The following is a 57,671-nucleotide window of genomic DNA, read 5'->3' as shown; positions in this document are numbered from 1 at the left end:
ATTGACGGGTTTCGTTGTGCCTTTGGTTTCTTCATGTGCAGTCATCGACGACGGGCGCACTCCACCCGGATTGTAGTATTGCGTTGCAGTGAAGCCGATAACGCCACCGGCGAGCGCTGCCGCTGTCATCCCCGCGAAGACGGCAAACCAGCCTGGGCGCCTCTTCTTTGGCTTTGGCGCAACCGTAGAGGCTGGCGCATAGATTGGCTGGAAATTCGTTGGTTCTTCTGCTGGCATCGCAGTAGGTGTAGGTTCTTCTGCAGGCACAGACTCAGGCATAGGCGCGGCCATCTCTGGCATAGGCGCGGCCGTCTTTGGCATAGGCTCTGTTGCAGGGCTCTGTTCTTCCACTGGTGCTTGCTCTGCTTCCGGCATGGTTTCTGTAGCCGGCAAGGTTGGTTCCACAGGAGCTGCAACTGGTTCCGTGACAGGCTCTGGCAACGCCGGTTCAGCAGGGGCCACCATAGGTTCAGTTGGAGTCACGGCTGGCTCTGAAGCCACTGGTTTCGGCATAGCCGGTTCAGCAGCAGCCGACGTATTCCACAAGTCTTGTTCTACAGATGCTGAATGCTTAGGCAGACGCATCGTTTCGCGTGCTGGGGTTGTTTCCCCAGGTTCTGGTTGAGGTGATGGAGCTGCTGGCGAATTGTTAGTAGGCATCTGTAGATGCGCCACGGTTTCGCGCTCTGGGGTTGAGCCTTCTGCCGGTCGCGGCGTATTGTTTTGTTCCATTTTTCCTCCTATGCCACGTTTATTTAACGAGTTTCAGATTCACATTGATAGCTTCCAATATGCCTAAAGGAAACTGAAAATTTACTGAATACTGTTTAGCCCCAGGTGAACGTGATCGCGGATTGAGTCACGTAACGCCGCCCGGCGGGCACGATCTGCTTGCATTTCGCAAGCCCCAAGTTTCACGTGAATAATTCGCGTACCGCGTGGGGCCTGTTCTAGGGCAGTGCGCAATTCCTTCCGCTCGCTCACTGGCGCATAGTCCGCACCAACGGCGGCGGCGTACGCACGCACGTCGATTTCTTTGGCAGTGCGGAACACACGGTCATAAGCGTCACGATCGCCTGCCCCGTATTCGAGTGTGGCGAATAGGGATCCGCCAGAATCGTCGAGTATCACCACGTCCAGATCGACGTGCGCTTGGGATGCGGTGCGTACTAAAGCGCCGAGATCGTGGATGAAGGTCAGATCGCCAAGAACGACGCGTACGGGGCGCCCAGTTGCGATTCCGATTCCGATTCCGGTGGACATGGTTCCGTCGATTCCAGCAAGCCCGCGGTTTGCATGGACTGGCCGGGCAGGAACGGGTGCGTACAGGTTGACGTCGCGAATTATTGTGGAGGCGCCGAGTACGAGTTCCGTGTGGCCGCTGAGCGTACTGACGTCCCGTGCGATTGAACAAAAGTCCAGGCCAGCACAGTGCCTCATAAGCCAATTGTCCGCCGCCACGGAAGCGATCCGCCACGTATTAAGCCATGCTTCGTTGGGTTCACATTCGCCCGCGAGGCCCGCAAGATTGACGATTCGCGCGTTTCCGGCCACGTCCGCGTAGGTTGGGGCATCGTCAAGTACCACCACGTCCACGACCGGATCGGCCAGGAGCCCCGAAATTTCCCGCGTGAGCGTGGGGTGCCCGATCACGATTGCGCGCGTGATCTGGGCGCGCAGGTCCGTTCCGAGCAGGATCGGATGCGCATTGATTGCGTTCGGGTGCGCGCGCAGCGCCGCACTGGGTTCCGCCAGGATAGGGATTCCCGCAAACAGGGCCGGATCGAGCTTGCGGTTGCGTGTAGTTCCAGCGACGACGACGCAGCGCTCTCCACTTCCCCGTTCCATTCCGCGTTGAGCTTGCGCAATGTCCGCGCCTACCGTTTTCCACGGCTGATCTGGCATAAGAGGTTCAACGAATCCAACGTTGAAGTGGACTGGACCGGGAACGGTTCCGTTCCCGGCCCCACGAGCCGCGCGCACCGCACGCTGCACAAGACCGCCAAGATTCTTCGGTGGAGCACCCGCAGGTAGCTCCCGGAAATGCCGCACAGAACCGGCAAGGACTGCCCGATGATCGGTTGTTTGGCTGGCACGCACGCCACGCATATGTTCTGGCCGATCACAGCTCACCACGATCATAGGCACGCCTCCGTAAAAGGCCTCCTCCACAGCTGGGTGGAGGTTTGCCACGGCGGAGCCCGACGTCGTCACAACTGCCGCAAGCTCCCCCACCGAACCGGAACCTAACGCAGCAAAGCCGGCCACGCGTTCGTCGGTTTCAATGTGTAAGCGAACCGCGCCGGCACGTTCGGCGTCGTACAACGCGTACGCAAGCGGAGCCGACCGCGAACCAGGGCACAAGACAAACGTACGCACCCCACACGCAACTAAATGGGACACGAGCACGCGGGCGGTGGAAGCGGAATCGCTCACTGAGGGCTCCTAACGTAAGCATCGGTATGCAAAGTATACGTGGCGTCAACCCCACAATAATCCCACATCTGCGCCAAACGTTGCTCCCAGCGGGCCGCCAACTGCGGATCGGGCGCAGGCAGATCCGCAGGCACAACGTCACGTACCGCGATTTCCCCCGCAACCGGAAGCAACGAATCAGCCACGGGATCAGCCGTAAGCAACTGAACCGTAGCCAGCCCACACGCAAACTCCAACTCGGGCAACGCGGCCGCAAACGCCAGCCCGGCCCGAATTCCAATCGAACTCTCCAACGCGGACGACACAACCACAGGCAACCCGATCTCGGCAGCAATCGCGAGCGCCGCCCGCACCCCGCCCAACGGCTGGTTTTTCACCACGATCACGTCGGCGGCATTCAACCGTTTCACGTGCAACGGATCGGAGGCGCGGCGGATGGATTCGTCGGCGGCGATGCGAACCGTGGATTTCCGGCGCACGCGCGCCAAATCTGCCACGTCCGCAACCGGCTGCTCCACATATTCCAGGCCGCCCGCGGCGCGATCGAGTGCGGGGATCGCGGCAAGCGCATCGGCAACGCTCCAGGCGCCGTTCACGTCGATCCGGATTTTTCCAGACGCCCCCAGGGCATCGCGCACGGCCGCAACGCGAGAAAGATCATCTGCCAGGCTCTGGCCAGGTTCGGCAACTTTGACTTTCGCGGTGGCGCAGGTGCCGCGGGTGACGATGCGTGCGGCACGTTCCGGATCGGTTGCCGGAACCGTCACGTTCACGGGGATGGAACCGCGCAGGGCCGCCGGAAAACCGCAGGTGGCCGCCTCTATCCCCGCACGTAACCAAGCGGCAGAATACGTCGGGCCATAATCCCAAAATGGGCTGGCTTCCCCCCAGCCGGCCGGCCCGCGAAGAAGGAGCCCATCGCGCACAGTAAGCCCTCGAAAACGGGTGTGGAGGGGCGACGAATAGATATAGACGTCCACATGCATACCTCCACTTTAGCCTGCATGGGCGATAAACTGGGAGGCATGGATGCTAAGCATTGGGAAGAAAAGTACGCCGCAACTGAACGGTTGTGGAGCGGAGAACCTAATTCAATCATTGCCTCGCACGTGTTGCCGTGGGCGCCGGGGATGGCGCTCGATGTGGGCTGCGGTGAAGGCCGTGATGCCGTGTGGCTGGCCCAGCGCGGGTGGCGGGTGCGCGGAATTGACTTCTCTGAAACTGCGATTTCGCGGATGGCGGACGCCACGGCAGAATCGGGTGTGGCCGATGCTGTTGAAGGTTTTGTGGGCGATGCGTGCGCCGTGATTGCGGAGCACGGTTGGCGCGATCACGATTTGGCTACCGTGTCGTTTATTCAGTCTGCGGATTTGCCGCGGATTCTTGAGTGTGTTTCATCTACGATCGTGCCTGGCGGCCGAATGTTGGTGGCGGCGCACGCGTTTGCTTTGCCGTGGCATCCGGACACGTTTGTGCCGTGGAGTGCGAGCGATGTGATTGCCGCTGTGGATTTGCCTGATTTTGAGGTGGAGAAATCGTCGCGTGTGGAAACGTTGTTGGCTGCTCGTGGTGTGACGCGAGTGGACGACGTGGTTGTGTTCCGCCGCCGCATGGCAGAATAGGTTTATGACTATTTCCCCGTTACCTGCTTCAGTTTCTGACATTTTCGATCCGCGCCGTTGGCGTTCCGTGGAGGGTTTCCCTGATTCAGACGTGACGTATCACCGTGGGGTGGAGCGCGAGTTTGATTCTGCGGGGGCTGTGGTTTCAGAGCGGGATCTTCCGGTGGTGCGTATTGCGTTTAACCGCCCGGAGGTACGTAACGCGTTTCGCCCTGAAACCGTGGATCAGTTGTATCGGGCGATTGATCACGCGCGCCTGACTGGCCAGGTGGGATGCGTTATTTTGACCGGTAACGGGCCTTCTACGAAGGATGGCGGTTGGGCGTTTTGTTCGGGCGGCGATCAGCGTATTCGTGGCCGGGATGGGTATCGTTACGACGGCGGTGGGGATGATCCCACCGCGAACAAGGCTACGCGTGATTCGATTGAGCCGGCGCGCGCTGGGCGTCTCCACATTTTGGAGGTGCAGCGGTTGATGCGCACGTCCGGCATGGTGTTTATTGGCGCGATTTCTGGTTGGGCTACGGGCGGCGGGCATTCGTTGAATGTTTTGTGCGATTTGTCGATTGCATCGTTGGAGCACGCGCGTTTCATGCAGGTGGATGCGAACGTGGGTTCGTTTGATGCCGGGTATGGTTCTGCGTTGTTGGCACGCCAGATTGGCGATAAGCGTGCGCGGGAGATTTTCTTCTTGGCGCGTGAGTATTCGGCACAGGATGCGGAACGTTGGGGCGTGGTCAATGAGGCAGTTGCGCACGCCGATTTGGAAACGACCGCGCTTGAGTACGCCCGGATTTTGGGTACGAAATCACCCCAGGCGTTGCGCATGTTGAAGTTTGCGTTTAATTTGGCCGACGACGGGCTTGCCGGCCAGCAGGTTTTCGCCGGCGAAACTACTCGCCTGGCATATATGACTGCCGAAGCTCAAGAAGGCCGCGATGCGTTCTTGGAAAAGCGTGCCCCGCAGTGGGATGAGTTCCCGTTCTATGCCTGAGTATCCGGTGCGAGTTATCGTCTGTGACGGTAGCGAATTTGCCGATGTGGTAGATCATGTGCGCCTGGCGTTGACTGGCCAGGCCGTGCCGCCGTTGTTTGTGGTGGGCCCTCAGGTTGATCCAATCGAAGCGGCCGCGGAGATTGCCGCGCAAGGCTATCCCGTGAATACGGGAGTGTTAATGCGAACGTCCGGATCCACGTCGGGAACCGGAACTATCATCGCTCTAAGCTGGGACTCGCTGGTGGCGTCTGCGAACGCCACCCACACGGCACTGGCAGGGCCAGGGCCGTGGCTTGCGGATCTCCCCCTCCACCATATCGCAGGTTTTCAAACGATCGTCCGTTCGGTACTGGCCGAGTGCGAACCGTTGCATACGAAACTGGAACAACTTCTCACAGCACCGATCACCCACCATCCCACATACTGTTCGATCGTACCAACGCAACTGGTGCGCATACTCGATCATCTCGAACACTTCCCAGCCGCACGTCACGTAACGTTTTTGGTGGGAGGTGCGGCAACGTCGTCGGAATTGTTAGAACGTGCCCAGGCGGCAGGACTCACGGTTCATACGTCCTATGGGATGACCGAAACATGTGGCGGCTGTGTGTACGATGGGCGGCCGATCGGCGACGCGGCGATTACTCTAGGCACGGATGGCGCGATCGTGATTACGGGATCGCTGGTGCGGCTTGGGAGCGCCGAAAACGCGCACGGGCAACGCACCCATCGCACCCGCGACCTGGGGATATTCGGACCTGACGGACGGCTATCAGTACTAGGGCGAATCGACGATGCCATCACCACAGGCGGGCTCACCATCGTTCCTCGACTCGTGGAAGAAAGCCTAGCTGCCGCGGCTCACAGCACTGCGATCGTGGTGGGGGTTCCCGATGCGACGTGGGGTGAAGCCGCAATCGCACTCATCGATCCGTGGCCCGAAAACATCACTGAACAACAACTCCGTGACCACGTGAAACATGCCCTCGGCACTGGATGGCAACCACAACACGTCCTTCCACTTACCACAATCGGGTTCAACGCGTGGCCTTTAACTCAATCCGGGAAAATCGATCGGCGCGCCATTCGTAACGCCACCCACGTATACTTTTCGGGTGGCAACAGTTAACGATTGGCTTGAAGGCGCCCGCGTGCGCACCCTCCCAGCAGCAGTATCCCCCGTCATTATCGGAGCCGGAATTGCCTCCGCAGATGGCGGCTTTTCCTGGATACGAACCCTCCTTGCGGCGTTCGTGGCGCTCGCGTTCCAAGTGGGCGTGAACTTTGCGAATGACTATTCGGATGGCGTGCGCGGCACTGATGACCTGCGCCAGGGGCCGCCGCGGCTCACCGGCGGCGGAACAGTTGCCCCGCGCGTGGTGTTGCAGATTGCTCTTGGGTTCTTTGCCGCTGCGTGTGTGGCCGGGCTTGTGCTGGTGGCACTCTCTGGGCACTGGTGGCTGATCGGGCTGGGTGCCGGCGCTGCCGCTGCTGCCTGGTTCTATACCGGTGGTAAGCACCCGTACGGCTACATGGGCCTGGGCGAAGTGTTTGTGATGGTGTTCTTCGGGTGGATGGCCACCGTGGGAACCGCCTACGTTCAGACCGGGAGCGCGCCGTGGTATGCGTGGGCGGCCGGCACTGGCGTGGGGCTGATCGCGTGCGCCCTGCTGATGGTGAATAATATTCGCGATATCCCAACTGATTCTGTGACAGGGAAGCACACGCTGGCCGTGCGCATGGGCGATCGGGCGGCACGGTATTCCTTTGTGGGGATGCTTGTTGGCGCCGTTGCTCTGATGGTATGGCTGATGGTGGCATTCCACGGGATCTCTGGGCTGGCATTCCTGCTTGTGGGGATGCTAGCGATTTCCCCAATCAAGGTTGTGCTTAGTAGCGCGGCCGGGCGGTCACTTATTCCAGCACTCAAGCACACCGGTATTTTCGAGCTGAATTATGCGATTTTACTGTGTGCTGGTTTCGTGCTGAGCTGAGCGCGCTATCTTTACAGGGCAAAGTTCAATAGACTAGTAGCGTGCCTCGAGTAATAATGATTCTAAGCGCCATCGCGCTCCATATTTACACGTTCATTGACGTTCTGCGTACAGACCGCAGCCAGTTACCTGCCCGCCTGCCTAAAGTGGCGTGGGCTGTTCTCACGTTGATCGTGCCGATCCTCGGCCCACTCCTGTGGCTATTTTTCAAAAATCAGCATCTGTTCCGTTCGGGCACAACATTCTCTGCTGAAGCGTTCGGCGGGGCGTTCGGATCCAAGCAACGCTCATCTGGCCCTGTTGCCCCAGATGACGATCCTGAATTCTTGGCACGCCTAGAAGCCCAAAACCGCCGGCGCGCCTACGAAGAAAACAAGCGCAAGGAAACCGGGGAAGCTGAAGAAACTACGGTTGAAGACACGGATGAAGACGGCGGCCTGTACGGCCGGTAGGCCTAATTCCGTCTAGCTCCCCCTAGATCGGCACCTAAATCTTCCCCTCCCGCAAGCCCACCTCAATCTACCTCCCGCAGCCCCACCTTAATCCCAAAAAGCGGTATTCGAGACGGCAGGGCGCTATATGCGCCTCCTGCTCTCACTACCGCTAGGCCCACAAATATAATGATTGCCAGCAGGCGCCGGCAATCATTCGGGCGTCACATCTTAGTCTGGGCCTTTGAGGTACCAGGAACCATATCTTGTGCTTGTCCCAAAATATCTGCTACCGGCTCCCAGTAATCAAGGGAGATGAGTTGGCGTCCAACGAAGGTTAGCGAGGTAACGGATGCTAGCGAACATTCGCGCTTGCGCGGATCGTGAGCCAGTGGCAACCGTTCGATGAACCTGCGCATGGTCCAGATCGGCAACTGGTGAGAAACGATCACGGCTTCTCCCCCTTCTGCCTTCGTGAGGGCATCAGAAATAGCCGCAGACATCCGAGCAACAATATCCGTGTACGGTTCACCCCACGATGGTTCTAACGGGTTGATATACCACGGCCAATATTTAGGACGTGCCAACTGCCAACGATCAGAGTTAACGTCCAAACCTTCAAACTTATTATCGGCTTCGATCACGCGTTCATCAGTCACAATATCAAGGCCAAAGGCACGGGCGGTGGGAGTTCCCGTCTCGATAGCACGTTCAAGTGGTGACGTGACGACTAAGCGCACATCATGCTCAGCAAAAGCTTCCCCTAGTTTTTCAGCCATACTGTGACCGAGCGGGGTGAGGTGATAGCCTGGGCGCCTGCCATATAAAACCCCTTCAGGGTTATCGACTTCGCCGTGCCGGACAAGGTGAATCGTTGTGATATCCATAAGATCTAGCTTAACGGATGAAATGATTCCCTACGTGCCACAGACACTCTTACTCGCTACAAACGCGCGTTTCAGTTTCCTCATCATCAATCAATTTAGAGAAAATCTCTCCAATAGTAAGAAGCTCTTCGCGCGTAATCTTGTCCAAAAAGTGGGCGCGAAGGGAAGTTACGTGCTGTGGAGCTGATTCTTCCAGCTTCACTAAGCCTTCATCGGTGAGACGGCAGAAAATTCCGCGACGATCGTGTGGGCATTGAAAACGCTGAACGTAGCCAGCCCTTTCGAGGCGAGCAACCGTATGAGTCAAACGCGAACGCGAATGAACCAGGCCTGTTGCCAATGCAGACATCCGTGATTGGTGTTCTGGTGCTTCTGCCAATCGCACAAGCACTTCGTATTCATGAAGAGCCAAACCAAATTCTTCCACCCCATCATGATTGATCGCATCATGGATAGTGGCCTGGCCGCGCAGGAAATTGCGCCATGCTTGCTGCTCTTCACCATCGAGCCAACGGGTGGTGGTCATTTCGTCAAAAACCTCATCACAGAACTATTCAATCTTTAACTATCTTAATTCGCTTTCACCAACACTTCAACTAGGGGCCATCGTACTTGCCCGCCCCAGCATGTCCCAAACGTGCGTGAGCACCAACCACGGTGGACCGAGACAGCCCCCAGCCTAACCTACGGTTCGGTAACGCTGACCATAATCGAAATAGTGGCAATATTTGCCACTATTCCCGAAATAATCAGGGCCACCTAGATGACACATAAAATAATCGAGAGCCCGTAGGCCCTCGATTATGTTCACTTCTTGTTACGACGCTGGTGACGAGTCTTACGAAGCAGTTTGCGGTGCTTCTTCTTCGACATGCGCTTGCGACGCTTCTTAATAACGGAACCCACAGGTTACCTCCGGACTTGAAACTGTCACGGCCAGGCCGCGATTTACGAACAAAAACAGATTCTACATGACGTAGAGCAGTGCAACCGAATCAAAAACCAGTTGCTTCGCGGAAGTCTCCCGCCGCTCCACCCGTGAGTAGCTGATCCACCGCCGACTTTGGAACGCGATACGAATTGCCAACACGCACAGCCGGGAGTTCTCCTGAGTGAACCATACGGTACACGGTCATCCGCGAAACCCGCGTCATATCAGCAACTTCTGCCACAGTGAAGAACTGTGGAGTTGATGATGGGAGGTGAGCCATCTGCGTGTCCGTTCTCGTATCGGCGAGCTTGGCAAGCTCGTGCGGGGTCCAAATTTTTTGGTGCTTCGTCAGCATTTCAGCCACGGTGAATTACACCACATACTAAAACGCCCTGTTCTCGTCTCACCTTACCCGAATTTCACGTTTTTCACACCTTTATGGTCCGGTTTTGTGTGCCACATTTACCTTATATTTGCTGAATCGGACAGATTGGGGCGCATTCGTTCGGGCAGAGAGTTAGGCTTAGAGGGTTGTGTTCGTTTTATGCTAAAGGAGCGGTCTTGGCGCACGGAGTCCCTCCGCGATCCTCATCTGCTGGTCGCGGTCGTTTTGATGTTCGTATGTCGCTTGGTCCCGATTCGGATAGTGGCGTTCACGGGCACTCGTTGCGTAATTACATTAATTCGCTCGCCCGCAGATCGCCGGCTCGCTTGGCGATGCTCGTTTTTGGTGCGTTGATTTTTGCGGTTACGTTGCTGTTGATGGTGCCTTTTTCTTCGACGACGCCGGGCAGCTCGTCGTTTACGGACGCTTTGTTTACCGCAACGTCGGCTGTGTGCGTGACTGGCTTGACCGTCGTCGATACTGCTACTCACTGGACTGCGTTCGGCCATATTGTGCTGGCGCTCGGAATTCAAATCGGTGGTCTGGGCGTGATGGTGATTGCGTCGATTCTTGCGCTGGCTGTGTCGCGTCACTTGGGCTTGACGCAACGTATGCTGGCCGCGACTGAAACGAAAAGCCGGCTGGGGGACGTGGGTGCGCTACTGAAGGCGGTTATCGCAACGTCGCTGGTGGCGGAAAGTGTGCTCACCCTGGTGTTCCTCGGAAGTTTCGTGGGAATCGATCCGTCATTTGTGAGTGCGCTCGGGCATTCGCTGTTTATGGCCGTGTCAACGTTTAACAACGCAGGCTTCGTAATTTTGGAAGATGGACTGGGCCAATTTGTTGGCGACTGGGCCGTAAGCCTTCCCATTATTATCGGCACAATCATTGGTGCGGTGGGCTTCCCCGTCACCCTCAACGTGGCTCAAAATCTGCGCCATCCACGCAACTGGACCCTCCATTCGAAACTCACACTAGTCACGTACGGAATTCTGCTGGGAATTTCGATCGTGATGATCGCACTGCTCGAATGGAACAATCCGGCTACACTGGGCGGGCTCAACGGCGCCGAACGTACACTCGCCACCCTGTTCCACGCAACAACGCCACGTTCTAGCGGGCTCTCCACGCTCGATGTTGGGGATATGAACCAGTCCACCTGGTTCTTTATTGACATGATGATGTTCATCGGCGGCGGTTCGGCATCTACCGGTGGCGGAATTAAGGTCACGACCTTCGCAGTGTTGGCGCTTGCCATTTTGGCCGAGGCGCGCGGCGATCGGGACACGGAAGCGTTTGGGAAGCGGATTCCGGCGGATGTGGTACGCTTGGCGATTTCGGCAACCTTTTTGGGGGCGTTTATGGTGGGGGCGGCCACGTTGATCATTATGCAGTTGACCGATTTTTCGCTCTCTCACGTGCTGTTCGAAGTTATTTCGGCGTTCGCTACCTGCGGTTTATCGACGGGCATCACCTCTGCCCTGCCCGAATCAGCGAAGATCGTGTTGATTGTTCTCATGTATCTTGGGCGCGTTGGCACCATGACGTTGGCTGCCGCGTTGGCTTTGCGGAATCGCCGCCGAGTTATTCGTTTGCCGCAGGAACGCCCGGTTATCGGCTAATGTAGTTTCTGGATTCGGTGCGAGGCCGCAAAATCAATGAAATTTGCGGATTGGAAGAAAACGGAAGGGATTGTGCCATGGCACGTGTTGCTAACGAAAGCCCAGATGCGGTGCTGGTGATCGGCTTGGGCCGGTTTGGTTCTGCTATCGCAGTGACGCTGGATAAGTTGGGGCGCGATGTTCTTGCCGTGGAGTCTGATCCAGATCTGGCTCAACAGTGGTCTCACCGGTTCCGTGTGGTGGAGGCGGATGCTCGTTCGTCTGAGGCGCTTCATCAGTTGGGTGCGCAGGATTTTCAGATTGCGGTTGTGGGCGTGGGTACGTCGCTGGAAGCGAGCGTGTTGATTACCGCGAACTTGGTAGATATGGGGATGCGTGAGATTTGGGCGAAGGCCACGTCACGCGAACATGGCACGATTTTGCGGCGGATTGGCGCGAATCACGTTGTGTATCCGGAGTACGACGCCGGGCAGCGCGTTGCGCACATGGTGTCCGGCAAGATGCTCGATTACATCGAGATGGAAGATCAGTTCACGATCGTGAAGATGCTGCCGCCGAAGGACATGATCGGGTTTACGTTGGATCAGAGCCGGGTGCGGGAACGTTTCGGTGTCACTGTGATTGGTGTGAAATCGCACGGGCAGCCGTTTGAGTATGCCCGGCCGGAAACGTTGGTTTCTAGCGGGGATACGTTGATTGTGTCTGGCGAACCTGCACTGTTGGAGAGCTTCGCTAACCGACTGTAACCCAAACTATGTCGGACCCTCCATATAGGGTGAAGGTATGGCAAAAAGTAAGGCTTTATTCGTCTGTTCGGAATGTGGGTGGACAACCTCTAAGTGGGTTGGCCGCTGTGGTGAATGCCAGCAGTGGGGAACCGTGATGGAAAGCGGGGGCACTAGTGGCGCTCACGCGGTTACGCCTCTGATTCCGCATACTCCTGCTCAACCGATTACGGATGTGGGTACGCAAGCATCAGTGAAGGCTCCCACTGGGGTTGGGGAACTTGATCGTGTGCTAGGCGGCGGGATTGTTCCTGGTGTGGTGATCCTGTTGGCTGGGGAACCTGGCGTGGGGAAATCTACTCTGCTACTTGATGTGGCTGCTAAGGCCGCGCAGGAGGCTCAAAGGGAAAAGAAGAAACCTGTTCTTTATGTGACGGGTGAAGAATCGGCATCCCAGGTGCGTTCGCGCGCGGAACGTATCGGTGCGCTTCATCCTCATTTGCTTCTTGCTGCGGAAGCTGATCTTTCGCGCGTTCTTGGGCATGTGGAATCGTCTAAGCCATCGTTGTTGATCGTGGATTCGGTGCAAACGATTGCTGATCCAACGGTTGAAGGTGCTGCAGGTGGTGTTGCTCAGGTGCGGGCAGTTACAGCCGCGTTGGTAAATTTGGCGAAGAGTTCTGATCTGCCAGTAATCGTTGTAGGGCATGTGACGAAAGATGGTTCTATTGCAGGGCCTCGCGTGTTGGAACATCTGGTGGATGTGGTGTGCCAGTTTGAAGGCGATCGGCATTCGCGATTGCGGATGGTTCGCGCAGTGAAGAACCGATATGGTGCCACGGATGAAGTTGGCTGTTTTGAGTTGATCGATAGTGGTATTCGCGGCCTTGCTGACCCTTCGGGGCTGTTCTTGAGTGCACGTAACCTCACGGTTCCAGGCACGTGCGTTACGATTACGCTTGAAGGCCGGCGGCCAATGCCGGTGGAAGTTCAGGCGCTTCGTGTTCCAGCTGGTGGCCCGCCGCGGCGCACCACCTCTGGCGTGGATTCGTCCCGGGTGTCCATGATGATTGCCGTGCTTCAATCCCGGCTGGGTATTGCGTATGATCGTTCGGATATTTTCGTCTCCACTGTTGGCGGAGCGAAGGCAAACGAACCTAGCGTTGATATCGCTACTGCTCTAGCGTTGGCATCGGCGGCGGCTGATCTGCCGTTGGCGCCAGGCGTAATCGCATGTGGTGAAGTCTCGCTTACCGGCGAATTGCGGCCAGTTGTGGGACTTCAGCAGCGGCTTAACGAAGCGGCTCGTTTAGGGTTTAAGATCGCGATTGTTCCACAAAACGCGGATGGGATTAAAGCGCCCGATAACCTCACGATTCGCAAGGTCAGTGATGTAAAAGAGGCAGTCAACGCGGTACTCCCGCCGGCATCATAGCTTGTACAGCATCAGAACCTGTAACCGGAACGCCTGTGTGGAATCTGACCGGCGCTCAGTCTTCACCTTCTGCTTGCCCTTCAGCCGGTGAAGTTTGCCCTTCTGCTGGTGGGGTCTGCGCGTCGGATACGGGAGCTTCCCCTTCCTTTGCAGGAGCCGATTCTTCCGGAGTAGGCTCAGATTTAGCAGGTGCCGAAGCCCCACCAAGCTCAAATACGTATCCTTTGGATGTGAGTTCTTTACCTTGGTAGAACGCACGTGCAACATAGGTTCCAGGGGATGCTGGCCCCGTCGTCGAACAAATTTTTCCTGAATACTGCCCATTCCATGTGAAGGTTTGTTCGGATGCAACATCCTTATCGAGCAAAAGCCGTGGCGCAGCAATACCGGCTTCGCACGTCTCAGAATCAAAGACCTTCAAATCTCCGGTTGTGATCGTCACCTTGAAATCTTGGAGTGACGTTTTCATAACACACGGCACGCTACTTCGCGCATTCTTCACAGTCACATTCACCGCTACAGGTTGCCCGGCGATACTCCCCGTATGTGATATGTCTGCCGCCACCATATCCATTTCACATGGAATTGGATCAAAAGCTGCCGCTGGATCCGGTGGAGTTGCGTGTTCTTCAATCTTCTTTAAAGAAAAGATTACAAGCCCCACCACTGCAACAAGCAGAATGATAAAGCCTGCGATAGATCCACCTAGCTTGAGCATCCGGCGGCGCTGTGCCGCCGCCGCGGCTTGAGCCCGCCTAGCACGGAGTACCCTGTTCCTATCCCGCATCGCTCCAGATTGCGTTGTTGTAGATCGTGGCATGCGCGGATGCGAGCGTTGATTCCGCCCACGCATAGCAGCAGGCTGCGGTTGAGGGCGAGGTTTCTTGCTGCGTTCATTGGCTGGGCGGGCGGCGTGAAACGCCGCCCCAGGGCGTTGCCCTTGCCGCCGCGCGTCATTCGATGCCGCGGGCCGGCCGGCCGAACGCCCTGAAGACCTCACTGGACGCCCACCTTTTCGTGGTGGACGAGAATCTGAACCTCGCTCTTTATTCACGTCTTTAACGGTAACATTTTGTGCCGGACTTATTGTAAGTTGTATAGTTCACGATGCGCTTCCTCATTTGACTTTCCCCAACAGCTATATCGTGTCTATCCTCAACTGTGGCTACGCGCGATAGCACAGCCAAACGTGACTTTCAGAATGACACGTGTGCTTCTAACGCACGCATTGCTCGATCCAAACTCTCGTCACATTTCCGTGCGCGGTTAGCATCCCAGTGATTCGCAGCGAACTCTTCATATATCGGAATAAACTCAGGGCCCGCATTTCCCGACGAATTGAACAGTCTATCCTTAAAACGCTTTTTATACTTACCGTGTTGGCAGGCATTCAATAACGCCCGCTTGGGATCCTTAGCATTCCGAGCTGACTGGATCATGCCTTTACTCACACCAAAGAAATTCTCAGCCGCGTCTTCATCGGCCAACATCCAGCTCTCAATCATATTCACAGCAATACGCAATAGAAATGTGTCAGGCACTCCGGCGGGGTTAAGACGTCCGCGCAACTCGACTGGACATTGACCGTCAGCATCACGAACTACCAGCCACAGTTCCCCAGGAAAATAAGATGCAGCTTGGGCATATTGCGGAATCGCGTTGTCAAGGTTAACGCAACCTCTTTTAACGATCTTCTCCCCAACTTCGTTCCCTGTTGCTCGAATCACACTTACAAGAAACGGACGATCGCTTTCCCCCTCACACGCAAAATTTACTTTCATCAGCTACACAACGAATCCATTAATCTCACTGCCAATGCTCGGATTGATCAGAGTTGAAACAACATCCGAGGTGGAGAAGCCGGCCTGTAGGAGCTTCATCTCTCGGTCACACTCTGAAAGTTTCCTTGCCTCTGTATATTGATCACCTACAGTAAGTACAAGCACTTCGCTCGGATCTAGGCCTTCATCATCGAGTAAATCCGGTGAGTGGGTGGTCATCACCACTTGCATATTCTTACCACGTTGGGCACTGGCAAGCATCGATGGTAAACGCTTAACAATCTCCCTGTTAAGCGAGATTTCCGGTTCCTCAAGAAGCAATGTGCCATCTGATTTAGGTTGAGAAAGTACTGCCCACAAAAGCGCAATCAAGCGAACGGTACCATCAGAGAACTCCGATTCACGTTGTTTAGCAGGCTGCGCTCGCCAATGCTTAAAACCCGCCACCAGATGGGGTTGTCCTGATGCATCAACTTCGAGGTCAAGACTCTGGAACTCAGGCACTGCAATAGCTAATGCCTGCTGGATTTTATTCAGCCGAGAATCGCGATCCCGTTGACGTGTATCATTCATTTCTGCGATAAGCCCATCACCGTTGGCTGATACTCTGCGCATCCCACGTTCGCTATACCGAATATTTTGAGGTGAGGGATTAAAATAGTTCGCGTTTGCAAACAACTGAGCCACGTTACGGAATTCTGAATTGCTTGCAATCTGCTCCAAATGCGTTTGAGTGAGCAACTCCGGATCACGATCATCTGCCGTATTCGGCCTCTCAAGCAAGGTTATATCGTTATGCTTCACGATTTCGTGAACCACAATAGGACGCATCAGCCCTGCTTGCTCCTTTATGATCGCAAGCGTATATGACCACACATCTTCGCCATCTTGAAGTTTCACTGCAATCTCAATTTGTCCTTTATTATAGTTACGGGTATTGAGATTTCGGATCGTTTTCAGCCCGCCACGTCGTTCCACCGCGTTCGTCAGGCCCCCGCCCGGAGTAGCGATATCTTTTAAAAAACGAAAAACGTCAAGCAAGTTCGATTTGCCAGTTGCATTTGCCCCCACGATAAAGAGACGCCGATCAAGCGAGAACTCTATATCTCTGAAATTTCGCCAATTCTTCACACGTACCTGAGAGATTCGCATCCTTGCTCCATCCTGTCATTTTCAATGCACATGATAGCATCCAATACGTGGACATTAAGCTTACTCGCATATTGTCCACGTGCTTATGTGTAACGAGGCTGACCTACTGGAGGCTTCATCCAAAGATTCTTCTCTATTACAGGGCACATGCGCTCACAGCGTAAGGCGCCTTTTGTATGCAAATCCGCCAAGTAGACTGTCTGATCGTGAAACAAAGCGAAAAACCCACAGCACGCCAGCGGCGCGTCTCGATGCTGATAGCGGCGTCGGGAACAATCATCGAATGGTTTGATTTTTCCCTGTTCTTCTATCTGGCTAGTTCCCTGAGCCATACCTTCTATCCGAACTCGCGTATGTCGATGCTTATCGTGCTGGCTACAGGCGCGGTTGGGTTTGTGTTCCGGCCGCTCGGCGCGATTGTGTTTGGGCATATTGGGGATACTCGTGGGCGCACAACAGCACTCATTACGTCTGCCCTGTTGATGGCGATTTCAATGGCGGGTATCGCGTTGATGCCGGGTTACGTCACGATTGGCGTGTGGGGCGGTATCGCCGTTCTGGCGTTGCGTGCGCTGGCTGGATTCTCTGTGGGCGCGGAGTACACCGGGATTATGGTGTATTTGATGGAAACAGCGAAGCCGGAACGCCGTGGTTTTGCCGCAAGCTGGGCCGCCGCTAATTCTGAGGTTGGCGCATTACTGGCAGTAGGATCTGCTGCGATTGTCACGAACATGGTGGGTGCCGAGGCGTTACACGATTGGGGTTGGCGAATCCCGTTTGCGATTGGCGCTGTGCTTGCGGCAGGCATGATCCCGTTGCGGCGCTTTATGGTAGAAAGCCCGGTGGCGTTCGAGTCGAAGGACGATCGTGCCCCACTTACCTATACTCTTCAGGAACAGAAGCTGCCGATCGCCGTATCGTTTTTGATTTCCACTGTGGGTTCAGCAACCTACTTCTTAACTATCACGTATATTCCAACTTATATCGAGTCTGTACACGGCGCCGATTCGAGTTCCGCGTTGAATCTTGGCGTTATCGCGGCTATCGCGGCGATCGTTGTGACACCGTTTATTGGTATTCTTTCTGATCGTATTGGGCGCCGGTGGGCTTTTGGGACGACGCTGATCACTGTAGTTGTTTTGGCGGTTCCGGGTTACACGTTGCTTGGTTCGAAAGAGACTGCGACGTTGGCTTTCGCCGCCGTTTTGTTGGCTATTCCTGCAGCTGCCTGGAGCGCGATTGCGGCGGCCGCGATTCCGGAACAGTTCGCTGCCCGTGGCCGTTTCTCCGGGATGGCGTTGGGCTACAACGTGGCAACCGTGCTGTTTGGTGGTTTGACCCCGTTTGTGGTGAGCTGGTTGAGCGATTACTTTGCCGATCCGTTGGCGCCGGCCTACTACGCTTCGATAGTCACGATCATCGCTGGTACCCCTACAGTCATCTTGCTGGTTGATCGGGTGAGAGATCGCCAACGTTCGCGTTCGCGCGCTTCATAACCATACCGAACGTTCGGTACAGTTATCGCTATGCCTGACGTTTCTTCTTCCCCGGTTTCCGGAGTGGTTCCCGCACCGCATCCCGCACCTTCCTCCGCCATGTCTGCCCGCCGCAAGTGGCTGTTCCTTGGCGTGCTTAGTTCTGGCCTGTTCTTGGTTGGTGTGGATAATTCGGTGCTTTACACGGCTCTTCCTGAGCTGCGCCGCGTGCTTCACACAACGGAGCTCCAGGGCCTGTGGATTATTAACGCTTACCCGCTAGTCCTCGCGGGTCTCCTTCTGGGCACTGGCACGCTAGGCGATAAGATCGGCCATCGCCGTATGTGGATGATTGGCCTGGTGGTGTTCATGTTTGCGTCGCTGGGTGCGGCGTTCGCGCCGGGCCCGTGGTGGTTGATTGCGGCGCGCGCATTCTTGGGGTTTGGCGCGGCAACGTTGATGCCGGCTACGTTAGCGTTGATCCGCACAACATTCCGCGATCCGCGCCAGTTGGCTACGGCGATTGGGATTTGGGCGGCAACATCTACGCTGGGCGCTGCGGCCGGTCCGGTTATTGGCGGCTTTTTGCTGGAGCATTTTTGGTGGGGTTCGATCTTTTTGATCAATATTCCGATTGCGGTTGGCGCGTTTGTTGCCACGTTGATGATCGCCCCGCCGAATGAGGCGAATCCGGCAAAGCATTGGGATGTTGTTTCTAGCGTGTATGCGATGCTTGCCATGTTGGGCATGGTGATGTTTATTAAGGAGATTTCGAGCTACCAGAATCTGTGGGTTGTGTGTGGTTCGTTGGCGGCTGCCGTGTGTGGCGGGGTGGCGTTCAAATTACGCCAGGATAAGTTGCGTGAGCCGCTTTTGGAGTTTGATATTTTCCGTTCGTGGATGTTTACGGCGGGCGTGATTGCTGCCGGCATGACGTTGTTTATTATTGGCGGCGCCGAGTTGATGACTACCCAACGTTTCCAGCTTTCTGTTGGTTTCACGCCGTTACAGGCAGGTATGTTGGTGGCGGTTGCGGCGATTTCGTCCTTCTTCATGTCTGCGATTGGCGGCGCGATTGTTCATATTGTTGGGTTCCGTACGTTGATTTCGGGCGGCCTTATCACGTCCACAGTTGGCTTGAGTGCCATGTACGTTGGGGTTGCGAACCATGCGTTGTGGGTGACGATCACCGGTTTGGCTTTCACTGGCGCCGGGGTTGGTTTGGTGATGAGCGTATCGTCTACGGCGATTATTGGTTCGGCGCCGCGGAGCCGCGCCGGGATGGCGGCCGCCGTTGAAGAGGTGTCGTATGAGTTGGGTACGGTTATTTCGGTGGCGATTGTGGGTAGTTTGCTGCCGTTCTTTTATCGTTTGAATGTTCCATCTGAGATTGGGGGTTCGATTCACGACGCTTTGGCTCACCCCACGTTGTCCAATGTTGCGAAGGCTGGGTATGACGCGGCATATTTGGACATGATTTTATTGATGATTGCCGTAACGATTTTTGCCACCGCTGTGACCGCGTATGCGTTGCGTGGCAACCCGAAGGAGACTGCGTATGCGCACGAGTAAAAAAGCTGAAGTTCTGGATTCGATCGTTGCGATTATTGAAGAATCCGGGGTTGCGGGGGTGACGTACGATGCGGTGTCGGCCCGTAGTGGGATGAGTAAATCTGGCTTGATTTACCATTTCCCTACGCGCGAGGCGATGTTGCGTGACGTTCACGATTTTATGGCGCAGCGTTGGGAAGAGGGTTTGCTTGAGGCGTTGGGGGACGACGACGCCGGTTCGGCAGATGCTAAACTGCGCGCTAACCTGCGGGTGTCGCAAAATGCCGCCACGCGGGCGGAATTGATGATGACTATCGATGCGTCATCTGATCCGGAGATGTATGCGTTGTGGGCAGAAAAGTTGGATAGGTGGACGTGTTCGGCGCGCGATATCGCAACCGATAAGCGGGCATGCCAGGCCTATCTTGTGCAACTGATTGCGGATGGCTTGTGGGCACATGATTACATTAATGGTCGCCACCTATCTTCTGAACAGCGGGCCGTCCTGGTGGAAGCCGCTATCGCCTTAATTCCTACTGATGCTTCATGACTAACCTGAATCCTAATCTGCTCTACACCGAATTGACGGAGTGGTTTGCGTGCAATGCTCGCCCACTTCCGTGGCGCGAAACCCGTGATCCGTGGGCGATTTTGTTGTGCGAAGTGATGAGCCAGCAGACTCCCGTAGCTCGCGTGGAACCAACATGGTATGCGTGGCTAGAACGCTGGCCCACCCCAGCCGACCTCGCAGCTGCCTCCCCCGCGGACGTCCTTTTGGCGTGGGATCGCATGGGCTACCCACGGCGCGCATTGCGCTTACGCGAATGCGCGCAAGCAATCACCGAACGCTTCGATGGCCAGGTTCCGCGCACGCGCGACGATCTGCTGAGCCTTCCCGGGATTGGGCCATATACAGCCGATGCCGTGCTGGCCTTCGCCTACGAAGATTATTCCGTTGTCCTGGATACGAACATTCGGCGAGTGTTGGCCCGCTGGCACGGCGAAGCCCTGCCAGCCCCCGCGCAAACAAAAGCCGAACTGGCCAGAGCAACATCGTTGGTGCCAACCAATCCTCAAAAGGCGTGGCGCTGGAACGCTTCTATCATGGAATTTGGGGCGTTGATATGCACGGCACGAAATGCGAAATGTGTAGAGTGCCCCGTCGTCGATACCTGTGGCTGGAAAAACGCAGGCTACCCGTCAGATAGTTACGCAAGCACGCGAACACCTCAAAAATGGGCCGGAACCAACCGGCAAGCGCGCGGCGCAATCATGGCTGTTTTCCGCACGAATCCACACGAATCGTACGCCGAATCGGTGCTCGAAGAATTAAGCAAACTCCCTAGCGAGCGCTTCGTACCCGCGCTGGAATCCTTAAAAACAGACAAACTCGTGACGCAGGCAGACGACGGCCGGCTTCACCTGCCAGCCGCCTAACGCTACGAAATTTCGCGAAGGCGAGCGGCGGCATCTTCGTCGATAATCAAATCCGTGACAACCCCGGCACGCAGCGCGGCGCGCGTAGCAACCACCTTATCCACGCCTGACACCACACACAAACGCCGTCCAATCTGCATCAACTCATCCGGAGTTGGGCCAGACGCGCGTTCGTTAATCGGCAAATCACGCCACGTACCATCGGCGCGAAGAAGAACGGTACAGACGTCTCCCACCACGCCGTCGTCTTTAATCGTCATCAAATCTTCCGGACTCAAATACCCGCCCGAATAAACCAACGAGATGTTCTGGCCAGAAACGGAACCCACGCCAAACACGGCCACGTCGGCAGACGCCTGCAACTTACGCACCGACGCAATCGAACGCTCCCGCCACAACGCCTCCTTCGTGGACGTGAAATCAAAAAACGCCGGAACCGAAAAGTGCTGAACCATGCTCCCGTGCGCGCGGCCAAACGCCTCCATAATCGCGCCCGCATACGGAATACCCGTAGTAGACGGATTTGCCGCACCGTTCAACTGAACCACAACAGAACCCGCAGCCTGGCGCGGAACCAAATGATCTGCAATCGCAGAAACCGTATTCCCCCACGCCACACCAATAACCGTATTCGGCTCCATCGCGTTAGAAATCAACACGCCCGCCATCTGCGCAACCGCATTCAGGCGGCGCGCCTCATTCGATTGAAACGGAACAGGAACCACATGCGTACGCACCCCATATGCTTCACTAATCCACGTCGCAATCGTGGACGCAACTTCCTGCGGCGGATGCAACGTAATCTGAACCAAACCCTCATCACGCGCAGACTTAATAAGGCGCGAAACCGTAGAACGAGAAACGTTGAGCCGGCGCGCAATAGTCTCCATCGTTTCGCCCTGAACATAGTGCATCATCGCCGCTTCATAGGCTGTACTAACACGTTCGCTCATCAGGTTCCTCTCCTTACCTCACCGCAAACGGAACACCTCTCACTGTACCTGAACAATCGTGCACAGTTGTTCATCATAACGATTTTAGGGGCACTTACAGAGAAGGGTGCACCCCAAACTTATTAAAGTGGAGGTCAGGTGCTCAACGAAGCGCACAATTTAAAAAAGTTTAAGGAAAGATACCATGAAAACATTGTCAACCGATGTCGTGGTAATCGGCGGCGGAGCCACAGGCGCTGGCATCCTGCGCGATCTAGCAATGCGGGGCTTTCACGCAATCATGCTCGAACGCGCAGATGTAGCCCAAGGAACGTCAGGCCGTTTCCACGGATTACTCCACTCCGGCGGGCGCTACGTCGTCTCCGATCCACGATCCGCAACCGAATGCGCTGAAGAAAACGTCATCATGCGCAAAATCCACGCAGACGCCGTAGAAGAAACCGGCGGCCTATTCGTAGTCACCCCCGAAGATCCACTCGACTTCTCCGATAAATTCATCCAAGGCGCTCGCGATACCGGCGTGCCATGCGAAGAAATCTCCATCGCAGAAGCACTACGCATGGAACCACGCCTCAACCCAGGCATCAAACGCGCGTTCGCTGTAGAAGACGGCGCCGTTGACGGTTGGCGGATGTGCTGGGGGCTGATCGAATCGGCACGTTCGCTCGGATCGCTGGCACTGACCTACCACAAGGCCACCAAGATCAACAACGAATCCGGCGCAGTCTCCTCCGTTATTGCGCACAACGAACGCACCGGCGAAGATGTGCAGATCGATTGCCGCGCCGTGATCAACGCTGCCGGGCCGTGGGCCGGGCAGGTAGCCGCCATGGCTGGCGCGCATGGCGTTGACGTAGTGCCTGGCCGCGGCATCATGATAGCTATGAACCACCGGCTCTCTCACAGGGTAATCAACCGATGCATCCACCCGGCAGATGGTGACATCATCGTCCCAGCCCACACCGTATCTATCATAGGTACCACCGATAAGGCCGTGGCTGATCCAGACTTCCTAGAAATCGAACACGATGAAGTCATTCAAATGCTTGAAGCCGGCGAAGTCCTGATCCCTGGATTCAAGAACTCCCGTGCGGTTCACGTGTGGGCAGGCGCTCGCCCGCTCGTGAAGGATTCGCGCGTGTCTGCATCCGATACCCGCCACATGTCCCGCGGCATGGCAATCATCGATCATGGCGAACGCGATGGCATTTCTGGCATGTTCACAATCGCAGGTGGAAAGCTCACCACCTACCGTTTGATGGCAAAGAACGTGGTAGACGCGCTCATGGAACACTGGGGCGAAAATCGCCCATGTGTTACCGAAACCGAAGCAGTCCCATCCGCCGCCGGCAAACGCACCCATCGCAACTCCGATCGCCTTGCCAAAGTTGAAGCAACCCGCGATCACGATCCGGTGCTGTGCGAATGCGAACTCGTTACCCGTTCGATGATCGAAGATCAGCTCGAACAACAGCCGGAAGCCAACCTGGATGATGTTCGCCGCCAAACCCGTTTGGGCATGGGGCCATGCCAAGGCACATTCTGTGCCATGCGTGCGGCCGGGGTGATGCACGATGTCTACCGGAAGAAATCCGATGATCCTGTGGCCTCCGCAGATCGCACCTCCACCATGTTGCGCCTGTTCACCACCAACCGGTTCGACGGCGTTTACCCACTCCTCTACGGCGAACAAATGCGTGAAGCCGCATTGAACCAGTGGATTTTGCAAGGAACATTGGATATCGATCACTTGCCCGAACCAAGTGCCGAATCCAAGAAGTCCACCGGCGATCTGGCGCTCGTTCACGGCCGCCCAGTTCCGCCAAAAACCGAGGTTGTTGGAGCGCGCCCATGGGGCCAGAAAGAAGGTGATCTTCGATGAAGATCGTTGTTGTTGGCGCAGGCCTAGCCGGTTTATCGGCGGCGATGATGCTCACCGAAGCTGGCCATCGCGTAGAAATCGTATCCAAAGGTATCGGCGGTTTGTTACTCTCCACCGGCGGGCTGGATGTTGCCGGCTGGAACGCAGACGGCACCCCAGTTTCGCAGCCGTTTGAGGCCGTGGAATCCTACGCCGGATCCGAACACCCATACGCGAAGATCGGCGCAGAATCAGTGCGCAAGGGAATCGGCTGGCTATCCTCCCGCACGCCAGCCTTCCACTTCCCGGCAGGCGACGAAACCAACGCGTTGATCCCAACCCCCGTTGGGGCTGTGCGGCCAATGCTCGGACTCCACTCCACCATGGTTGGCTTGGAAAACGGGCAAAAGATCGCCGTTGTGGGAATCAAGCAGTTCAAAGATTTCCCAGCCCAGTTCATTGCAGACAACCTGAGCCGCTCCCCTTACGTGGATGTTCAGGCACGTGCAGTAGAAATAAGCATGAATATTCGCTCGCATGAAGCCGATTCAGCAGGAACAAATATCGCCCGTTTTCTTGACACCTCGGAGGGCCAAACTGCGTTTGTTGATGCCCTACGCGGCAAGGTTGAACCAGATGAAATCGTTCTCCTGCCAGCTGTTCTTGGGCTCGATCCACGCACGTTCGGCGTGTTGAGCGATGCACTTGGCGTGCGCCTGAGCGAAGTGCCGGTTGCCCCGCCGTCGATCCCAGGCCGCCGTATCAACGATGCGCTTGTTGCCGCCGCGAAAGCTTCCCGCGTGGACCTGTCCAATAACGCGCAAGTGATCGGGTGCGAACACGAAAACGGCCGTATCACAGCCGTTCATATCCAGCGCGCAGGACGCGTCACGGTATCCAAAGTTGACGCCGTGATCCATGCCGGTGGCGGATTCGAATCCGGTTCGCTCACCCGCTCCCCAGAAGGTGACATCCGCGAGCGCGCATTCGATCTCCCTGTACGCGAAACGGCAGACATCTTCGCATCGGGCGTGCGTGTTGACGCATCGATGCACCCGGTTGATGAATCGGGCGCGGTAGTTTTCCAGAATATGTATCTGGCCGGATCGATCATCGGCGGCTCCCATGCTCCGGTGGAAAAGTCTGGTGAAGGAATTGCGTTGGGTTCGGCGTGGGCGGCTGCTCATGCTGCTATGAGCGAAGGAGAAAACCGATGAGTCTGGAGTATGCAAAGGCATCGCTTGCTCGCATGTCTCTCGATTCGTGCGTGAAGTGCACGATTTGCGAATCGCAATGCCCAGTTATCCGCTCAACCGATCTGTTTACTGGCCCAAAGTTTGTGGGCCCGCAGGCAGAGCGTTTCCGTGCGGGGGCATCGGTTGACGTTTCGCTAGATTACTGTTCTGGTTGCGGTATTTGTACGACGTCGTGCCCACAGGGCGTGAAGATCGCAGAAATCAACGCGCAGGCTCGTGCGGTAATGAAGGCCGATCACATGCCGTTGCGTGATCGCATCATTCCTGAAACGATCCTCGAAGGCATGCTGCTCACCCCTGTAGCGCCGATCGCCAACGCCGTGTTAAAGAACAAGCCAATCCGTACCGTGATTGAGAAGGTTGTGGGCGTTCACCGCGATGCCCCAATGCCGAAGGCGCGTATGCAGACTTTCCACGGCTGGTATAAGAAGCACAAGCGCCAGCGCGATGCGAAGTTGGGTGCCGATTACGTGGCGCCTCGCGGGCCAGTAGTGTTCTTCCACGGCTGTGCGGGCGGCTACTTTGAGGTGGAAACATCGAAAGCCACGGTGGAAGTGCTGGAGTACTTGGGATTTGAGGTGCTGGTTCCGAAGCAGGGTTGTTGCGGCTTGGCACATCAATCAAACGGTTTGTTCGATCGCGCCGAATCTCAGGTGAAGAAGTTGGCGCGCCAACTGGCGGAGGCCGGTGACGATCTGACCATCATCGGTTCGTCCGGTTCATGTGCGGGCATGTTGCGCCACGAAGCGCACGAAATCATGGGCGTGGATGATCCGGTTGTAATGGACGTAGGCAAGCGCATGGTTGAGCTGTCTGAATTCATGTTGGAGCTGATCGACAACAACAATTTCCCCGTGGAAGATCTGAAGCGTTGGGACGTGACTATCCCATACCATCAACCGTGCCAGGTGAAGTCGCAAGGTATTGGTATGCCTGCGATTCGCATGATGGAAACGATTCCTGGTGTTACGGTTGTGGAGTCCGGCCAGCCGTGTTGCGGCATCGCAGGTACGTACGGCCTAAAGAAGGAAAAGTATGAGATCGCGCAGCGCGTTGGCAAGCCACTATTCGACATGGTGAAGGACACGAACCCGAACCTTGCCGCGTGTGAAACCGATACGTGCCGTTGGCAGATTGCCAAGGGAACTGGCGCAAAGGTTGTGCATCCGATTCAGATTATTCACCAGGCGCTTGGACTTGGTTCCGTCCTGAAGTAGGTACGCTTAATTTCACAGTTGATAACACCACTGCACCTCGCCGTAAGGCGGGGTGCAGTTGGTTGTAGACTGGATTGCATGTCCACTCCACTTAGTAATGACGGCTTGTTTGATCTTCCCGATAGCGCCCAGCGCGTCCCGCACGCGAAGGTTATTTTGGTTACCGGGCCTTCGGGTAGTGGTAAGACTCGTTTCGCATCCCGCACCGGTTTGCCTGTGGTTTCGTTGGATGATTTTTATTACGACGGCGATCGGCCAGGCCTGCCACGCCGCCACGGCATGGTTGATTGGGATTCTCCTTCTACGTGGGATCGTGAAGGTTCTGTGAATGCTCTGGTGGAGTTGTGTACCAAGGATGAAACTACTGTGCCGATTTACGATATGCCGTCTAGCAAGCGGGTGAGCGATCGGATTTTACGCATGGACGGCCGCCGCATCGTGTTGGCTGAAGGCATTTTTGCTGCAGAAATCGTGGACGATCTGAAGAAGGAAGGCATTTTGGCTGATGCGTTGTGCATCGCCCGCCCCCGCGTACAAACGTTCTGGTTCCGGTTAATGCGCGATCTGGATGAAGCACGCAAACCATTACCGAATCTGTTGCGGCGCGGTATTGCACATTTCTTCCACGAACCACAAATGTATCGGGATCTAGAAGCGAAGGGCGCCCGCAAGGTGTCCTACACGGAAGCACAGGAAGTGCTGACTCAAATGTTGGCAGCTCAACGCTGGTCAATCCAGTAAAATCTCAGCAGTTTCACATCCTCCCATTAGCGGGTTTATATACGTTAGAACGCGCGTGCAAAGAACTCCCCTTGTTCTTGCACGTGCGTTCATTCGTATGTCTCACCTTACGTCTGAACGACTTTTATGCCACAGTTGAAGTGTGTGCTGGATTACATACTCCAGCAGCCATCTTGTTACACTCACCCGCAAAGGCGCGGGAAGAGAAAGGTAGAAGAACATGAGTCTTTTAGAGGTCTTTATTTCCGAAACCATCGGTACTGCCCTACTGATCACGCTCGGTGTTGGCGTTGTTGCAACCACACTCCTCACCAAATCAAAGGGTAAAGGAACCGGTTGGCTTCTGATCAACTTCGGCTGGGGTTTCGCAGTCATGATCGGTGTTTATGGAGCATGGAAGACCGGCGGCCACCTCAACCCAGCCGTCACCCTCGGTATCGCCGCCACCGGCGCTGAAGAATTCGTGCCAGGCGTTGCAATCACCGCCGCATCTATCCTCACCTACATCGCCGGCCAAATGGTTGGTGCAATGATCGGCGCTACCCTCGCATGGCTAGCCTTCAAGGATCACTACAACGCTCACGAAAACCAGGCAGAAATCCTCGGCACCTTCGCAACCGGCCCAGAAATTCGCAACTACACCTCAAACGTGATCACCGAGGCCATCGGAACATTCGTCCTCCTCACCTGGGTTATCCTCTCCGGCGCAACCCCAACAGAACTCGGCCCACTAGCAGTCGCGCTCGTGATCGTCTCCATCGGCGCATCACTCGGTGGCCCAACCGGATACGCCATCAACCCAGCCCGTGATCTCGGCCCACGTATCATGCACGCCATCCTCCCAATCAAAGGCAAGGGCGGCTCCGACTGGGCATACTCCTGGGTACCAATCGTTGGCCCAATCATCGGCGGCGTACTCGCCGGCCTCATCTTCGGCGCCAACACACTCAACCTAGCCGGACTCTAAACCAACCAAACCTGTGATCGCGCATCGGCCACAACGTCGTCGTCGATCCTAACCGTGAAAGGACTTTCCATGACTGAGAAAAAGTACGTTATTGCAATCGATCAAGGCACCACATCGTCACGTGCCATCATCTTCAACCACTCAGGCGAAATCGTCTCTATTGGGCAAAAAGAACACGAACAAATCTTCCCCAAAGCCGGCTGGGTAGAACACAACCCAATCGAAATCCGTAACAACATTCGCCAAGTGATAGGTGAAGCGCTCGCCAAAGCAGACATCAACCGCCACGAAATCGCCTCCGTAGGTATCACAAACCAGCGCGAAACCGCAGTTGTCTGGGACAAAACCACCGGCGAACCAATCTACAATGCAATCGTGTGGCAGGATACGCGAACCGATAAAATCGTGCGCGAACTCGCAGGCGAAGAAGGCCTAGATAAATACAAAGAAACATGCGGCCTCCCACTCGCAACCTACTTCTCCGGCCCGAAAGTCAAATGGATCCTCGATAACGTCGAAGGCGCCCGTGAAAAGGCAGAAGCCGGCGATCTCCTCTTCGGAAACACGGATTGCTGGGTACTTTGGAACCTGACCGGCGGGCCAAACGGAGGTGTCCACGTCACTGACGTCACCAACGCATCTCGCACCATGCTCATGGACGTACGCAAACTCCAATGGGACGAAGGAATCTGTGCCGATATGGGCATCCCGATGTCCATGCTCCCAGAAATCCGCTCCTCCTCCGAAGTCTACGGAAAGGCCGCCAAGAACTCCCTACTCATCGACACCCCAATCGCAGGCATCCTCGGCGATCAGCAGGCCGCAACCTTCGGGCAGGCCTGCTTCGAGAAAGGCATGGCCAAGAACACCTACGGAACCGGCTGCTTCATGCTCATCAACACCGGCAACGAAGCAGTCACCTCCGAAAACGGCCTGCTCACCACCGTGTGCTACAAGATCGGCGAACAAGAAGCCGTGTATGCGCTCGAAGGCTCCATCGCCGTTACCGGTTCACTCGTTCAATGGCTCCGTGACAACCTGGGCATCATCTCCACCGCCCCAGAAATCGAAGCCCTGGCTGAAACCGTAGAAGACAACGGCGGCGTGTACTTCGTGCCAGCCTTCTCAGGCCTATTCGCGCCTTACTGGAAGGATGACGCCCGCGGGGCGATCGTTGGTTTGACCCGGTACAACAACAAGGGGCACCTGGCGCGCGCAGTCCTAGAAGCAACCGCATTCCAGACCGCCGAAGTGCTCGAGGCCATGAACGCGGATGCCGATGCCGCACTGGCGCAGCTGCGCGTGGACGGCGGCATGACAGCCAATGATACACTCATGCAGTTCCAGGCAGATCTGCTTGGCGTGGAAGTTGTTGTTCCTGAAGTTGCCGAAACCACCGCGTTGGGCGCCGCCTATGCTGCCGGTATCGCTGTTGGCTTCTGGAGCGGCGAAGATGACGTTGTGGCTAACTGGAAGGAAGCCAAGCGCTTCACGCCAAAGATGGACAAGGAGGAGCGCGACCGCCAGATGCGACTCTGGAAGAAGGCCGTAACCCGCACCTTCGACTGGGTGGACGAAGACACCACGCACTGATGGGGCTGGCCAGGAACTGGGGTTCCTGGCCACCTTTCTGCCTACAAGCCACGTGGACCTGACCTAATATCGCCCGCAGATACACAAAACTCACCCGCAGATACACAAAACTCACTTATTTCCGGAGATAGAGCCGTATAGAGGGCTATCGTCGGAAATAAGTGAGTTTTTCGTCAGTTTGAGGTGATCTGTACTCAGGCCACCGGTGAGTGAAGTGCCCCATTAACTACCTACGATTCGGTAATGCTGACCATAATCGAAATAGTGGCAAATATTGCCACTATTCTCGAAATAATCAGGGTCGGTGAAGCGCCGGGCGCCGGCGGGTAAGCTCACGATATATCATGCGCCGGCGGGTAAGCTCGCGAAATATCATGCGCCGGCGCAGAATACCTCGCATAAAAGGCTGGCCCAGATACGCGCAATACGTATCTGGGCCAGCCCCAAGAGTCGGATATTCGGCCTCCGGTTCAGCAGAAAACCTTAGACAGATCGGTAAATCCCGCAGCCGCAGCCGACTTCACAGCACCAGCCGCAGCCGGCTTCACCAAATCAGCCGCAAGGTTTCACAGCATCAGCCGCGTGGCTTCACAAACGGGAAGGTGATCGTTTCGCGGATACCCAAGCCGGTGAGGGCCATGAGGAGGCGATCGATGCCCATACCCATACCGCCGGCTGGCGGGAAGCCCTGCTCCATTGCTTCGATGAAATCTTCATCAAGCTGCATTGCTTCCGGATCACCGTTGGCGGCGTCCAGCGATTGCGCAGTCAAGCGTTCACGTTGGATAACCGGATCAGCCAGTTCAGAGTATGCGGTAGCCGTTTCCACACCACGAATGTAGAGATCCCACTTTTCAGTGAGGCCTGGCTTGGTGCGGTGGTTACGAGTCAGTGGTGAGGTGTCTTCTGGGAAGTCACGCACAAAGGTTGGAGCCCAGAGCTTATCGCCCACGAGTTCTTCCCAAATATCCTCAGCAATCTTGCCGGCAACGGCGTAATCCTTCACCTTGACGCCATACTTTTCAGCAATCTTCACCAGGTGTTCGCGTGGCGTTTCAACAGTGACCTCTTCACCAACCGCTTCAGAAAGCGATTCGTAGAGAGTAATCGTGTCCCATTCGCCGCCCAAATCATATTCGGTGCCATCGGCCAACGTGACCGTGGTCGAACCAAAAACGTCCCGTGCCGCATTCTGTACCAAATCGCGAGTCAAACGAGCCATCGAATCGTACGTACCGTATGCTTCGTACGCTTCGAGCGCCGTGAACTCTGGGGAGTGCGACGAATCCGCGCCTTCGTTACGGAAGTTCTTGCCGATTTCATACACGCGCTCAACGCCGCCAACAACCGCACGCTTCAAATACAGTTCGGTGGCGATACGCAGGTATAGATCCTGATCATAAGCGTTAATGTGCGTGGTGAACGGACGTGCCGCAGCGCCGCCGTGCAACACCTGTAAAATCGGCGTTTCGAGTTCAATGAACCGCTCGGCATCGAACGTATCGCGCAACGAACGCATCACCTTGGCGCGGATCCGGATCATATCACGGGCACCCTGGCGGGTAATCAGATCCAAATGCCGCGCACGCACACGCGATTCTTCACTGAGCGCCATTTCCTGGCCGTCAGCAGTAGTAAAAGTCTTCGGCAACGGGCGAATGGCCTTCGACGCCATCTCCCACACGTGCGCAAACACGGAAAGTTCGCCACGCTTAGAGGTACCCACGTGGCCGTTCACGAAAATAAAATCGCCCAGATCCACATCGGCCTTCAATGCGTCAAGCGCCTCCTTGCCAACATTGGCAAGCGAGAAGATCACCTGGATACGGGTGCCTGCACCATCTTGGAGCACAACAAACGCGATCTTGCCCGATGGGCGCATGAACATGACGCGGCCGGCGATACCAACCATGTCCTCTGTTTCTTCACCAGGCACCAAAACGCGCGCGGTCCCGGCCGGAGGTTCAACCACGTTTCCGTCCGCATCCACGTCAGCTACTACGTAACCTTCACGCACATCCACGATCGTTGAGTCAAGAGGAAGTTCCGCAGCGTATGCCTGCCGGCCTTCCGCCAACAAACGGGCGCGCTTTTCTTTACGAACCTGGATTTGTTCCGGGGTATCGTCAACAATCTCTTCAGCAATATTTTCGTTGGTGTTCACCCTCTAAGCGTACAAGTTACGCCTGGAAATATTCGAGAAAATTGACGTGATATGTAGCGCGAATTACTCGTTTCGCCCGGCACGCACCTGTGCGAACGGCACACCCGACGACGAAAGGCCTACAGTCCCCTCTGGAACCTGCCCTGGTTCATTGCTCAGGTTGGTGATGCGATTGTGCTCATCCACCAGTACAACGCGCGGATCGATCGTGCGCGCGGATTCGTCATCAAGAAGCGAATAGCACATGATAATCACCAGATCGCCTGGGCTCACTTTGTGAGCGGCGGCCCCGTTGAGGATGATGTCGCCTTTCCCGCGCTCGCCAGGAATAGTGTAGGTGGTGAGGCGGTTGCCATTGTTCACGTCCACAATATCCACGGATTCGCCGGGGAGAATATCGGCGGCGTCCAGCAGATCGGCGTCAATGGTAACGGATCCGACGTAGTGGAGATCTGCTCCGGTTACAGTTGCGCGATGGATTTTTCCGGTGACCATCCGGCGCAGGCGCGTGTTAGCCAATCACAACCTCCAAGTTATCTATCAAGCGGGTTTTCCCTACCCAGGCTGCGGTTACGAGGAGTCCGTTTCCGCGTCCGTCTAACTGCATGAAGGTATCACGATCAACGAGTTCGAGGTAATCGAGCTTGACTCCGGGCGCGTGGGCGATCGATTCGCGTGCGGCGGCGAGCGTTTGGGCCGCGGTTCCGTCCGCATCGGCCACGCGTTTTCCGGCGGCGAGGGCTTGGGAAAGCCCGAGCGCCTGCTGCTTTTCGGTTGCCGACAGGTACGTGTTTCGGGACGACATCGCCAGCCCCGTCGCCTCACGTTTGATTGGCACGGACTTGATTTCCAGCGGCATGTTCAGATCCGCCACCATCGTTTTAATCAACGCGAGCTGCTGGGCGTCTTTCTGCCCGAACCACGCGGCGTGCGGCCGAACCAAATTGAACACTTTGTGGACGATTTGCAGCACACCAGCGAAGTGCGTGGGGCGCGTTTTCCCTTCAAGGATCGTTGCCACCGGGCCCGGGTCGATTCGCACAAGCAGGGTGCGTGGGTAGATCGATTCGTCAGTTGGAGCAAAGACGACGTCGACGCCCTCAAGTTTCGCCACGTCACCTTCCAGATCACGCGGGTAGGCTTCGAAATCTTCACCAGGCCCGAACTGGAGAGGATTGACGTAGATTGAGACAACGACGTGGTCCGATTCCCGCCGGGCTGCTTCAACAAGTGACAGGTGACCATCATGGAGTGCCCCCATGGTCATAACCAAACCAATATCTCCATGGAGCGGTTCGAGCGCCGCTGCAAGCTGTGCTGGGGTAGTAGCGATGATCATGGTTTCTCCGATCAACCCATAAAAGTTGCCATATAACGGCTTAGAGTTTACTCCGAATCGCCTTAAATGACTCCTCAGTAATTACTCTGCGAGCCAAAGCACGCTGTGCCGTAGCATCCGCGAGCGCCCGATATGTAGACGGAATATCTGCCAGGTCAGGTTCTTCTTCGGCGATAGTATCAAGGGTTTCGACGTGTTCTGCCACCGTTCCCGCATCTCCCCGAACCACTGGGCCAGTTTGAAGGGCTTCGCCAGAACTCAACGCACCTTCGATTGCTGCCGTGATGAGTGGCCGCAGATATTCATTCTCCAACCCGATACTCTTGAGCAACCGAATCGACTGCGCAATCACAGTCACCACATGGTTCGCGCCATGTGCGAGCGCAGCATGGTAAACACCGCGATCACCTTCCGCGATCACGAAGCCTTCACCACCCATATCAGCCACCAGCGCCAAGCCAATCGGTTGCAACATCGCAGGCGCAGTCACAGCGAACGGGCAGCCTTGCAACCGAGCCACATCCAACGTTGTTCCCGTAAACGTCATCGCAGGATGAATCGCAATCCCCAAAACACCCTGAGCCACAGCCGGTGCCAACACATCCGTGCCAAACCTGCCAGCCACATGAACCACCAGCTGCCCCGGATGCCAAGCACCCACGGCCGCAAGCCCGTCAACGATACCGGCCAGTTCGTCGTCGGGAACCGCCAACAATACCACTTCGCTACGTTCCACGATCGTACGAACGTCAAGCACAGGAACCCCCGGAAGCATCGTTTCCACACGATCAACGCTCGCTTCCGACGTGGCGTAAGCACCCACAATCTGATGCCCCGCCGCACGCAACGCCGAACCCAACGCGGCCCCAACCTTGCCCGCCGAAACGACACCGATACCCATCCGGCCCGTCTTATTCTCCACGAACATCACCCACCAAATTCAAACGAGCCTTCCACTCATCGATCGTCTCGCTCACCTCAATCTCACGCGCCTGCTTCGTCAAAGCATTCTGGCGCAGAACAAGCTCATGCATCTGATCGATATCAAAATTCTTTACAATCCCATGAACCGGCCCCACAAGCATGTGAACATGAACCGACGCCAAACGCAACCAACGCTGCAACGGCCCCTGCTGAATCGCAACCGACTGCGTATGATCCTGGAAAATCAACTGAACCGAACGCCAGAGACGGCCACGCCGAATCGCAAACACGCGAACGTTCGCATAAAACGCGCCAACCGTACCCGCAATCGGATCAATCCACCGCACCCGCTTCGGAGGAGTCTCAAGGAAATGAGCCTTGCCCTTCCGGTACATTAACTCATCCATCAGCCGCGCGTCATCATCCGTACCCAACGTTGGGAAAATAGTTGACACCACACGGATAACCTCCGCACGCGATCCACACGGAACAATCACATTCGACGCGTTGTCCGTCATATCCTCAAGTGAAGAACCCGCGATCGTCACAGTCACCTGCCACCAATCAAACCGGCGCCACAACAACGGCTGCTTAATACTCACAGCGTGAATACGCGTAGGAGGCAACGAACGAGTCACCAGCTTTGTCAACCCATGCCGAATCTTCAAGCCGTTCTCTGCCAAAAACACCTTCGTGTTAAACGACCCCGAAATGTACTTGATCGAATTCACCACAGTACCTGCGATAAAGAACAAGAACGCAACCGAAAAACCGCTCTCAAACACAAACTTCCACACCGCAGCCAAAATCACGCCGGCGATGGAAAACAGAGCACTGCCAGTCAGAATCGTGGACGGGATCAGCCGCTTCGTTGGCAGATGGTAAACCATTTGGTCGGAGATGGCTGGCTGGGTTGCTGGAGCACTTGACTGGGGGTCAAGGGGCTGGTGAGGTGCGGTAGCGTCGTCGTCGGCAATGGAAACTTCCGTAAGAACTCCCCCGCGAGCCTTCGCCAAACTAGCCAGAATCTCCTCACGCAACACGCGGCACTGATCCAACGGAAGCAACCCCAGCTCAACCGGATCCTCCGCAAAACCGGCCGCATCCACCTTCACCGCACCGAAACCAAAAATGCGCGCAAACAACCGCTGCTCAACCTCAACCGACTGAACACGATCCCACCGCACATGCTGATACTTCTTCATCACAATGCCGTTGCGGTAATGCACGCCAGAGGGAACAATCGCGTACGACTTATGGCGCCACATCACAGCGCTCACGCCCACAAAAATCGCCGTGAGCCCCAGCAAGATCCCCACGCCAATCAACACGCGCGTAGGCGTAATAAGCTCAATATAAAACCCCAGATCATTGACCTGATTCTCAACAATCTGGGCAATGATCACGGCAATAAACGCACCCAGTGCTAGCCACGTAGTACCCGCATCTGCAAGCGGCGTTACCTTGTGGAACTTACGCCACGCCCCCTGCGGGACACTGGACTCGCCAAGCTTCTGCTTGTCCGTTTTCTCTGCCATCACAGGCCTTCCAACTTTGTTTGACCCAAACGGGTGAGCTTTTCGCGCAAACGTTCAGCTTCTGCCAATGGCAGACCAGGGATCGAAGCGTTCGAACTTGCAGATGCCGTGACAAGCTTGACCGATGCCAGCCCAAACTTGGTGAGCAACGGTCCCGTACCCAAATTCACTTGCTGCATGCGACCATACGGCACCATCGTGACTTCCTGGAACATGATGCCCTTGCGGATCAGGAGCTCATCTTCAAGTTCCACATATCCGAGGGCCTTAGCACGGCGCAATGCCAGCCAGACATCCCATACAGCCACGATTACAAGCAGGCCGCATATAATCCACAAAGCGATCGCCCACCAGCCTTCAACATCAGGGAGGAGGGTAAAGTACGTCGATACCACGCTGACCGCTATTAAGAGCCAGATAATAATGTGGCGCACGAAGGTTACCTTCACGAAAGCTGGATCTACAGGCGTGAACTCAGTGCTCACCATTAAACGATTGTTCATAATGCTGATTTTACCAGGATTATGGGCGGTGGAGAAAGGGCGTAACGGCGGATTGGAGCCAAATAAGCGCCAGGCAAGACAGGAGCACCATATACGGCACTGCTGTGCTCCCAACCGCCGATCGGGCGCCTAGGCCGTCGCACCGGGCGGAGTGGCCTCATCATCGTTTTTGCACCAGAGTTCGGCCACCAGGCCCGCCACTGCCATGGCAATGGACGCCAACCCGGCAAGCCCGATCGTGATTGCCTGGCTCACCATCACGTTTGAATGTGAGTACCCGGCGTAGCTGGCCACGATCCCCGCGCACACGCCACCGGTGATGGCGCCCGTGCGCGAAACGGCCTGGGAGAGTAGCCAGATCCGAGCGGCGGTGAGCATGTTGAGCATGCGCCTGCCTTGTCGATAAGAACGAACCCGCCATCCTTGCCACAAAATGAACGCAGCAACGAAGAGCGGAATCAGAAAGGTCATCGCGGGAACGAGCACGGGCGCCAGCCCGTAGCTCAACCATGCATCCGTAACGAAGAACGAGGTCACGCCTACTACCCCAAAGATGGCAAAGAGTAGGAGCCATGAGGTCGGTTGGATCTTAGATTCTGGATTATCTGGCATCACCAAATCCAACCTTGACCACGTGTTGATCGTTCACGCCTGCCAACAATTCGGCAACTGGCTGCCCATTGAGCGTGGCCTGAGGATCAATTTCCAGCCATGGTTCCAACACAAATCGGCGTTCGTGTGCGCGCGGATGCGGCAGGGTGAGCACCGGATAGTCAGACTCCACGCCAGAAACATTGACGATATCCAGATCCAGAGTTCGCGCACCCCAGCGTTCATCACGCACGCGCCCGTGGGCTTCTTCCACCATGGTGAGGAAGTTCAGCATGGCCATCGGTGGCGTTGGCGAATTGATAGACACCACGGCGTTGATGTAGTCCGGCTGCGGATCTTGCCCTGGTGCGAGCAATGGAGTGCTGCGGTAGAGTGACGACACGTCATCCACCCATTCTCCGAAGTCCGAAAGTTCCGCGATGGCCTGGCGTACGTGTTCTTCTGGATTATCTTGGTTGGAGCCGATCGCGATCACGTAGGTCCGTAATTCTTCTTTAAACAGTGGCCCTTCGCGCAGGATAGATACAGACACATCCGCGAATTGGTGCGGAATTGGTGCTTGTGGTTTATGCACAACGATTTCGGCGCTGATGATTCGTGGTTCCATGATCGCGGCCATGATACGGTGTGCGAGTGTTTCGATCAGATCGCAGTGTTCGCCTTGAATGACGGCCACGATTTTATCGGCCACTTCCGCATAGCTGATGGTGTCTGCGATGTTGTCCGTATGCGCAGCGATTTCGGTATCTACAAGCAGATCAACGTCTACTACAAATTCTTGCGGTTCGCTGTGTTCTTCCACGAGCACGCCGTGAGTACCGAGCGCCCGCACGCCTACAAGCCGTATCGAATCTGTCATTCCCATTGTTTCCTCCTACTGTGTTTTCTTGCTGTGTTGCTGAATTTTCTCCAGCGTAGCAAGAACTACAGATGAGGCGTCAACGTTATGCACACGTGCAGCCCACACCCCGTGTTCTGCGAGGAAACCGGAGATAACGGCTGTGGATAAGTCCCGATGTGCCTGATTTTCCCCAACCAAGTGCCCGATGAATCGTTTGCGCGATGCTCCCACGAGCACTCGGTGCCCGAGTTCTATCACGCGATCAATTCCGCCAAGGACGTTCCAATCGTCGTCTCCCATTTTGGCGAAACCGAGCCCTGGATCGAGGATGATTCGTTCGGCGTCAATTCCCGCAGCCAACGCACGTTCGCGTGCGGCAACGAGTTCACTCACGACTTCGTCCACAATATTCGTGTATGTTGCCAGGCTGTTCATGGTTTCTGCGGTGCCACGCGAGTGTTGCAAAATGTAGTCGCAATCGAGTTTCGCCACGGTTGCGAGCATGGCCGGATCACCGTTTCCGCCGGTTACGTCATTGACGATTGATGCGCCTGCTTCTACCGATCGCCGCGCTGTTTCTGCGTGGTATGTATCTACCGAGACGGCCACGCCGCGTTCTTGTCCGATGCGTGAGAGTTCTTCGATCACGTTGGCGATGCGTTCCCATTCTTCATCCCATTCCAGCGCGCGAGCGCCGGGGCGGGTTGATTCGCCGCCGATATCGAGGATGGTTGCGCCCGCATCCATCAGTTCGGTTCCGTGCTGGATCGCGGTTTCTGGAGTTGCCCATTTTCCCCCGTCAGAGAAGGAATCTGGGGTCACGTTGACGATGCCCATGATATGCATTGTGGTCACCTTACTTTGACATGATGAGGCTCATTGCCTCGGCTCGGGTGGCAGTTTCGCGCAGTTTTCCGCGTACTGCGGACGTAACAGTGTGCGATCCTGGTTTCTTCACGCCGCGCATGGACATGCACAGATGTTCTGCTTCGACGACGACGATCGCGCCTTGCGCATTGAGACGTTCCATGATCGCGTCAACAATTTGTGAGGTGAGCCGCTCTTGTACTTGTGGCCGGCGGGCGAATCCTTCTACTAATCGGGCAAGTTTTGACAGGCCGGTTACGAGCCCGTCTGGCCCTGGAATGTAGCCGATGTGGGCGACTCCGTGGAATGGTAGCAGGTGGTGTTCGCACATCGAATACATGGAGATATCGCGAACGAGCACGAGTTCTTCATGGCGGATATCGAAGGTGGTGTTGAGGACGTCCGCTGGGTCTTCACCAAGCCCAGCAAACATTTCCTTGTAAGCACGCCCCATGCGATCCGGCGTATCTAGGAGCCCATCGCGGTTTGGATCTTCGCCTACCGCGATAAGTAGCCGCTTAATGGCGTCAACGACGGCTTCTTCATCATAGTGGCCGATGTGGAGTTTTGGTAGATCACTCATCAGTGACCTCCGGTCCTTGAGGGGAGTCCATTGGATCCACTTCTGGCTGAACTACAGTGGTTTCTTCACCTGCCCTGGCTTCTTCCTTTTTCACTTCTGGAAGTGGTACTGGTGGAAGATCAGACACAGGGCGATGTGGCGATGAGAGCCAAAGTTCGCGCTTTGGCGCCTTCACGATATCTTTAAAGATCTCTGCGAGTTCCTTTTCAAGGATGGTTTCTTTTTCGAGGAGTGCTGCTGAGAGAGCATCGAGCACGTGGCGGTTTTCCATCATGAGTGCCCAGGCTTCTTGATGTGCGGCTTCAACAAGATCGCGCACTTCAGCATCGATCACGCGCGCAAGTTCATCAGAGTATTCGCGCGATCCGCCGCCACCAAAGCGAGTCATCGGATCGGATTCGTTTGGCACGAGGCGCACGGAACCTACTGTGGAGGACATACCGTATTCCATGACCATCTTCCGTGCGATGTCCGTAGCCTTCTGGATGTCATTAGATGCGCCCGTGGATGGATCGTGGAACACGATTTCTTCTGCAACACGGCCGCCCATGGCGTACACCAACTGATCGAGCAGTTCGTTACGGGATACCGAGTACTTATCTTCTGTTGGCATAACCATGGTGTATCCCAAGGCACGGCCGCGCGGAAGAATAGTGACCTTCGTGACCGGATCAGAGTGGTGAAGCGCGGCAGCAGCAACGGCATGGCCGCCTTCATGATAGGCGGTCATCCGCTTTTCTTCAGCGTTCATCACGTGAGTACGGCGCTGTGGACCGGCGATAACGCGATCGATTGCTTCATCGAGATCGTCTTCCCCGATCTTGTCATGTCCACGGCGCGTAGCCAGCAATGCAGCTTCGTTGAGTAGGTTGGCCAGTTCAGCACCGGCGAAACCTGGCGTACGGCGAGCGATCGATTCAAGTTCAATTCCCTCCGCAAGTGGCTTACCTTCCGCATGAACTTTCAAAATTGCCGCACGGCCCTTCAAATCAGGGGCATCTACGGCGATCTGACGATCGAAACGGCCTGGACGCAACAATGCCGGGTCCAACACATCTGGCCGGTTGGTTGCCGCGATCACAATAACGTTGGCCCGTTCATCAAACCCGTCCATTTCAACGAGGAGCTGGTTGAGGGTCTGTTCACGTTCATCGTTTCCGCCGCCCATACCCTGGCCACGGTTGCGGCCTACGGCATCGATTTCATCAACGAAAATGATGGCTGGGGCAAGCTTCTTAGCCTTGGTGAACAGATCGCGCACGCGAGAAGCACCAACGCCCACGAACATTTCAACAAATTCAGATGCAGAGATATGGAAGAATGGCACGCCTGCTTCACCAGCAACAGCCTTAGCTAGCAGGGTTTTACCAGTTCCCGGGGGGCCGTACAGCAAAACGCCACGTGGAATCTTGGCGCCCATCTTCCGGAACTTATCCGGATGATCGATGAATTCTTCAATTTCTTGGAGTTCTTCCACGGCTTCGTCTGCACCAGCAACATCCGTGAAGGTGACGCTTGGGCGATCTTCATCTAACCCGTCCTTCTTCACGCGCCCGAATGATCCCATGCTGCCCTGCTGGATCTTTGGCAACATCCACATGAGAAGCGCGAAAAGTAGCAGGAGTGGGAACATGAGCGAGAAGATCGAACCGAGGAATGATTGCTGCGGCACGATCGAGTTGTAGCCGTTCTTTGCTTTAGCCGACGCAACTAGATCCTGGATCTTCTTCGCTTCTGCAGAAACGAATTGGAACTGGACCTTCTTTGTTGGTGATCCCTTCTTTCCTTCAAGATCGCGCGGAGTGAATTCCTTATCCAGCCAGATTCGCACGATTTGGCTGCCGTCTGTGACTTCGATGCGTTCCTTCGCACGGTCAGCATCTTGCAGGATTGAGATACCTTCAGAGGTTTTCACTGATGTGAAACCGCCCGGCGCAAAGAACCAGAACAGCCCGCTACCGATCAGGAGGGCAACAGCAATGAAGGATACCGCAGATTTGAATGGGCTTTTCTTCTTCCCATCCTTATCCCTGTTTTTGTTGTTCGCCTTCTTGTCCGCTTCTTCGGCCATGCGTTTGGCTTCTTCCCAGCGGGCACGCCAGCTCTTCGGATCACGCTTGCGCGATTCATCCGTTTCTTTCTTGCGGCCACGCCGATTCCGGCGGCCAGCCGAGTTGAAATCTTCCAACTTGCGCCGTTGTTCTGACTGGGGCGATTCCTTTTCAGGAGTGCTCATGTATCCTCCATCGGCGCTTGCGCTGCCGTGTTTGCCGTGGACGTTGATTGTGCTCCTGGTTCCAGCCGCAAAAGGTTGCGTTCGCGCCAGGCGCGCACACCGGGAAGATCAAGCCCACGTTTGTTTATATGCTCTGTTACGAGCTTATCAAGTCCTGCGATATGCCAGTAAACGAGTTCGCCTCCACGCACGCCACTTTCTTCCACGGCGTATTTTAGGGTTCGACGACGAACTGCTTCTGGCACATCCTTTAATGATTCGCAATCGAGCGTGATCGGATTGCGGGATGTGCATACACGCTCTAGTTCGATCCGTGCGTAATGTTCGAGTGCCGCATTATCTGCTTGGAGCATCGAAGCAGTGCGGGCGATTGCTCCGATCGTGCCGCTGCCAAGGACGTCCTGTAACTCGGGAAGTATCCTGTGCCGCACAGCCGAACGCCGAAGGGGGGATCCATCCGAACACGTCCACGGCCCGTCAAGATCATTACTCGGATCATCCACCCAGGGCACATCAAGTTCGCTACACACAGTCCGTAACTCATCCCGTGTGAACTCCAGGAACGGCCGTTGCATCGGGACATCCCGATGCAACGGCAGATGCCCCACTGCCGGCATTCCCGCGATTGATTTTGCTCCCGAACCGCGTGCGAATCCCATCAGCACTGTTTCCGCCTGATCGTTTTGAGTATGACCAAGGAAAACCACAGCTGGACCTGCCGCATTGCCAAGAGAACGAGCATACGTAGCGATCGCATCATACCGAGCTTCCCGCGCATTGCCTTCCGGCCCAGATGAACCATCAACATCCACACGGCACACCTCTACCGGCACGCCACGCTTTCTCAAGATGTCCCGAACGAATGCCGCTTCTTGCACCGATTCAGGCCGAATACCATGATCCACACACACAGCATGCACCAGAATACCCAGCTTAGGAGCCACAAACGCCAACGTTGCCGCCAACGCCATCGAATCCGATCCGCCAGACACGCCAACAAGCACTACCCTATCCGAGCAGTGTTCTAGCGCTTCCTTTAGCGCACGCCGCGTGGCATTGACGAATCGATGAGGCCGGCTCATTTCACAACCCGATCAATCCATTCCGCAGGATGAGTAAGTTCATGAAGCGTAGGAAGATTCTTCTCCCCTTCCCACGCCTTATTCAAACCCTCAATCCCAACCTTTCCTACAACAGCCGTAACAAAATCACTACCCTGCACATACTGTTGAGACTTCTTCGCCATACCCAGCGCCTGACTCAACTTCTTCGCAATAAAACCACCCGCAGCACGCCTAGCAGCCATCGCACGCACCAACCGCGAGCGCGACGGCATAATCGCCAACGGCACACGATCCATCACAAACGTGGCATGGCCTTCCAACAAGGACATCACGGCAGTAAGTTCATCCAACACAGGTTCTGGCGGAATCGCATTATCAATCTCCAACACGAACGCCGCCCGTTCCGCAATATACGGCGCCAGCCACGGAGCAGCCGCAAACTGGGCCGCATGAGTCAACTCATGAACCGCCACCCACAGCGCCACATCACGCCGATCCAAATCATACTGGCGCTGGAACTGAGCCACATTCGGAGCCACCAAATACACGCGAGGATCCACCACATAAGGATCCCACTGGCCAAGCACCTTCGCAGCCAGCACCGACATTGCGCCACCAAGCTGATAATCCTTGAAATCAACAGCCGCATCCACGCCCCGAAGCATCTGTTGAATCGACGCCACCGCGCCCTGCGCCCACCCAGCACGATCAACAATCTTGACCCTGACGCCATCCGCAGACAAACCGGAAATCTTTTTCACAATACGCGGAGCACGCTTAGCCCCCTGCCGCAGATCATTCACCACCGCCTGAGCAGCAGTAACACTCATCGCAGGCCCACTACCAGCAACCAACCGCGCCAACAACTTAACCGTATTCACCGTTACTCCCTTCTTAGAACCACTCTAATATGGGGCTCCCACATACTTTGGTGTACACCCGTCACACCTGAGAAACCAACTTCGCCAACGCATCATCAATAACCGCACGCACAGTCAACTGATCATTTTCCTTATGATCGGTCACAATCGACACAAAAATCAGTGGATGCCCTGAACGGGTAGACACAAAACCGGCGAGCGCCGTCGTCGTCGATAACGTACCAGTCTTCGCCCGGACCAAACCCTGAGCAGGCGAATCCCAAAAACGATCCTTCAACGTACCCTGCAAACTCCCCACCGGAAGCGCCGCACCCAACGCATTCACATCACACCCATCACACGCCCACACGCGCCGCAAAATATCACCCAAAAGCCGCACCGGAACCCGATTATGTTCAGACAACCCCGAATTGTCATCAATCACAAGGCCAGTCACATCAAAATCAGCAGAACGCAACGCGCCCTTTACCGCCGCAGAAGCCCCCGAAAAATCAGCCGACTCCCCCAACGCAATCGCAACCTCATGCCCTAAAACCTCAGCCAACGTGTTATCAGATTCAACCATCATCACGTCAACCAGCTCGCGAACCGGAGCACTATGAACCCGAACCAGCTCCTGCGAATCCTTAGGCGCCACCTTACGGCCACCCACCGTCACAGAAATCCCCTGCTCACGCAACCGCTCCGCAAAAGCATCCAGCGCCCTCACATCCGGCTGCTCCACAAACTCCGAATCCACCCGGCCCCGATCAACCGCAACCGGATACAACGGCATCACAAACTCAGTATTCTCCTCCGCCACCACCGACGGATGGTAAACCGGCTGTGCATAACGCGACGAATCCACATGAACAGTTATCTCAGAAACCTTCGCCTTCTGAAGTTTCTGTGCCACCTGCCGTGCCATATCCGCCAAACCACTACGCCCAGCTACAGCAGAAGGCTGCCCATCACCCGCAGCCAGCATCACGTCACCGCCGCCAACCAGATACACATCGCGGCCCACACGAGTCACAGACGTATCCAACGTGGCGTTCGGCCCCAACGTAGTGAGCGCCGCAACCGCAGTCACATACTTCAGCGTAGAAGCCGGACGCAACGATTTCGCCTCATTATGCGACGCAACCGTTTTCCCCGAAAGCGGATCAATCACCGCATACGACGACACGCCGCTCAGACGCTCATCCGTGCGAAATTCCTCCATAATAGTGCGCACTTGTGCAGAATCAAGTTCTGGAAGTGTGGCAAAATTCGGAATCTTGGGATTAGTGACGTGTGGCTCACTCACCTGTGGATATGGTTCAGGAACAGAAAGTGGCGGTTTAGTCGTAAAAAGTCCGGGTACAACGTCCCACGCATCGCCAAGAATATACACGCCAATAAGTGCAAGGACTGCCGAAATACCGATCTTTACTTTCTTCACCCCACAAGTCTCCCACACGGAAGCGCGAAACACCGGCTACAATCAATAAATAGCAAGTAAATATCACGCCGAAGGAGTCACCCCCATGGAGTTTGATGTCACCATCGAGATTCCGAAGGGCAATCGTAACAAGTACGAAGTCGATCATGAAACAGGCCGCATCCGCCTTGATCGCATGCTCTTCACTTCTACCCGCTACCCGGACGATTACGGTTTCATCGACAACACGCTCGGTGAGGATGGCGATCCACTGGACGCGCTCGTTCTTCTTGACGAACCAACCTTCCCAGGTTGCGTTATCCGTTGCCGCGCACTTGGCATGTTCCGCATGTCTGATGAAGCAGGTGGCGACGACAAGGTTCTCTGCGTCCCATCCGCCGATCAGCGCGCCTCCTGGCGTACCGAAATCGAAGACGTTTCCGAATTCCACCGCCTCGAAATCCAGCACTTCTTTGAAGTCTACAAGGATCTCGAACCAGGCAAGTCCGTTGAAGGTGCACACTGGGTTGGCCGTGAAGCTGCCGAAGAAGAAATTCGTGCATCGTTCAAGCGTGCAGAAGACACCGGCTACTACGATCACGCTCACTGAGCCTTAGGCGATCAGGCCTTAGAGGGCCAGGGATTCGTCCCTGGCCCTCTTTGCATGCCCTTTTGGCGGCGTGTACAACCGAAACACCTGCATTTTGTTTGAGGATCCGGCCCGGGTTCGCCGTATATTGCAGGGCGTGCCGGATTTTCAATGTTTTTGCAGGCGCACCCCACAAATCAGCACCTACCAGCCCCCACAAACCAGCACCTACCAGCACCTATAAACAGGAAAACAGGCCGATCACAACGATCGCCCTGCCCGAAGCTCGTGAGCTCCATTTCCTAGTGCGTGCGGAAAAAGACTAGTTAGTTCTTTGTTCCTACCCTTGATTCTACTCTGCTACTCGCAGGTAGATTGGTGATCCGTATACTGGCCCTTCTTGGGTTCCCATTGCTGGGTTGTAGGCTGCGATGTGCATGCCGTTTCCGGAGTACATTCCAACGTGCCCTGGCCAGAGGACAACATCGCCTGGCAGTGCTTCGGATGGCGATACTTGACGGTATCCTTGGTGTGCGTACTGGTTTGACACGCGTGGCACGTTGTAGCCGTGGTGGTTGAAGATGAATTGCATGAATCCGGAGCAGTCCCAGCCGGCGGTGGTGGATCCGCCCCAAACGTATGGAACGCCTAGGTATTGCCGGCCGAAGTCAACAAGTTGTTGGCCGATGTTGCGGGATGTGCGCGCTGGTGCGGGTGCTGGCGCCGGAGCCGGGCGTTGCGCGGCTGCGGCGGCCGCTTCGCGCTCCCGGGCTGCTTGTTCTTCGGCTGCTTTGCGGGCTGCTTCTTGGCGGGCGCGTTCGGCTTCTTCGCGTTCGCGGGCTTCTTTTGCTCGGCGTTCGGCTTCGGCACGCTCGGCGGCAGCGCGTTCGGCGGCAGCGCGTTCTTCTACGATCTTTTGGTTTGCGGCTAGAGTTTCGCTGGCTTTCTGGGCTTTGTCAACAGCGTCTTTTGCGAGTGCGATGGCTGATTGGTTTCCAGATTTTTCGGCTTCAGCGAGGTTTGCTTTGACGCTCGCGAGGGATGCGTTTGCTTCTTGCGCGTTCTTTTGTGCGAGTTCGGCGGCTTCTTGGAAGCGGTCTGCGTTGGCGCCGGCTACGAGTGCGGCGGCTGCGGCTTCGGAGCGTGCGGCGCGGTCAGCTTCGATATCTGCGAGGCGTTGCGCTTCGAGTGCTTCTGAGGTTCCGCGTTGGTGTGCGAGCACCGTGACGAGTTCACTGCGGCGCGCTTTCGCCATAGCAACTTGCTGTTGGGCTTTTTGAGCGATGGCGTTGGATTTTTGTTCTGCTTGTGCAACGCCGTCCGCTACCGCGATTTGATCTTTTGCGGCTTTGTCTGCTTTGTTTTGCAGGACTTTTGCGATTTCTTCGAGGGCGGCAAAGTGTTTGACTTTGTTGTCTGCTTGGTTTGCGATGGCGTCGAAGGCACGGTTGCGTTTGTTGGCTTCGTGGAACGTGTCCGCACCTAGTAGGTAGAACGACGACGTTATGTTCGCTGCCGAATCCTTGTACATTGCTTGGGAGATGGAACCTAGTTGGTTTTTGGCGTGGTCTACATCTTCACGTGCTTTGTTTGCTTTGCCTTGGGATGCGATTGCGGATGCGATCGCATCGGAGAGCTGTGCTTGTGCGCGGATGTTTTCGACTTGAGCAGCGGCTGCTTCTTGTTCGAGGCGGGTTGATTCGCCTGCGAGCCGTGCGAGCTCAAGTTCTGCATCCGCAATTGACATTTTTGCGGTTTCTTCTGCTGCTTTCGATCCGCGGATGTCGTCGTCAGTGACGGGGGCGGCGAAGGCTGAGCTGGACGTGAGAATAAGCGCGAGGGCACTTATCGATGCGGCGCACCCGTAGACTCGCTTCTTCACAGGCTTTCCTCCAAGCTATTTTATTTTCTTCAGCGTGTTGACTTGATTTTCCGGCACTTTTTAGTGTGCATATCGACGTTATAACAATTTGTCACAAAAAGAAACACGAAAAACAAAATTCCCACTATTAACTTATTACTCATTTGTCACATCTGTTTACGCTTGTAACACGATATACTCCTCTTATAAGCAAAGGAGCCTACACATGTCCCCAGATCAGAGCAGTTTCTCCTCATCTTCTAAGCCTCGTAAGAGGTGGAAGCGCACAGCTCTTGGCGCGCTTGTTCTCTCATGCGCGGGAGTTGGATTGTTGGGGTTCGGGAATCAGACTGGAGTTTTCGGCCCCACTTCATCAATGAAACATCTTTTGGATGAAAAACTTGCGCAACCGAGTGAACTTGGAATTTCGACGGAAAAGTATTCGCATTCACCACGGCCAGGCTTGTTTGAAAAGGCTGCGCCCGAGGATGTTACGTATGAGTTTTTGACGACGTCGAACGACGTCGATTTCCTTGCACTTAAAGAGATTGCACGGCGTGACGGGTGGGTAGATGATACGTCTGCCAGCGGGATAAATACGTGGTATGCGAATAAAACTACGGCAACGAAACCTACGGTTAGGTTAAGTATCACAAAAATAAGTTACCGTATCGTAGTTAAGCTGTCGTACTATTAATTCATGCAATCACTACGAAAAACATGTGCAACGGCTACTGCCGCCCTACTTCTCTCACTCTCGCTAGCGACTCCGGCTCTTGCCACAGAGCCCACGCCTCCTGCCAACCAGGAAAAATACGTCACCCTTTCCCTGATCGGTGATTCGTACACAGCCGGTAATGGTGCTGGCTTGTACTACGGTCCAAAAGAATCGTATCGAAGCATGCGAAACTGGGGCCACGTGTACGCCGACAAACTCAACAAACAGGGCGTCCACACAACAGTTCATAACTTGGCTCATTCGGGCGTCACCACTGACATGGTCCTCAAAGATCAAATCTCGAAAGTTCCCACCGATACAGATATCGTGCTCTTCACCGTTGGAGGCAATGACATCAAATTTGCGGATATCGTTACGGGATGCTTTGGCGACCCACTCTTTCTTGGCTCATACGCAAAATGTACAAAAGCTATGGATTTCGCCAACGAAAATCTAGATGCGACATTCAAACGCGTTAAGTCAATCTTAACTGACCTAAGTAAACGTTTAACACCTAATGCACAAATTGTCCTTGTAGGCTACCCACTCCTATCTACGCCACTCGAGCATATATGGAGTAAGAACGGGTTTTGGTCTTTTTCCTCTGGAGAGAAATTTGACGCAGCCAAAGCCGTACGCGACTTCGGGGTAAAAGCTGCAGAAAAGCAAGCAGAACTCATAGACTCATGGAACAGCGATCCGGCATTACAACACGTTACTTTCGTTCCAACCCATGCCAAATTTGCAGAACACGAACCCGATCCCAGATTGTTGCACAAGAATCCTCGTCGCTGGCTAAACGAACTATTCGAAACTGAGGGAAAACAAAACGACAAGGGCGAAATCGAGTCAACTACCGCCTTGAAGGATTATGTCCACTTTTACCATCCGAACATCACCGGCCATGAGGAAATCGGAAAGCTCGTTTACGAGAAAATCGGCGTTCCATCCTCAGCACGTGATAAGGAAAGCTACGCTCGCCCAATCGATCTAACCTTCGTTGTTGAATCTTCCGATGATACCAAGGCAAAGTTGCCTGAAATCAAGAAGCAGATGCGCCGTATCGCTCAGCAAACTTTCGATGCCGCTAAGGAAAACGGCAACGAAAATCCACAAAAGAATACCCGTTTCAGTTTGGTTACCTACAGCAACGCACAGCCACCTGCCCGTGTTGACGCACCTACATCGCTAGAAGGCGAAGTTGCTCCAGCAACAGAACCAGCAGAGGCCGACGATAAGAAGGCTGTATCCGAGAAGGCCGAAGCTGAGCCACAACCTGAAGCAGTTGCAAAAAAGAAGCATAAAGAAAAACAGGATGAGCCAACAGTCACGTTCGGTGAACTCAAGGATATTCTGTCCCAGGTAAGCGCACTCGACACCACAGCAGCTCCTCTATCCGACTTCTTCGCAGCCACCGAAAAGGCGGTGAAGAATACAGGATGGCGTCAAGAAGCTCGCAAGATCGTCGTGGTTATTAGTGACGCCGAAACAACGCAATCGGAAGCTGACGTGGCTAAGAAGGTAGAAGAACTCCTCCTCAAAGCCTTCGCAGCGAACACGGCCGAACTCAACCTGATCGATCTGGATAAAGACCGCACTGAAACGATGGCAAGCCTGTTCACACGAACCGGCGGGCGCATCCAGCTACTCGGCGATCTGCGCCCATTGATCCTCGAAGCTCCTACTGCAAAACTCGGCATGCTTTCCATACAAAAAGTGGGTACATCAATCGAATTCAATGCAGATGGTTCCCTCTCGCCAAATAGCGACATTGTGCGCTACGAATGGGACTTTAATGGAGACGGCCAGACGGACGAAAGTACAACCGAACCAAAGGTAACGCATACTTACTCGGCAGAATATTCGGGTCAAGTATCAGTTAAGGTAGTTGACCAAGATGATCAGTTTGCAATCGCGTCCATCAACATCGCCATAACTCGTGATGGTGACTCCATCGCTGAACCACACGATAACTGCCCAACCGTTCCAAACGAAGATCAACTGGATACGGATAAGGATGGAATCGGCGATGCATGCGATCCAACCCCACTCGGCGACGCCCCGAAGGCAATGACGGAACCAGAAACTTCTAAACTATTCGCAGAAAATGGCACCGGCGAAACCACAACGCGAAACGTGACCCAAACGCAACAGGATCCAACGCCAGTAACCCAACCAGCAGCATCCTCCCAGATGCTCAGCCAAACCGGCGCCACGATCCTCGGGTGGATAATCGGTGCACTGATCCTTGTGGCGCTTGGCGGCGCTGGAATGGCGTTCGCACGCAGGCAGAGTGCAAAGGCTGCAGCCAAAATGCAAGCTGACGCCGCGCAGACGCGAGCAGGCGATGCTCCACAAGCATAATAATCAGAAATAACTCCACATATTGTGGGGCATGCAGGGGAGTCGATAGGCTTAGCCTATGACGACATGGCATGAGGATATTCTTGGCGTGGGCTTCTCTTACACAACTCTGGAATTGCATCCAGATGAGCAAGGGGAAGCCTACGCCACTCTTATACGTTACCTCCCGCAAGAGGATCAGGAGGCGGGCGAACGGCCTGATCCGGCGTTCGCGTTTATCGCGATTCACGGCTGGAATGACTATTTTTACCAGACGGAGTTGGCGCGCACAATCACTTCGCTCGGCGGGCAGTTTTACGCGATTGATCTGCGGCGGTATGGCCGTTCCCACCGGGAGGGCCAGCTGTGGGGGTATGTGGATGATCTTTCTACGTACGATGAGGATTTGCATGCGGCGTTGGATGTTATTTTTGATACGCATGGGTATTCGATTCCGCTGGTGATGTATGGGCATTCTACGGGCGGGTTGACTGCGGCTTTGTGGGCGGATCGGCATCCGGGCGCGTTGGCTGGGTTGATTTTGAATTCGCCGTGGCTTGAGTTCCAGGGGTCTACGTTGATGCGGCAGATTGGGCAGCCGTTGATTGATGCGTTGGCATACCTATCCCCTACCACGATTATTCCGACCGCCGATAATGGTTTTTATCAGCGGGTTTTGACTGGGTGGACTGATGCAGACGGCGATATGCCTCCGCATACTCCGGGCGATCCGTTTTTTGAGGGCGGGTGGAACCCTGATGATCGGTATCGGCATTTTCCGTCGTTCCCTGTGCGGGCCGGGTGGCTTTCAGCGGTGCTGGCTGGGCATTACCGGATTTCGGAGGGGCTTGAGTTGGATACGCCGGTTTTGGTGGTGACGTCTGCACGTTCGATTGCGGCCGAGGAGTGGAGCGATGAGTTGCGGACGGGCGATGCCGTGTTGGATGTGACGCAGATGTGGAAGCGGTTGCCTACGCTTGCGCAGAGTGTCACGTTAGCGAAGGTGGACGGCGCGATTCATGATGTGCTTTTTTCGCGTGCGGAGGTTCGCCGTGTTGCGTACGATCATATTTCCCGGTGGATTCGGGGTTTTATCGTGGGGAATTAGGCTTGCCGACGACGACGTGACCGCCGCGTCACCCTATCAGCCTGTGCCTGTTTGGGTGGCGTTGGCGGGTAAAGGATGCGTTCGGTTGCGGCCATCCAATCCGGTAATGCGGTCTGATCGTTTTCTGCTGCGAGTTCTACTGCACGTGAAGATTCTGCTGCTGAATCGCGTTCTGAGATGAGGAGTTTTTCAGAGAAATCGTTGGGGGCTGATTCGTCCCAGAGACGCTGTTCGGCGCGCTTCTTGTGATCCATCATTTGTTCGTAGAGCGATTTGCCCCGCCGTGGGGCCGGTGGCTGGATCGGGAACGCGGGCTTGATGGACGGAATGATGGCCGTATCTGGCGAATCGGATGATTCTGGGGATGCTGGTGTGGCCATTGGCTGATCGGAGTTCCACGCGGCACGGCGGCGTGCACGCCGGCCGAGCTTGTGCGGCGGATCCGTGAGTTCTGCCAGCATGATTGCTGTATCCTCACGGCGTTGCGGAAGGCTTTCCTTCGCCTGTGCAGGTTCTTCAGTGGCAGACACAATTGGATCGATTTCTGGTTCTGGAAGAACAACACGTGGCGATTCTTGGGCTTCTCTCTGGTGATATGGCAGCGGTGCCACGCCGGATCGATCTGCCCAACCTTCAATATTCCACAGGGATTGATCAACTGTGTGTGTTTGAGGTGCGGCAGGCTCAGCTGGTTGTGGTGCTTCGATCATCCAAGGCTGCGGTGCTTTGGCTAAAATGTTCGTACCGTAGGAGGCCGCCTCAGCTACTTCAATGAGGGTGCCGGAGAGACCTTCGTATGGAAGAACAAGCTTGGCTTCAACGCCAAGGCCACAGAGTGAGTTCTTTACTGCCTCATCAATCGATAGACAGAAAAGGTACAGCCGTGCTGTTGGTTTCTGCGCTGGGCTGGTGTTTTCCAGGAAGAGGCTCCAGCGATGTGCGAAGTCTTGTTCTGTGCCTGGGTAGATTTCGGCAAGCTGCTGGCGGTTCAATGTAGCGAAATAGCCTGAACGGCTGGTCGCATGGAGAAGGGTTTCCGAGTTGAGGTGGCGGAGCACTTCGATGGTGATAACACGCTTAGTTGCATCAAGAGCAATAAGTGATTGCACAGGATCGTGTGATTCGCGGTTGGTTACGTATCCGATCGGGAAAAGCGGGTGTTGAACGAGCGCTAATGTTTGCGACTGGACCGCATCAACGATCACATCAGCGAGTTTGCCCGAGGCACCTGCATTTCCCGGAGCTTCAACGAGCTTACCGTTCTCAAGCGCATATAGTGCCACGTTACTCTCCTTCCATCACGCCTAGAACTAGGATAACCGACACGCCGCCATAACGGCGTACCAGTAATTAGGGAAGTAATTCACTTGAATCTCACCTTGTATTTTCAGCTTACTTCTGAAACCTGTGTAAAGCCTGAAAGACTTCATTAGCAAACAGCGCACTTCCTTCAGTTCCCGGGTGAATCTGATCCCCCGCGAGCAGATCAGGGTGAGCTAAGGCAATGCTCTGCCAATCTGCAATAACAACACGATCTGGATTTTTTCGAGCCATTTCCCGCATGGTTGAGTTAGAGACAGGTACCCAGGTTGCATACTCCGGCGCACTTGCTGTAACGAGCACAATCCGCCGATCTGGTCCCACCGCGTTGAGGATCGCTTGAGCGTCTTCTTCTGTGATAGCCCCGTTCGTTCCTAGCGCAATAACAACGTATGGGCGAAGTTGGTTTTCTTGCGCCATCTGCGCAGCTATTGTGGGGAATTGTTTGATTGAACGTGACACTTCACTATTAACAACGATCCCTGGGAGCTTTTCTTGAAGTGCAGGTGTAGCAGCCACTGTTACGGAATCCCCAATAACCGTTACGTTTTCCCCAACCACATTCGGCAGCACCGGACGCTTCGGATTTTCTGGAGTATCACGTGGTTCAGACAGTGGCGGCGGAGCAGGGGTTGATTGTTGTTCTTTGGCTTGTTTTTCAGCGTCAATAATGAGCTGTTGGCCGGACGAAGTGGCATGTTCAGTGATAAAGCCGGCCACAGCCGTTCCAGTTACTAGTGCAGCCAGAACGATCCCAGCTGCCTTCTTCTTATGTAACGGTGGCATTGTTCGAAGCCACCCTAAGAAACCATGAGTACGGATCGGGGTTTCAATGTACCGATACGATACATCGGCAAGTGCAATGCTTAGCATGAGAACAATTAAGGCTGTTGGTACCGCAGCCATCGGCGAATGGTAGAAGCCGATCACATGCAACGGCCAGTGCCATAAGTAGATCCCATACGATCTGTGGCCGATCCATACGAGTGGCGGAGTCTCTAAAACCGCCCGTAAAGATCGTGTACCAAAGCCAGAAGCATCTGGTAGCAGACCTCGGATAGTTCCTACCATCAAGATAGAGAACGCCACCATCCCCCATGGATACATATAGTGAGAATCGGTGAGTATGAAACTGAGAACCACGATCGCAAGTAATGATAGCCATGAAATCCAGCCCCAGATTGCCTTGGTGCCTGCTCGACTACCTGTAAGTAATCCTGGTAGCGCGAGGGCTAAAGCAGCACCAAACATCAACCCAAAAGAATGCGAGAATGTTGAAACATACGCACTGGTTGGATCTGCTCCTACCGTTAAAGCGTGGAGAACAATAGAGCCAATTCCTAATAAAAGAGCACACACTATCCGTATTTCCACTACGGTACATACCAGCAGAAGAATAACTATAGGCGGCCATACAATATAGAACTGTTGTTCCACAGCCAGTGACCACATGTTGCTTAAAAGCAGTGGCGATTGTTTATCGAAGTATGACGATGCGTGGCTAATTTGTAACCAATTATAGGTTCCTGTTAAGGATCCAATCGCTTGCCACCGCAGTTGAGTCAGGGTGTCTCCCCCAAAAATACGTGCGAGAGCAAGAGAACCTAAAGTAGCTACTGCAACGGCAGGAAGTAGCCGGCGGATCCGCCGAACCCAAAATGAGCGAACCGAAATTTTCCCACGCGCTTCTTTTTCTTTCACTAAAAGAGCAGTTATGAGGAAACCTGAGATAACAAAGAACATATCAACGCCGATATAACCAGCTTCCGCGATTCCCGGTACTAAGTGATAGAGCACCACGATCATCGCCGCGATGGCACGCAAACCATCTAAACCTGAAATATATCCAATGCGTTCGTTCGTCAAGTGTTTCACCTCCGGTTAGGTTCCCATCCTACTGCCACCTCCCACACGAAAACATTCACATACGCCTCCTGAGGTGTTTGTAACCTGCCTCATAAAACATCATCTGGACGCAAAACTCACTTATACGCGGTGATAGGACTCTATATGGGGCTATCACCGCGTATAAGTGAGTTTTTTGTTATGAACGGTTACGCGGTCCGGTTTGCGGCACCACCAGCAGAACGTGGCGATTCGTTGGAAATCGCAGCACGGCCTGCTTCAAGGCGAGCAACAGGAACGCGGAATGGAGAGCAGGAAACATAGTTCAAGCCGATTTCAGCGAAGAAGTGGATCGATGCTGGATCGCCACCGTGTTCGCCACAAACGCCCATCTTCAACCCTGGCTTGGTGGAACGGCCACGCTCCACACCCATTTCTACAACAGCGCCCACTCCATGGACGTCGATGGATTCGAATGGGGAAATGCCGAACACGCCGTAATCGAAGTATTCGTTGAAGAAGGTGGATTCCACATCGTCACGTGAGAAGCCCCAGGTGGTCTGGGTCAAATCGTTGGTGCCGAAGGAGAAGAAGTCGGATTCAGCCGCGATCGTGTCAGCAGACATGGCCGCGCGTGGAAGCTCGATCATGTTGCCGATTGGCAGATCCAGCTCGATTCCATGTTCGGCGGAAACTTCAGCCAAAACTTCTTCAGCCATATCTCGAACGATCTGCATTTCGCGCGATGAACCGATCAATGGAACCATGATTTCTGGCTTTGGATCCTTGCCGGCCTTCTTCAGTTCGGCGGTTGCTTCGGCGATCGCACGAACCTGCATGGTGATCAAACCTGGCAGCTTCAGGCCCAAGCGCACGCCACGCAAACCAAGCATTGGGTTCTGTTCGTGGTTGGACTTCACAGCCTCAAGAAGCGCGTGTTCTTCTTCTGAAATCTTTTCGCCCTTCGATGCCTTCACGGCGAGTTCAACGGAGAGCGCGGTGAGGTCTGGGAGGAATTCGTGAAGTGGCGGATCGATTAAACGAACGGTTACTGGGAGGCCGTCCATTGCTTCGAAGATACCTAAGAAATCGCCCTTCTGCAGTGGCAGCAGCGCATCGAACGCAGCCTGCTTGGCTTCGTCTGTCTTGGCCAAGATAACGGTTTCGATCAGCTTGCGGCGATCGCCCAAGAACATGTGCTCGGTACGGCACAGGCCGATACCTTGAGCGCCGAATTCACGCGCGCGCTGAGCATCTTCCGGCGTATCGGCGTTCGCACGAACCAAGAGGGCGCGGGCGTTATCTGCGCGGGTCAAAATCAAATCGACTGCACGAACGAGATCCTTGGTATCATCATCGTCAGAAACAGCCAAACCGGCTTCCAAGCCTTCCGCGATGTAGGTCATCACCGGGGAGCTGGTCACGTCAACGGCGCCTTCGAAAACTTCGCCAGTGGTGCCGTCGATGGAAATGATATCGCCAGCCTGGAACACCTTGTCGGAGCCCTTGATCGATACGGTGCCCGCAACTTCCTCAACAAGGAGCTGATCTGCGCCAACAACGCAGCAACGGCCCATGCCACGTGCCACAACGGCTGCGTGGGAGGTCTTGCCGCCGCGCGCGGTGAGCACGCCAGATGCGGCAACCATGCCTTCAAGATCGTCCGGGTTGGTTTCACGGCGAACCAAAATCACAGAAGCGCCAGCGGCCACGCGCGCCTTCGCCTGCTCGTTGTTCAGCACGATTTCACCAACGGCAGCGCCTGGTGAGGCGGCCATTCCACGAGTCAACAGGTGCTTTGGCGCCTTCTTATCGAACTGTGGGAACAGAAGCGAGGTGAGCTGTTCGCCGGTCACGCGAGTCACGGCCTCATCTTCAGTAATCAAGCCCTCTTCCACCAACTGCTTGGCGATACGGAAGGCAGCAGCAGCGGTGCGCTTGCCAACGCGGGTCTGCAGCATCCACAGCTTGCCCTGCTGGATAGTGAATTCGATATCGCACAGATCGCGGTAGTGGTTTTCTAGCTTCTTCATGATGCCAACGAGTTCATCGTAAGAAGTCTTGTCCAAACGCTCCAGGTCAGCAAGCGAAAGCGTGTTGCGGATACCGGCAACAACGTCTTCACCCTGTGCGTTTTCCAAGTAATCGCCGTACACGCCGGAATCGCCGGTGGAAGGATCGCGGGTGAAGCACACGCCGGTACCGGAGCCTTCGCCCATGTTGCCGAATACCATGGTTTGCACGTTCACTGCGGTGCCCAGATCGTTTGGAATGTGTTCGCGGCGGCGGTAGATGCGGGCGCGATCGGTGTTCCAGGAGTTGAACACGGCAACAACAGCCAAGTTGAGCTGTTCACGTGGGTCTTGTGGGAAGTCCTGGCCGGTTTCGGCCTTGAAGATCTCCTTGAAGGTGGCCACGAGTTCTTTGAGATCGTCGGTGGTCATGTCCAGATCGCCGGCGTATCCGTGGCGTTCTTGCAGGTCGTGGAGGGCGTTTGCGAACAGATCGCCGTCGATATCCATAACCGTCTTACCGAACATCTGGATGAGGCGGCGGTACGAATCCCATGCGAAACGTTCGTTGCCCACGGCGGCGAGGCCTTCAACGGACTGATCGTTCAGGCCGATGTTGAGCACGGTTTCCATCATGCCTGGCATGGAGAACTTTGCGCCGGAGCGGACAGACATGAGGAGTGGATCGCCTGGATCGCCGAGCTTCTTGCCCATCACGTCTTCAACGTGTGCGATTGCTTCCGTGACCTGGCCCTTCAGTTCTTCTGGCACGCCGCCTTGCGCAAGGTAGTAGCGGCAGGTATCTGTGGTGATGGTGAATCCTGGGGGAACTGGGAGTCCCAGTTTGGTCATTTCCGCAAGATTGGCGCCTTTGCCTCCGAGTAGATCTTTCTGATCTTTGTCTCCCTCGGTGAAGTTGTAAACATACTTCGTCATATGAGTTTAGCCCTCCAGTGGGTCAAATGAAACGGCCGGACACAGCCGTACTAGTCCTCGCCCAATCTATCACTTCAGCTCACGTGGAGAGAACTTTTGTGCGACATGCGCCACTATTTTTGGGACTTTAGTCGGTAGAGTGTGCGCTTTTTTCCGGGACTATAGCAACTTTGTGGGCGCGTGGATGGAGATAAGGCCGCGCTGGGGTTCCGGCGCGGCCTTATCAGTTACCAGTTATGGTTGCGTTTTTACTTTTGACGACGACGGACGAGCACCAGCCCGCCGAGCAGCGTCAAGACGGCGATGCCTGCGAGTATGCCTACGGTAGCGCCGGTCTGTGCCAGCTTGCCTTTAGGAGCAGACTTCTGTGCAGACTTGTGCATATCGGAGCTCTGCTTTGACTTGGAGCTGTCCCCCTTGGAGGATTCCCCTGTGGAAGAATTGCCCTTAGAGTTGTCGCCATTAGCAGAATCGTCCGGCTTTTGATTGCCGGCAGCCTTGTCACCGAATCCGTTGGATGCGGTGACTTCGCCGGT

52 protein-coding genes (2 of these 52 only partly in view) are annotated in these 57,671 nt (G+C 55.3%); 22 read left to right on the top strand and 30 right to left on the bottom strand.

Annotation, left to right across the window (positions count from 1 at the left end; all coding sequences use genetic code 11):
• The 3 genes from ARCH_RS10260 to ARCH_RS01470 all read right to left on the bottom strand — a co-directional run.
• A protein-coding gene (locus tag ARCH_RS10260) for a S1C family serine protease (protein WP_013169545.1) crosses the window boundary here: on the bottom strand, positions 1 to 732 show its start. It extends 936 nt beyond the left edge of the window; the window shows 732 of its 1,668 coding nt (coding positions 1-732); the start codon lies at positions 730 to 732; its stop codon lies off the left edge, out of view.
• Between the two features lie 81 nt (positions 733 to 813).
• A complete protein-coding gene (gene menD / locus ARCH_RS01475; protein ID WP_013169544.1) occupies positions 814 to 2,436 on the bottom strand; it encodes a 2-succinyl-5-enolpyruvyl-6-hydroxy-3-cyclohexene-1-carboxylic-acid synthase in 1,623 nt (540 codons plus the stop codon).
• Complete coding sequence (locus ARCH_RS01470; protein ID WP_111724927.1) at positions 2,433 to 3,422, bottom strand: o-succinylbenzoate synthase; 990 nt, start codon at positions 3,420 to 3,422, stop codon at positions 2,433 to 2,435. Before ARCH_RS01470 ends, menD begins: the two co-directional genes overlap by 4 nt.
• Here ARCH_RS01470 and ARCH_RS01465 point away from each other — a divergent pair.
• The 5 genes from ARCH_RS01465 to ARCH_RS01445 are packed head-to-tail and all read left to right on the top strand — an operon-like array spanning position 3,417 to position 7,501.
• On the top strand, positions 3,417 to 4,058 hold the full coding sequence (locus ARCH_RS01465; protein ID WP_049765789.1) for an SAM-dependent methyltransferase: 642 nt from the start codon (positions 3,417 to 3,419) through the stop codon (positions 4,056 to 4,058). The two genes, ARCH_RS01470 and ARCH_RS01465, sit on opposite strands and share 6 nt — an antisense overlap.
• A 10-nt stretch (positions 4,059 to 4,068) precedes the next feature.
• The gene (locus ARCH_RS01460) at positions 4,069 to 5,052 is read left to right on the top strand and encodes a 1,4-dihydroxy-2-naphthoyl-CoA synthase (protein ID WP_041640620.1); all 984 of its coding nucleotides are present in this window, start codon (positions 4,069 to 4,071) and stop codon (positions 5,050 to 5,052) included.
• The gene (locus tag ARCH_RS01455) at positions 5,030 to 6,184 is read left to right on the top strand and encodes an AMP-binding protein (RefSeq protein ID WP_187286512.1); all 1,155 of its coding nucleotides are present in this window, start codon (positions 5,030 to 5,032) and stop codon (positions 6,182 to 6,184) included. The genes ARCH_RS01460 and ARCH_RS01455 overlap by 23 nt, the downstream gene beginning before the upstream one ends.
• Entirely contained in the window at positions 6,171 to 7,049 is an 879-nt protein-coding gene (locus tag ARCH_RS01450) for a 1,4-dihydroxy-2-naphthoate polyprenyltransferase (protein WP_013169539.1), read from the top strand. The genes ARCH_RS01455 and ARCH_RS01450 overlap by 14 nt, the downstream gene beginning before the upstream one ends.
• A 41-nt stretch (positions 7,050 to 7,090) precedes the next feature.
• Positions 7,091 to 7,501, top strand: coding sequence for a PLD nuclease N-terminal domain-containing protein (locus tag ARCH_RS01445; protein ID WP_138974984.1), 411 nt, complete (start codon positions 7,091 to 7,093; stop codon positions 7,499 to 7,501).
• Between the two features lie 203 nt (positions 7,502 to 7,704).
• Here ARCH_RS01445 and ARCH_RS01440 read toward each other — a convergent pair whose 3' ends face one another.
• From ARCH_RS01440 to ARCH_RS01430, 4 genes are all read right to left on the bottom strand, one after another.
• The gene (locus ARCH_RS01440; protein WP_013169537.1) at positions 7,705 to 8,367 is read right to left on the bottom strand and encodes a histidine phosphatase family protein; all 663 of its coding nucleotides are present in this window, start codon (positions 8,365 to 8,367) and stop codon (positions 7,705 to 7,707) included.
• Positions 8,368 to 8,416: 49 nt separating this feature from the next.
• Positions 8,417 to 8,893: a MarR family winged helix-turn-helix transcriptional regulator gene (locus ARCH_RS01435; RefSeq protein WP_013169536.1), complete on the bottom strand. Its 477-nt coding sequence runs from the start codon at positions 8,891 to 8,893 to the stop codon at positions 8,417 to 8,419.
• 281 nt (positions 8,894 to 9,174) lie between these two features.
• Positions 9,175 to 9,273 (bottom strand): 30S ribosomal protein bS22, encoded by a 99-nt coding sequence (locus ARCH_RS09550; protein ID WP_005504750.1) that lies wholly within the window; start codon positions 9,271 to 9,273, stop codon positions 9,175 to 9,177.
• Between the two features lie 89 nt (positions 9,274 to 9,362).
• Entirely contained in the window at positions 9,363 to 9,578 is a 216-nt protein-coding gene (locus ARCH_RS01430) for a helix-turn-helix domain-containing protein (protein WP_013169535.1), read from the bottom strand.
• A gap of 281 nt (positions 9,579 to 9,859) precedes the next feature.
• On the opposite strand from ARCH_RS01430, the gene ARCH_RS01425 reads away from it, so the two are divergent.
• From ARCH_RS01425 to radA, 3 genes are all read left to right on the top strand, one after another.
• On the top strand, positions 9,860 to 11,305 hold the full coding sequence (locus tag ARCH_RS01425) for a TrkH family potassium uptake protein (protein WP_013169534.1): 1,446 nt from the start codon (positions 9,860 to 9,862) through the stop codon (positions 11,303 to 11,305).
• Positions 11,306 to 11,382: 77 nt separating this feature from the next.
• On the top strand, positions 11,383 to 12,051 hold the full coding sequence (locus tag ARCH_RS01420) for a potassium channel family protein (protein ID WP_013169533.1): 669 nt from the start codon (positions 11,383 to 11,385) through the stop codon (positions 12,049 to 12,051).
• 37 nt (positions 12,052 to 12,088) lie between these two features.
• Positions 12,089 to 13,465 carry a DNA repair protein RadA gene (radA, locus tag ARCH_RS01415; protein WP_013169532.1) on the top strand — a complete coding sequence of 459 codons (1,377 nt, stop codon included), beginning with the start codon at positions 12,089 to 12,091 and terminating at the stop codon, positions 13,463 to 13,465.
• Between the two features lie 55 nt (positions 13,466 to 13,520).
• Here radA and ARCH_RS01410 read toward each other — a convergent pair whose 3' ends face one another.
• The 3 genes from ARCH_RS01410 to ARCH_RS01400 all read right to left on the bottom strand — a co-directional run bounded on the left by ARCH_RS01410 (position 13,521) and on the right by ARCH_RS01400 (position 16,398).
• On the bottom strand, positions 13,521 to 14,465 hold the full coding sequence (locus ARCH_RS01410; protein ID WP_013169531.1) for a hypothetical protein: 945 nt from the start codon (positions 14,463 to 14,465) through the stop codon (positions 13,521 to 13,523).
• A gap of 196 nt (positions 14,466 to 14,661) precedes the next feature.
• On the bottom strand, positions 14,662 to 15,246 hold the full coding sequence (locus ARCH_RS09210; protein WP_013169530.1) for a hypothetical protein: 585 nt from the start codon (positions 15,244 to 15,246) through the stop codon (positions 14,662 to 14,664).
• A gap of 3 nt (positions 15,247 to 15,249) precedes the next feature.
• Complete coding sequence (locus ARCH_RS01400) at positions 15,250 to 16,398, bottom strand: AAA family ATPase (RefSeq protein ID WP_013169529.1); 1,149 nt, start codon at positions 16,396 to 16,398, stop codon at positions 15,250 to 15,252.
• Between the two features lie 206 nt (positions 16,399 to 16,604).
• Here ARCH_RS01400 and ARCH_RS01395 point away from each other — a divergent pair, with 206 nt between their 5' ends.
• Genes ARCH_RS01395 through ARCH_RS01380 form a run of 4 tightly spaced genes read left to right on the top strand, consistent with a single transcriptional unit; the run spans position 16,605 to position 20,861 of the window.
• Positions 16,605 to 17,894 carry an MFS transporter gene (locus ARCH_RS01395; protein ID WP_170121758.1) on the top strand — a complete coding sequence of 430 codons (1,290 nt, stop codon included), beginning with the start codon at positions 16,605 to 16,607 and terminating at the stop codon, positions 17,892 to 17,894.
• A gap of 30 nt (positions 17,895 to 17,924) precedes the next feature.
• Positions 17,925 to 19,445 (top strand): MFS transporter, encoded by a 1,521-nt coding sequence (locus ARCH_RS01390; protein ID WP_013169527.1) that lies wholly within the window; start codon positions 17,925 to 17,927, stop codon positions 19,443 to 19,445.
• Entirely contained in the window at positions 19,432 to 19,974 is a 543-nt protein-coding gene (locus ARCH_RS01385; protein ID WP_013169526.1) for a TetR/AcrR family transcriptional regulator, read from the top strand. The genes ARCH_RS01390 and ARCH_RS01385 overlap by 14 nt, the downstream gene beginning before the upstream one ends.
• Positions 19,971 to 20,861 carry an HhH-GPD family protein gene (locus tag ARCH_RS01380; protein WP_013169525.1) on the top strand — a complete coding sequence of 297 codons (891 nt, stop codon included), beginning with the start codon at positions 19,971 to 19,973 and terminating at the stop codon, positions 20,859 to 20,861. Before ARCH_RS01385 ends, ARCH_RS01380 begins: the two co-directional genes overlap by 4 nt.
• A gap of 2 nt (positions 20,862 to 20,863) precedes the next feature.
• Here the strand turns inward: ARCH_RS01380 and ARCH_RS01375 are convergent, their stop codons facing one another.
• Positions 20,864 to 21,814: a sugar-binding transcriptional regulator gene (locus ARCH_RS01375; RefSeq protein ID WP_013169524.1), complete on the bottom strand. Its 951-nt coding sequence runs from the start codon at positions 21,812 to 21,814 to the stop codon at positions 20,864 to 20,866.
• Positions 21,815 to 21,998: 184 nt separating this feature from the next.
• Here ARCH_RS01375 and glpA point away from each other — a divergent pair, with 184 nt between their 5' ends.
• The 6 genes from glpA (at position 21,999) to glpK (ending at position 29,449) form a co-directional block, all read left to right on the top strand.
• On the top strand, positions 21,999 to 23,696 hold the full coding sequence (gene glpA / locus ARCH_RS01370; RefSeq protein WP_013169523.1) for an anaerobic glycerol-3-phosphate dehydrogenase subunit GlpA: 1,698 nt from the start codon (positions 21,999 to 22,001) through the stop codon (positions 23,694 to 23,696).
• On the top strand, positions 23,693 to 24,892 hold the full coding sequence (gene glpB / locus ARCH_RS01365; RefSeq protein WP_013169522.1) for a glycerol-3-phosphate dehydrogenase subunit GlpB: 1,200 nt from the start codon (positions 23,693 to 23,695) through the stop codon (positions 24,890 to 24,892). Before glpA ends, glpB begins: the two co-directional genes overlap by 4 nt.
• Entirely contained in the window at positions 24,889 to 26,148 is a 1,260-nt protein-coding gene (locus tag ARCH_RS01360) for an anaerobic glycerol-3-phosphate dehydrogenase subunit C (RefSeq protein ID WP_013169521.1), read from the top strand. Before glpB ends, ARCH_RS01360 begins: the two co-directional genes overlap by 4 nt.
• A gap of 78 nt (positions 26,149 to 26,226) precedes the next feature.
• Positions 26,227 to 26,889: a uridine kinase family protein gene (locus ARCH_RS01355; RefSeq protein WP_013169520.1), complete on the top strand. Its 663-nt coding sequence runs from the start codon at positions 26,227 to 26,229 to the stop codon at positions 26,887 to 26,889.
• A 220-nt stretch (positions 26,890 to 27,109) separates the two neighbouring features.
• The gene (locus tag ARCH_RS01350) at positions 27,110 to 27,856 is read left to right on the top strand and encodes an MIP/aquaporin family protein (RefSeq protein WP_013169519.1); all 747 of its coding nucleotides are present in this window, start codon (positions 27,110 to 27,112) and stop codon (positions 27,854 to 27,856) included.
• A 69-nt stretch (positions 27,857 to 27,925) separates the two neighbouring features.
• On the top strand, positions 27,926 to 29,449 hold the full coding sequence (gene glpK, locus ARCH_RS01345; RefSeq protein ID WP_013169518.1) for a glycerol kinase GlpK: 1,524 nt from the start codon (positions 27,926 to 27,928) through the stop codon (positions 29,447 to 29,449).
• Between the two features lie 574 nt (positions 29,450 to 30,023).
• On the opposite strand, the gene lysS is transcribed toward glpK, so the two are convergent.
• The 14 genes from lysS to dacB form a co-directional block, all read right to left on the bottom strand.
• Positions 30,024 to 31,613, bottom strand: a complete 1,590-nt coding sequence (lysS, locus tag ARCH_RS01340) for a lysine--tRNA ligase (protein WP_013169517.1) — start codon at positions 31,611 to 31,613, stop codon at positions 30,024 to 30,026.
• Positions 31,614 to 31,676: 63 nt separating this feature from the next.
• Positions 31,677 to 32,108 carry an aspartate 1-decarboxylase gene (panD, locus tag ARCH_RS01335; protein ID WP_041640608.1) on the bottom strand — a complete coding sequence of 144 codons (432 nt, stop codon included), beginning with the start codon at positions 32,106 to 32,108 and terminating at the stop codon, positions 31,677 to 31,679.
• A 16-nt stretch (positions 32,109 to 32,124) separates the two neighbouring features.
• The gene (gene panC, locus ARCH_RS01330; protein WP_013169515.1) at positions 32,125 to 32,952 is read right to left on the bottom strand and encodes a pantoate--beta-alanine ligase; all 828 of its coding nucleotides are present in this window, start codon (positions 32,950 to 32,952) and stop codon (positions 32,125 to 32,127) included.
• Between the two features lie 40 nt (positions 32,953 to 32,992).
• Positions 32,993 to 33,880 carry a Rossmann-like and DUF2520 domain-containing protein gene (locus ARCH_RS01325; protein ID WP_013169514.1) on the bottom strand — a complete coding sequence of 296 codons (888 nt, stop codon included), beginning with the start codon at positions 33,878 to 33,880 and terminating at the stop codon, positions 32,993 to 32,995.
• Entirely contained in the window at positions 33,864 to 35,414 is a 1,551-nt protein-coding gene (locus ARCH_RS01320) for a PH domain-containing protein (protein WP_013169513.1), read from the bottom strand. The genes ARCH_RS01325 and ARCH_RS01320 overlap by 17 nt, the downstream gene beginning before the upstream one ends.
• Positions 35,414 to 35,917, bottom strand: a complete 504-nt coding sequence (locus ARCH_RS01315) for a PH domain-containing protein (RefSeq protein WP_041640295.1) — start codon at positions 35,915 to 35,917, stop codon at positions 35,414 to 35,416. Before ARCH_RS01315 ends, ARCH_RS01320 begins: the two co-directional genes overlap by 1 nt.
• 129 nt (positions 35,918 to 36,046) lie before the next feature.
• Positions 36,047 to 36,529, bottom strand: a complete 483-nt coding sequence (locus tag ARCH_RS01310) for a DUF3180 domain-containing protein (RefSeq protein ID WP_013169511.1) — start codon at positions 36,527 to 36,529, stop codon at positions 36,047 to 36,049.
• Entirely contained in the window at positions 36,519 to 37,394 is an 876-nt protein-coding gene (gene folK, locus ARCH_RS01305; protein WP_013169510.1) for a 2-amino-4-hydroxy-6-hydroxymethyldihydropteridine diphosphokinase, read from the bottom strand. The genes ARCH_RS01310 and folK overlap by 11 nt, the downstream gene beginning before the upstream one ends.
• A 9-nt stretch (positions 37,395 to 37,403) precedes the next feature.
• A complete protein-coding gene (folP, locus tag ARCH_RS01300; protein ID WP_013169509.1) occupies positions 37,404 to 38,216 on the bottom strand; it encodes a dihydropteroate synthase in 813 nt (270 codons plus the stop codon).
• 10 nt (positions 38,217 to 38,226) lie between these two features.
• Positions 38,227 to 38,820: a GTP cyclohydrolase I FolE gene (folE, locus tag ARCH_RS01295; protein WP_013169508.1), complete on the bottom strand. Its 594-nt coding sequence runs from the start codon at positions 38,818 to 38,820 to the stop codon at positions 38,227 to 38,229.
• Positions 38,813 to 41,056 carry an ATP-dependent zinc metalloprotease FtsH gene (gene ftsH / locus ARCH_RS01290; protein WP_013169507.1) on the bottom strand — a complete coding sequence of 748 codons (2,244 nt, stop codon included), beginning with the start codon at positions 41,054 to 41,056 and terminating at the stop codon, positions 38,813 to 38,815. The genes folE and ftsH overlap by 8 nt, the downstream gene beginning before the upstream one ends.
• Positions 41,053 to 42,138: a tRNA lysidine(34) synthetase TilS gene (gene tilS / locus ARCH_RS01285; RefSeq protein WP_013169506.1), complete on the bottom strand. Its 1,086-nt coding sequence runs from the start codon at positions 42,136 to 42,138 to the stop codon at positions 41,053 to 41,055. Before tilS ends, ftsH begins: the two co-directional genes overlap by 4 nt.
• Entirely contained in the window at positions 42,135 to 43,001 is an 867-nt protein-coding gene (locus ARCH_RS01280; RefSeq protein WP_013169505.1) for a zinc-dependent metalloprotease, read from the bottom strand. The genes tilS and ARCH_RS01280 overlap by 4 nt, the downstream gene beginning before the upstream one ends.
• A 61-nt stretch (positions 43,002 to 43,062) precedes the next feature.
• Positions 43,063 to 44,424 (bottom strand): D-alanyl-D-alanine carboxypeptidase/D-alanyl-D-alanine endopeptidase, encoded by a 1,362-nt coding sequence (gene dacB, locus ARCH_RS01275; RefSeq protein WP_013169504.1) that lies wholly within the window; start codon positions 44,422 to 44,424, stop codon positions 43,063 to 43,065.
• An 85-nt stretch (positions 44,425 to 44,509) separates the two neighbouring features.
• On the opposite strand from dacB, the gene ARCH_RS01270 reads away from it, so the two are divergent.
• Positions 44,510 to 45,013, top strand: coding sequence for an inorganic diphosphatase (locus ARCH_RS01270; RefSeq protein WP_013169503.1), 504 nt, complete (start codon positions 44,510 to 44,512; stop codon positions 45,011 to 45,013).
• 331 nt (positions 45,014 to 45,344) lie between these two features.
• Here ARCH_RS01270 and ARCH_RS09205 read toward each other — a convergent pair whose 3' ends face one another.
• Positions 45,345 to 46,874 (bottom strand): C40 family peptidase, encoded by a 1,530-nt coding sequence (locus ARCH_RS09205; protein ID WP_013169502.1) that lies wholly within the window; start codon positions 46,872 to 46,874, stop codon positions 45,345 to 45,347.
• A 355-nt stretch (positions 46,875 to 47,229) separates the two neighbouring features.
• Here ARCH_RS09205 and ARCH_RS01260 point away from each other — a divergent pair, with 355 nt between their 5' ends.
• Genes ARCH_RS01260 through ARCH_RS01250 form a run of 3 tightly spaced genes read left to right on the top strand, consistent with a single transcriptional unit; the run spans position 47,230 to position 51,022 of the window.
• Entirely contained in the window at positions 47,230 to 47,550 is a 321-nt protein-coding gene (locus ARCH_RS01260; RefSeq protein WP_145961622.1) for a hypothetical protein, read from the top strand.
• A 3-nt stretch (positions 47,551 to 47,553) separates the two neighbouring features.
• Complete coding sequence (locus tag ARCH_RS09200) at positions 47,554 to 49,935, top strand: GDSL-type esterase/lipase family protein (RefSeq protein WP_013169500.1); 2,382 nt, start codon at positions 47,554 to 47,556, stop codon at positions 49,933 to 49,935.
• A gap of 58 nt (positions 49,936 to 49,993) precedes the next feature.
• Positions 49,994 to 51,022, top strand: a complete 1,029-nt coding sequence (locus ARCH_RS01250) for an alpha/beta hydrolase (RefSeq protein ID WP_013169499.1) — start codon at positions 49,994 to 49,996, stop codon at positions 51,020 to 51,022.
• Here the strand turns inward: ARCH_RS01250 and ARCH_RS01245 are convergent.
• The 4 genes from ARCH_RS01245 to ARCH_RS01230 form a co-directional block, all read right to left on the bottom strand.
• Complete coding sequence (locus ARCH_RS01245) at positions 51,019 to 52,305, bottom strand: hypothetical protein (RefSeq protein WP_013169498.1); 1,287 nt, start codon at positions 52,303 to 52,305, stop codon at positions 51,019 to 51,021. The two genes, ARCH_RS01250 and ARCH_RS01245, sit on opposite strands and share 4 nt — an antisense overlap.
• A gap of 109 nt (positions 52,306 to 52,414) precedes the next feature.
• Entirely contained in the window at positions 52,415 to 54,208 is a 1,794-nt protein-coding gene (locus tag ARCH_RS01240; protein ID WP_013169497.1) for an acyltransferase family protein, read from the bottom strand.
• A gap of 188 nt (positions 54,209 to 54,396) precedes the next feature.
• On the bottom strand, positions 54,397 to 57,135 hold the full coding sequence (gene ppdK / locus ARCH_RS01235; protein ID WP_013169496.1) for a pyruvate, phosphate dikinase: 2,739 nt from the start codon (positions 57,133 to 57,135) through the stop codon (positions 54,397 to 54,399).
• A gap of 248 nt (positions 57,136 to 57,383) precedes the next feature.
• On the bottom strand, positions 57,384 to 57,671 hold the 3' portion of the coding sequence (locus ARCH_RS01230) for a bifunctional metallophosphatase/5'-nucleotidase (RefSeq protein WP_013169495.1). The gene runs 2,460 nt beyond the window's last position; 288 of the gene's 2,748 nt are visible here — the last part of the coding sequence; the start codon falls outside the window, past its right edge — the gene reads right to left on this strand; it ends in the stop codon at positions 57,384 to 57,386.

It is taken from the genome of Arcanobacterium haemolyticum DSM 20595 (genome assembly GCF_000092365.1).
Classification (GTDB): Bacteria; Actinomycetota; Actinomycetes; order Actinomycetales; family Actinomycetaceae; genus Arcanobacterium; species Arcanobacterium haemolyticum.
Note: the sequence above shows the minus strand (reverse complement) of the source record. Positions and strands in the feature narration are given on the sequence as shown.

Bases quoted from the DNA above. Each gene is read 5' to 3' on its own strand.
- ARCH_RS01465 (WP_049765789.1), top strand. From the start codon at position 3,417: ATGCATACCTCCACTTTAGCCTGCATGGGCGATAAACTGGGAGGCATG.
- ARCH_RS01470 (WP_111724927.1), bottom strand. From the start codon at position 3,422: ATGCATGTGGACGTCTATATCTATTCGTCGCCCCTCCACACCCGTTTT.
- ARCH_RS01455 (WP_187286512.1), top strand. From the start codon at position 5,030: ATGAGTTCCCGTTCTATGCCTGAGTATCCGGTGCGAGTTATCGTCTGT.
- ARCH_RS01440 (WP_013169537.1), bottom strand. From the start codon at position 8,367: ATGGATATCACAACGATTCACCTTGTCCGGCACGGCGAAGTCGATAAC.
- ARCH_RS01435 (WP_013169536.1), bottom strand. From the start codon at position 8,893: ATGACCACCACCCGTTGGCTCGATGGTGAAGAGCAGCAAGCATGGCGC.
- ARCH_RS01430 (WP_013169535.1), bottom strand. From the start codon at position 9,578: ATGGCTCACCTCCCATCATCAACTCCACAGTTCTTCACTGTGGCAGAA.
- ARCH_RS01420 (WP_013169533.1), top strand. From the start codon at position 11,383: ATGGCACGTGTTGCTAACGAAAGCCCAGATGCGGTGCTGGTGATCGGC.
- radA (WP_013169532.1), top strand. From the start codon at position 12,089: ATGGCAAAAAGTAAGGCTTTATTCGTCTGTTCGGAATGTGGGTGGACA.
- ARCH_RS09210 (WP_013169530.1), bottom strand. From the start codon at position 15,246: ATGAAAGTAAATTTTGCGTGTGAGGGGGAAAGCGATCGTCCGTTTCTT.
- ARCH_RS01400 (WP_013169529.1), bottom strand. From the start codon at position 16,398: ATGCGAATCTCTCAGGTACGTGTGAAGAATTGGCGAAATTTCAGAGAT.
- ARCH_RS01390 (WP_013169527.1), top strand. From the start codon at position 17,925: ATGCCTGACGTTTCTTCTTCCCCGGTTTCCGGAGTGGTTCCCGCACCG.
- ARCH_RS01385 (WP_013169526.1), top strand. From the start codon at position 19,432: ATGCGCACGAGTAAAAAAGCTGAAGTTCTGGATTCGATCGTTGCGATT.
- ARCH_RS01380 (WP_013169525.1), top strand. From the start codon at position 19,971: ATGACTAACCTGAATCCTAATCTGCTCTACACCGAATTGACGGAGTGG.
- ARCH_RS01375 (WP_013169524.1), bottom strand. From the start codon at position 21,814: ATGAGCGAACGTGTTAGTACAGCCTATGAAGCGGCGATGATGCACTAT.
- glpA (WP_013169523.1), top strand. From the start codon at position 21,999: ATGAAAACATTGTCAACCGATGTCGTGGTAATCGGCGGCGGAGCCACA.
- glpB (WP_013169522.1), top strand. From the start codon at position 23,693: ATGAAGATCGTTGTTGTTGGCGCAGGCCTAGCCGGTTTATCGGCGGCG.
- ARCH_RS01360 (WP_013169521.1), top strand. From the start codon at position 24,889: ATGAGTCTGGAGTATGCAAAGGCATCGCTTGCTCGCATGTCTCTCGAT.
- ARCH_RS01355 (WP_013169520.1), top strand. From the start codon at position 26,227: ATGTCCACTCCACTTAGTAATGACGGCTTGTTTGATCTTCCCGATAGC.
- ARCH_RS01350 (WP_013169519.1), top strand. From the start codon at position 27,110: ATGAGTCTTTTAGAGGTCTTTATTTCCGAAACCATCGGTACTGCCCTA.
- glpK (WP_013169518.1), top strand. From the start codon at position 27,926: ATGACTGAGAAAAAGTACGTTATTGCAATCGATCAAGGCACCACATCG.
- panD (WP_041640608.1), bottom strand. From the start codon at position 32,108: ATGGTCACCGGAAAAATCCATCGCGCAACTGTAACCGGAGCAGATCTC.
- panC (WP_013169515.1), bottom strand. From the start codon at position 32,952: ATGATCATCGCTACTACCCCAGCACAGCTTGCAGCGGCGCTCGAACCG.
- ARCH_RS01325 (WP_013169514.1), bottom strand. From the start codon at position 33,880: ATGTTCGTGGAGAATAAGACGGGCCGGATGGGTATCGGTGTCGTTTCG.
- ARCH_RS01320 (WP_013169513.1), bottom strand. From the start codon at position 35,414: ATGGCAGAGAAAACGGACAAGCAGAAGCTTGGCGAGTCCAGTGTCCCG.
- ARCH_RS01315 (WP_041640295.1), bottom strand. From the start codon at position 35,917: ATGAACAATCGTTTAATGGTGAGCACTGAGTTCACGCCTGTAGATCCA.
- ARCH_RS01310 (WP_013169511.1), bottom strand. From the start codon at position 36,529: ATGCCAGATAATCCAGAATCTAAGATCCAACCGACCTCATGGCTCCTA.
- folK (WP_013169510.1), bottom strand. From the start codon at position 37,394: ATGGGAATGACAGATTCGATACGGCTTGTAGGCGTGCGGGCGCTCGGT.
- folP (WP_013169509.1), bottom strand. From the start codon at position 38,216: ATGCATATCATGGGCATCGTCAACGTGACCCCAGATTCCTTCTCTGAC.
- folE (WP_013169508.1), bottom strand. From the start codon at position 38,820: ATGAGTGATCTACCAAAACTCCACATCGGCCACTATGATGAAGAAGCC.
- ftsH (WP_013169507.1), bottom strand. From the start codon at position 41,056: ATGAGCACTCCTGAAAAGGAATCGCCCCAGTCAGAACAACGGCGCAAG.
- tilS (WP_013169506.1), bottom strand. From the start codon at position 42,138: ATGAGCCGGCCTCATCGATTCGTCAATGCCACGCGGCGTGCGCTAAAG.
- ARCH_RS01270 (WP_013169503.1), top strand. From the start codon at position 44,510: ATGGAGTTTGATGTCACCATCGAGATTCCGAAGGGCAATCGTAACAAG.
- ARCH_RS01260 (WP_145961622.1), top strand. From the start codon at position 47,230: ATGAAACATCTTTTGGATGAAAAACTTGCGCAACCGAGTGAACTTGGA.
- ARCH_RS09200 (WP_013169500.1), top strand. From the start codon at position 47,554: ATGCAATCACTACGAAAAACATGTGCAACGGCTACTGCCGCCCTACTT.
- ARCH_RS01250 (WP_013169499.1), top strand. From the start codon at position 49,994: ATGACGACATGGCATGAGGATATTCTTGGCGTGGGCTTCTCTTACACA.
- ppdK (WP_013169496.1), bottom strand. From the start codon at position 57,135: ATGACGAAGTATGTTTACAACTTCACCGAGGGAGACAAAGATCAGAAA.